Here is a 54,754-nt window from a genome sequence, read left to right as displayed (position 1 = left end):
CTTCAAGGCGGCCAACCCGGCGGCGATCTGGACCATCTTCATCTGCTCGATCTGGCCGATGGTCATCAACACGGCGGTGGGGGTGCGGCAGGTGCCGCAGGACTACCTCAACGTCGCCCGTGTGCTGAACCTGTCGGAGTGGACGGTGATGCGCAAGATCCTGTTCCCCTCGGTGCTGCCCTACATGCTGACCGGCGTGCGGCTGGCGGTGGGCACCGCCTGGCTGGTGATCGTCGCCGCCGAGATGCTGACCGGCGGCCAGGGCATCGGCTTCTGGCTGTGGGACGAGTGGAACAACCTGAACATGGCCAACATCCTGATCGCGATCTTCGTGATCGGCATCGTCGGCCTGGGGCTGGAAGCCCTGCTGGTGTCCATCGCCCGTCGTTTCGACTATTCCTGATCCGGCCCCGAACGCTTGAAGGACCTTGCCATGAGCACCACCCTGGACGAACGCGCCCGCCGCTACCTGCGCATCGAGAACGTCGGGATGACCTTCCCGACCAAGAAGGGCCCTTTCATCGCGCTGCGTGACATCAACCTCGATGTCGGCCGTGGCCAGTTCATCACGCTGATCGGCCACTCGGGCTGCGGCAAGTCGACGCTGCTGAACCTGGTGGCCGGCCTGACCACGCCGACCTCGGGCGTGCTGATCCTCGAGGACCGCGAGCTGCGCGGGCCGGGCCCCGACCGGGCCGTGGTGTTCCAGAACCACTCGCTGCTGCCCTGGATGACCTGCCAGGAAAACGTCGCGCTGGCCGTGGAGCGGGTGTTCGGCGCGACCGAGAAGAAGGCGCAGCTCAAGGAGCGCTCGCTGGCCGCGCTGGACCTGGTGGGCCTGAGCCACGCCAAGGACAAGCGGCCCGGCGAGATCTCCGGCGGCATGAAGCAGCGCGTGGGCATCGCCCGTGCGCTGGCCATGGAGCCCAAGATGCTGCTGATGGACGAGCCCTTCGGCGCCCTCGACGCGCTCACCCGCGCCAAGCTGCAGGACGAGATGATGAAGATCGTCGCGACCACCGGCTCGACCGTGATGATGGTGACCCACGACGTGGACGAGGCGGTGCTGCTGTCGGACCGCATCGTGATGCTGACCAACGGCCCGGCCGCCACCATCGGCGAGGTGCTGCAGGTGCCGCTGCCGCCGGTGCGCGAGGTCTTCCGTCCGCGCCTGGAGATGGCCCACAACCAGGACTACCTGGGCGCGCGCGAGGCGGTGCTGGAGTTCCTGTACCACAAGCAGGCCCACGTCGAACGCGACGCCGCCTGAGTCCTGCCGCCCCTGCCGGCCGCCCGAGCGGCCGTTGCCGCCGACCCTGTCCCGCTGTGCGCGACAGGGTTTTTTCTTGGGCCGCGGACGTGTCTTTGCACTGGCGAGGGGTCGCGATCCGCGGATTTGGGCTGACAATCATGGCGATGCCCGAGCCTGGGCAGGTCGGCAGACCCACAACAGAGACAAGCGAAGACGATGGCTGCAACCCTGTGCAAGACCGCGGCCGCACGGGCCGAACTGGCCAGCGACCAACGTCGCCTGTCCCAGCGGCACCGCACGCTGCTGCTGCTGATCGACGGCCAGCGCAGCCTCGAGCAGATCGAGAGCCTGGCCTCCCAGGCCGGTGTGCCGCGGGGCTACATCGACGAGCTGCTGGCGCTGGGCATGGTGGTGATGGCCGCGCCGTCCGACCTGCGTTTCCTGCCGGTGCCGCCGGCGCCCGTGGCGGCGCCGCAGACCCTGCCGATGCCTTTCCCCGACGCCCAGGACACGGTCGGCCTCGGCGCGGCGATGAGCAACACCGACGTGGCCGCGCTGGACCACCAGGACCCGGTGCTGGCCCAGTCCAAGGCCTCGCTGCTGGAGGTGCTGCGCACCGCGGCGCCCTGGTCCAGCGCGGTGACCCAGCTGCGGGTGCGCCGCGTGCGCCATCGCCAGGAGCTGCTGGCGCTGCTGCCCGAGATCCAGACCCGCCTGCGGCGCCTGGACGGCGGTGATGCCGCCGATCGCCTGATCGACCGGGTGCACCAGCTGCTGAGCGGTCGTGCCTGAGCGGGCACCCGCCTGGCCCGCCTCCCGGATTTCCTGTTTCCTGACGCCTTACCCATGAGCTTCCTGGTCATCGACATCGGCAATACCCGCCTCAAGTGGGGCTTGTACGCCGCGCCCCGGACCGATTCCGTGCTGCAGGCCGAGGGCGCGGTCTATCTGGAGACCATCGACCAGCTGGCCGAGACCGACTGGCGCCACCTGCCGGCGCCGCAGGGCATGCTGGGGTGCGCGGTGGCGGGCCAGGCGGTGCGCCGCCGGGTCGAGGAGCAGCTGGAGCTGTGGGACCTGCTGCCCCGCTGGGTCGTGTCGCAGTCGGCTGGCGGCGGGGTCGTCAACCACTACGAGCACCCGGCACGCCTGGGCAGCGACCGCTGGGCCGCGCTGGTCGGCGCCCGCAGCCGGCTGCTCGCGAGCGGGCCGCCGCGCCCGGCGCTGGTCGTGATGGTCGGCACGGCGGTGACGGTCGACGCCCTGGACGCCGCGGGCCATTTCCTGGGCGGGCTGATCCTGCCGGGCTTCGGCCTGATGCTCAAGGCGCTCGAGAACGGTACCTCGGGCCTGAAGGTGCCCACCGGCGAGGTGCAGGACTTTCCCCGCAACACCAGCGATGCGCTGATGAGCGGGGGCACCGATGCCATCGCCGGGGCCATCGAGCGCATGCACCGCCGGCTGGTCGCTCGCACCGGCCAGGTGCCCGAGCTCTACATGACCGGGGGGGCCGCGGTGAAGCTGGTGCCCAGCCTCGACCTGCCGGTGCAGCAGCGTGATCACCTGATCTTCGACGGCCTGCTGCGGCTGGCCAGCGATCTGCCGACGGTCGCGACGCCGCTGGTCTAGACCCGTTCGTGGCGGTGCCGGTCGGGGCCGTGCGGCGGCACCGGCAGCGGTGTCTGCACGGCCCGCCAGCGGGCCAGTTCGCTGCGCAGCAGGCTGACCTCCTGGTGCAGGTCGCGCATCATCTGCTGCTCCAGCGCCCGCTCGGACGACTCCACCCAGGTCGAGGCGATGGCCGCCGTGACCAGCGACAGCACGCCGTAGCCCAGCAGCACCACGAAGACGGAGAAGATCTTCGAGGCGGCCGTGGTCGGTACCAGGTCGCCGTAACCGACGGTGGCGGCGGTCGTGAAGGCCAGCCACAGGCCGTCGGCCAGCGTCGTCACCCCCGGCTCCAGCCACCAGAAGCCCACGCCGCACAGGAACAGCACCGTCAGCGCCAGCGCGAGCAGCACCGGCAGGCTGCCCCGCGCGAGCAGGTGCTGCAGCGACCAGAGCATGTAGGCCAGCGTCAGGATCGCGGTGATCAGGCGCAGCGTCAGCGCGGCGGTCGAGTGCAGGCTGGGCGGCAGCGCCGCCGCGCCGACCAGCCCGGTGATCAGCGCCAGCACCAGCAGGTGCCGCCCGCCAAGGCGGGCCCGCAGGCGGGTCGAGCCCTGGGTGGCGGCCAGGTCGGCGCGCCAGCGCGGCAGCTCGGTCAGCAGCACGGTCATGGCCGCCAGTCCGTAGGCGATGTCGGCCAGCACGCTGGGCACGGCCAGCAGCAGCTCGGCGTAGAAGGCCGGGATCGTCAGCACCAGCGCCGCGGTCACCGTCCAGCGCTGAAGGCGGCTCGGTGCCGGTGTCATGCGCAGCGCGGGTCGGCAGTCCGGACGAGGAGAGGGGACGGGCGACATGCCTTCAGGATAAGGGCGCTCGGGCCCCGCCCGTCTTGCGATCCGTCAAGCGCCCGGGTGTGCACGCTGCTGCAGCCAGGCCTCCAGCCGTTCGGCCGTCAGGGGCGGGCTGATGCCCATGCCCTGCAGCTGATGGCAGCCGTGGGCCTCGAGGAAGGCCCGCTGGGCGCCGGTCTCGACCCCTTCGGCCACCGCGGTCAGCCCCAGGCCGCGGGCCAGCTCGATGATGGCCCGCGCGATCGCGCAGGACTGGCGGTCCTGCGGCAGCTCGTGCACGAAGGAGCGGTCGATCTTCATCTTGTCGATCGGCAGGTCCTTGAGGTGGCCGAGCGAGGAGTAGCCGGTGCCGAAGTCGTCCACCGACAGCTTCACCCCCAGCGCGCGCAGCTGGTGCAGCCGCTCGCGCACGGTCGGCACGTCGTCCATCAGCATGCGCTCGGTCAGCTCCAGCTCCAGCCAGCCGGTGGGCAGGCCGGCGTCGCGCAGCAGCCGCTCGATCGACTCGACAAAACCGGGCGCCTGGAACTGCAGCGTCGACAGGTTGACCGCCACCGTCATCGCCCGGCCCTGGGCATGCCAGCGCTGCGCGCAGCGGGTCGCCTCGGCCAGCACCCACTGGCCGATCGGCACGATCAGGCGGTGCTGCTCGGCCAGCGCGATGAATTCGTCCGGCGCCAGCAGCCCGCGCTCCGGGTGGTGCCAGCGGATCAGCGCCTCGACACCGACGATCTGCTGGTCGCTGGTGCGCAGCTGGGGCTGGAACAGCAGCGTGAATTCGTTCTGCTCGATCGCCTGGCCCAGCTGGCCCTCGAGCACCAGGTTGTCGTAGGCGACCTGCGCGACCTCCTGCTCGAACAGCGCCACCCCGGCCCGCCCCTGGGCCTTGGCCACGTGCATGGCGGCGTCGGCATGCTGGATCAGCAGCTCCGGGCGATCGCCGTCCTGCGGAAAGATCGCCGCGCCCAGCGAGGCGGTGACCGAGATCGGCCCGCCTTCGATGCTGAACGGCTCGGCGATGCTGGCGAGCAGCTTGTCGGCCACCCGCAGCACGTCGCCCCGCTCGCGCAGGCCGGGCAGCAGCACCATGAACTCGTCGCCGCCGAAACGCGCGACCCGGTCGCTGCTGCGCAGCTGGGCGCCGATGCGGTGCGCCACGACCTTCAGCAGCGTGTCACCGGCGGTGTGGCCGACCGAGTCGTTGACCCGCTTGAAATGGTCGAGGTCGATGAACAGCAGCGCCAGCTGGGTCTGCGCCGCCCGGGCGGTCACCATCAGGTGCTCGAGCTGGCCCATGAAGGCGGGGTGGTTGGGCAGGCCGGTCAGCGCATCGTGATGGGCCAGGTAGTGCAGCCGCGCCTGGGCGGCATGGCGGTCGCGCACGTCGCGCACGATGGCCATGCGACCGGGCTGGCCGTCCTGCAGCGTGCTGCGGTCGATCAGCTCGACCGGCAGTCGGCTGCCGTCCTGGTGCAGGAAGGTGGTCTCCAGCGTCGTGTCCTCGCCGCCGCCCAGCAGGTGATGGACCCGCTGGCGCTGCTCGGGGGCGACCAGCTCGAGCCAGGGCCGGCCCAGCAGCTCGTGCAGCGTGTGTCCCAGCAGCTCGCACAGCGCCGGATTGGCGTCGGCGATCAGCCCGTCGCGGTGGAACAGGATGCCCTCCATGCTCGCCTGCATGAAACGGGCGAGCCGCTCCTCGGACTCGACCAGCGCACGCTCCAGCTCGTGGTGGCGGGTCAGGTCGTGCAGCGTCAGGAACAGCCCGGGGCCGCCGCCGGCCAGCGAAGGGCAGGGCATGCAGCCGATCTCGACCTGCAGCTGGCGGCCGTCGGGCAGGCGCAGGGCCTCTTCCTGGGCGGGCTGGCGCCGGCCGGCCAGCGCTTCGCGCAGGCGCCCGGCATGGCGCCGGGTCCACGCGTCGCCCATCACCTCGGTGATCGAGCGGCCGGGCCGGGCGGGCTGGCCGGGCGTGTCATTGGCGTACACGCAGACCAGCGACTGGTCGTAGGCCGCCAGCCAGAGCGGCCCGCTGTCGACCAGCTGGCGCAGCGTGTCAGGGGGCAGCAGGTCGTGACCGTCGGACGGATTCATGGTGGCGTGACAGGGCGAGAAAGCGTGAACAATTCAGCATGTCGATGCTGCATTGTGGCCGCTTTGCCGCGGGTGCCGCGTCGCACCCCCCCGGTCCCGCCACCTCCGGTCACAGGATGAAGCGCGACAGGTCCTCGTTCTTCGCCAGATCCGACAGGCGGGCGTCGACCAGGGCGGCGTCGATCGTGACCGTCGTGCCCTGCAGCCCGGGCGCCTCGAAGGAGATCTCGTCGAGCAGCCGCTCCATCACCGTCGACAGCCGGCGCGCGCCGATGTTCTCGGTGCGCTCGTTGACGCCGTGGGCGATCTCGGCCAGGCGCCGGATGGCGTCGGGCGCGAAGTCCAGCGTCACCCCCTCGGTGGCCAGCAAGGCCTGGTACTGCTTGATCAGGCTGGCGTGCGTGCTCTTGAGGATGGCCTCGAAGTCGTCGATGCTCAGCGAGGCCAGCTCGACCCGGATCGGGAAGCGCCCCTGCAGTTCCGGGATCAGGTCGCTGGGCTTGGCCAGGTGGAACGCGCCCGAGGCGATGAAGAGGATGTGGTCGGTGCGCACCAGGCCGTACTTGGTCGTCACCGTCGTGCCTTCGACCAGCGGCAGCAGATCCCGCTGCACGCCCTGGCGCGACACGTCCGCCCCCTGCGCATCGCTGCGCGTGGCGACCTTGTCGATCTCGTCGATGAAGACGATGCCGTTCTGCTCGGTGTGGTGCAGCGCGCGGGTCTTGATCTCGTCCTCGTTGACCAGCTTGCGGGCTTCTTCGTCGATCAGCAGCTGGCGGGCCTCGCCGATCCTGACCTTGCGGGTCGCGCGCTGGCCCTGGCCCATCTGCGAGAACAGGCCCTTGAGCTGCTCGGCCATGTCCTCCATGCCGGCGGGGCTCATCACCTCCAGCGTCGGACGGGCGGCGGCCAGGTCGATGTCGATCTCCTTGTCGTCGAGCGTGCCCTCGCGCAGGCGCTTGCGCATGCCCTGGCGCGCGGCGTTGTCGGGTGCGGGTGCCGGGGCGACCTCGCCCAGGCCGAAGCCCAGCGGGCTGGACGCTCCGCGCGGGGGCGGCACCAGCACGTCGAGCAGGCGCTCCTCGGCCGCGTCCTCGGCCCGGGTGCGCATCAGCACGACCTGGCGCTCGCGTTCCTGCTTGACGGCACTTTCGACCAGGTCACGGATGATGGTGTCGACATCCTTGCCGACATAACCCACCTCGGTGAACTTGGTGGCCTCGACCTTGATGAACGGGGCATCGGCCAGCCGCGCCAGGCGCCGGGCGATCTCGGTCTTGCCCACGCCGGTCGGGCCGATCATCAGGATGTTCTTGGGCGTGATCTCGTGGCGCAGCTTCTCGTCGACCTGCTGGCGGCGCCAGCGGTTGCGCAGCGCGATGGCGACGGCCCGCTTGGCCTGATGCTGGCCGACGATGTGGCGGTCGAGTTCGGAGACGATGTCCAGGGGGGTCATGGCGCTCATGTCGGGTTCAATCCAGCGTTTCGATCGTGTGGGACTGGTTGGTGTAGATGCAGAGATCGCCGGCGATCTCCAGCGAGCGTTTCACCACGTCGGCCGGTGCCATCTCGGTGTGGGCCAGCAGCGCCCGCGCGGCGGCCTGCGCGTAGGCGCCACCCGATCCGATCGCGACGATGCCGTGCTCGGGCTCCAGCACGTCGCCGTTGCCGGTGATGATCAGGCTGGCCTCCCGGTCGGCGACGGCCAGCATCGCCTCCAGCCGGCGCAGCACCCGGTCGGTGCGCCAGTCGCGGGTCAGCTCGACGGCGGCCCGCACCAGGTGGCCCTGGTGTTTCTCCAGCTTCGATTCGAAGCGCTCGAACAGCGTGAACGCGTCGGCGGTGGCGCCGGCAAAACCCGCCAGCACCTGGTCACGGTGCAGCTTGCGGACCTTGCGGGCGCTGGACTTGACGACGATGTGGCCCAGCGTGACCTGGCCGTCACCCCCGATGGCCACCGTGCGGCCGCGCCGCACGCTGACGATGGTGGTGCCGTGGAAACTGGGCGATGACGAGGAGGATGATTCCATGGGGATCCTGTCTGGAGGGTGAACCGGGGCAGGGGACAGTCGGCCACGGGCCGCGCCGCGGGACCGCCGGTGAGCGATCCCCGGAGACGACCGGGCCCGGGCCTGTCGCCGGCCTACCGGATGGAAGAGGCAGGGCGCCGCGGAGGGCGCGCTGACGGGGTTCGTGCCTGAAACCGGTTCAAAGGTTCAAGGCTCAGGTCCGGCGCACCGTGACCCGGGCATGCTCGGTGATGCCCATCGCGCCGCAGAACAGCGCCACCAGGCGGTGGGCGTCGACGAAGGTGACGCTGCGGTCCTCGGTGCGGCGGTTGAGCACCCAGTTCAGCAGATCGCCCGCGGCGATGAAGTCGACGCGGATCAGCCGGGCGCAGGACACCTGGATCTGGCGCACGTCGCCGATCTGGGCTTCCATCTCCTTGAGCAGCAGGCTGATGTCGCCGACCAGCTGGCCGTTGAGCTCGAGCGTGATCTGGTGCGGCTGTTCTTCGTCGTAGGGCCTGGACTCGACGAAACCCGGCTGCATCTCCTGGACCTGCTCGTCGGGCAGGGCCTGCGCCACGCCGGAGGCATCGGACATGCGCAGCGAGCACTGCGCCGGGCTCCAGGACGGGGGCGAGACCTCGTAGGTCAGGCAGTAGTCGATCGCGGCCTGGTCGAACTCGGCCGGTCGCTGCGCCAGGCGCAGGGCCTCGAGCCGCAGCAGCCAGTAGGCCGGATCGGCATCCTTGGCCCCCGACGGGGCGGTCTCGGCGAGCAGCGTGAACAGGCGCTCGCCTGCGACCCAGCGCATGTCGATGGGCTCGTCGGCCCAGTCGTGCAGCAGCCGGCTCAGCGCGGTGCAGGCCTCGACCTCGATGTGGTGGACGTTGCGCCAGTCCAGCACCCAGGGCAGCGGCATCTGCAGCAGCTGCGAGCGCAGCTGCACGACCGCGTCGAGGTCGAGCCGCTCGGGCGCCACCCAGCCCACCGAGGCGTCGAGCTGCGCGTGGCTGGTGGTGGCCGCGGAGCGGCCCTTGCTGGCGGTGGCCGCATCGGCGACCAGGCGCGGCAGCGAGAACCACTGCGGCGGCGACCAGCCGAAGCGCTGCATGTAGTCCATCGCCAGCGAATCGAACTTGAGCTGCTGGCCGGTGGCCCGGTACAGGTCGAACAGCGCGAACCAGGTCTCCGCGTGCTGGGCCCGCGAGCCGTTGACGCCGATCAGGTTCTGCAGCGCCTGATCGCAGTGCTCGAAGTCGGCGTTGGCGAAGGCGATGACCGCCTCGTCGAGGTCCGGGTCGTGCGCCAGCTCGATCACCTCGACGGCATAGGCGTTGGAGCTGTCCATCAGCGGCGCGACCGCGGACACCCGCGGAAGGCGGCCGCCGGACGACAGATCGCCCCGCACGCTCTGGGTGCTGGTGGCGCCCGGTGACAGGCTGTGCTCGCCGAAGTGGCCTGCGGCCATCTCGCGTTCCTCGGACTCCATCAGCATCGGCGTGGTGGGCTTGAACGCATCGCTGAGCAGCGGCGTCGACGGCATGACCTGCGGTGCGGTGGTGGCGGCGAAGAAGGAGTCGCTGCGCTGCGGCGGGCTGGAGCGCACCACGGCTGCACCCCGGCGGGCCTGGCTGGCGGCCGAGTCGCCGACCATCATGCGCTCGATCGCGTCGATCTTGTCCTTGACGTCCTGGTCGGAGCGCGCACCGACGCTGTCGTTGATGCGCACCTCGGAGTCGTCGATGCGCGACAGGCCCTCGAGGCCGGCGATGCCTTCGCCGGTCACGCCTTCGCGGCGGATCTTGCGCAGCATGTCGAATTCGCGCTTGCGCACGAAGTCGTTGCGCCGCTTGCGCTCGATCATCGCCTTGAGTTCGGTCTTGGCGTATTCGCTCTCGCGCGACTCCGCCGACGACTGGTTCAGGTCGGCCCAGTCCGTGGTCGGATTGAGCGCGAAACGCACCACCTTGCGGAAAAAACCGCTCTTGGGGGAGTCCGTGGAGTCAGCCATGGGTAGTGGATCGGGCGCCGCTCCCCGGGGCGCCGAGGCGACCCTTCGGTCAGTCGCCGAACAGTTTTTGCTTGAGTTCCCTGCGCTGCTGCGCTTCGAGGGACAGTGTAGCGGTCGGACGTGCCAGCAAGCGAGGAATTCCGATCGGCTCGCCCGTTTCGTCACAGTAGCCGTACTCGCCCGATTCGATGCGGGAGATCGACTGCGAGATCTTCTTGAGCAGCTTGCGCTCGCGGTCGCGGGTGCGCAGTTCCAGCGCATGCTCTTCTTCGATGGTCGCGCGGTCGGCCGGGTCCGGCACGATCGAGGTGTCCTCGCGCAGGTGCTCGGTCGTCTCGCCCGCGTTGGCCAGCAGATCGTTCTTCTGGGTCTCGAGCTTGGTCTTGAAGAACTCGAGCTGTTGCGGGCTCATGTACTCGCTCTCGGGCATCGCCTTGACTTCGGCGTCCGTCAGGTCGCGTCCGGCCTTGGTCTTCCAGGCGGAAGCCAGTTGAGGGTCTTGCGTCGACATGGTGCGGTTCGATTCGTTCTGGGACATGGTCAGGCTCGGATGGCAGGCTGGAACTGGGGCGCCGCATCCAACAGCCGGGTGCGGCGAGCGATCATTCGGCTGCCAGACTGGCGCAGCACATCGTGGCGACACCTCTGCGGGTGCTTCGGGACGGGTGGCCCGTTGCCGGCGTCTGCGCCGGCCCACCTGCGTCCGCCCCTGGAAATCCAGCGAGCTTCGACGGGCGCGCGGATTGTAGCCATGCCCGGGGCCGATCGGGACGGCCTGATGACCCTGCGGCCCCGGAGCGTGGGTTCCATGTCACACCAGGCACTGCTCCAGGCCCTGGTCGAAGATCTCGCGGGGCAGGTCGATGCCGATGAACACCATCTTGCTCAGGCGTTCTTCGCCCGCTTCCCAGGCCGGGCCCAGGTCGCTGCCCATCAGCTGGTGCACCCCCTGGAAGATCACCTTGCGGTCGGTGCCCTGCATGTTCAGCACGCCTTTGTAGCGCAGCATGCGCGGGCCGTAGATGTTGACGATGCTGCCGAGGAAGTCCTCCAGGCGGGCCGGATTGAACGGGCGCTTCGAGCGGAAGACGAAGGACTTCACGTCATCGTCGTGGCGATGGTGGTGCGGGTGGTCGCAGTGCTCGCCGTGCGCGTGGTCGTGGTGGTCATGGCCGGCGTGGTCGTCGGCGGCGAGGAAGTCGGGGTCGATCTCCAGCTTGGCGTTCAGGTTGAAGCCGCGCAGGTCGAAGACCTCGGCGATCGGCACCTCGCCGAAGTTGACCCGGCGCTGCGGTGCGCGCGGGTTCATGTGCTTGATGCGGTGGGCGAGCGCGTCGACCTCGGCCGCGTCGACCAGGTCGGTCTTGCTGATGAAGATCTGGTCGGCGAACCCGACCTGCCGGCGTGCTTCCTGGCGGTCGTCGAGCTGCTGGTCGCCGTGCTTGGCGTCGACCAGCGTCAGGATGGAGTCGAGCAGGAAACCTTCGGCGACCTCGTCGTCCATGAAGAAGGTCTGCGCGACCGGGCCCGGATCGGCCAGGCCGGTGGTCTCGATGACCACCCGGTCGAACTGCAGCTCGCCCTTGCGGCGGCGGCTGGCCAGGTCGGCCAGCGTGGCGCGCAGGTCCTCGCGGATCGTGCAGCAGATGCAGCCGTTGCTCATCTGGATGATCTGCTCGCGCGTCTCGGCCACCAGGATGTCGTTGTCGATGTTCTCTTCGCCGAACTCGTTCTCGATGATGGCGATCTTCTGGCCGTGGGCTTCGCTGAGGACCCGCTTGAGCAGCGTCGTCTTGCCCGAGCCCAGGAAGCCGGTGAGGATGGTGGCGGGAATGAGGCCGTCGGACATGGTGGAGGTGTGCGTGAAGTGGGGGCAGGGAGGTCCCGCCTCGGGGCAGCCCAGGTGGGGACGGATCAATGTCTTGCAAGGGGCGGGCCCTGTCAAGGCCGCACGGGCCGTCGTGCCGGGGCGTCGCCGCGGGCCACGCCAGGGGGCGTGCTGACATCGGCTTGCGTTATTCTGGGCGCCTCTCCACTTCAGGCACCCGTCCGTGTCCGAACCTCAGCCCAGTCCCCGGGCACCGCGCCTGGCTGCGCGCGGGCGCCCCGCCGATCGACGCACCCTGTTCGCCCGCCTCGTGGAGTTCCTCTCCCCGGGCCCGGATTCGAAGGACGAGCTGATCGAGACCCTGGCCGATGCCGAGCATCGTGAACTGATCGATCCCGAGTCGCGTTCCATGCTCGAAGGGGTGCTGCGCATGGCGGACCTGACGGCCGGGGACGTCATGGTGGCCGCGCCGCACATGGACCTGCTCGACATCGAGGCGCCCTACGACCAGGTGCTCGCCGCCATCATCGAGACCGGCCATTCGCGCTTTCCGGTCTACGAGGACGATCGCGAGAACATCCTGGGCATCCTGATGAGCAAGGACCTGCTCAAGCTGCAGCGCTCGCCCGACCTGAACCTGCGCACGCTGCTGCGCCCGGCGGTGTTCGTGCCCGAGTCCAAGAGCCTCAACGAGCTGCTGCGCGATTTCCGTTCCAACCGCAACCACCTCGCGCTGGTGGTCGACGAGTTCGGCAAGGTGGCCGGGCTGATCACCATCGAGGACGTGCTCGAGGAGATCGTCGGCGAGATCGAGGACGAGTTCGACGACAAGGACGGCGAGTCCGGCATCTACACCCTGGCTGACGGCAGCCAGCGGGTGGCGGGCGACACCGACATCAGCGCGGTCAACGCGCACTTCGCCGCCGAACTGCCGCAGGACGAGTTCCATTCCATCGGTGGCCTGGTCGCCCACGAGCTCGGCCGGGTGCCGCGCCGTGGCGAGGCGGTCGACGTGGCCGGGCTGCGTTTTGCCGTCATGCTGACCCGCGGTGGTGCGGTGCGCTGGTTCAAGGTCACCCGCGTGCCCGCGGATCCGGTGCGTGACGGCCACTGACTGGCGCGGCGGCGCACGGGCGACCCCGCAGGCGGCGACGTGGCCGACGGGCGGGGCGGCGGTCGTGGCCGTGCTGGGCGGTCTGCTGCAGGCCTGGGCGCTGGCCCCCGTGCCGAGGGCCTGGGCGCAGGTGCTGGGACTGGGGCTGCTGGCGGCGCTGGTCTGGCGCGGCACCGGCGTGCGGCGCCATGCGCTGCTCGCCTGGCTGCACGGCACGGCGGCGCTCACCGGCACCTTCTGGTGGCTGTTCATCAGCATGCACCGCTACGGTGGCCTGCCCGCGCCCCTGGCCGGCCTGGCGGTGCTGGGCCTGGCCGGCTTCCTGGCCCTGTACGGCGCCCTGGCCGTGGCCGCCTGGACACGCTGGCGCAGCGGCCGGCTGGTGATCGACGTGGCGGGTTGGGCGGCGCTGTGGCTGCTGGTCGACCTGGCCCGGGCGCAGTGGCTGACGGGCTTTCCCTGGGGCGCCGCAGGTTATGCCCAGATCGACGGCCCGCTGGCCGTGCTGGCGCCGTGGGTGGGCGTCTACGGCATGGGCGCGGTGGCGGCGGCCCTGGCCGGACTGGGCGCGGCCTGGTGCCTGTCGCCCGGCCGTGCCCTGGCGGTCCGGCTGCTGCCGGTGCCGGTCCTGCTGGCCGGCCTGGCCTGGACCCCGCCCGCGGGCTCCGGCGGTGACTTCACCCGGCCGACCCGGACGCTGAGCGTGACCCTGCTGCAGGGCAACGTGCCGCAGAACGAGAAGTTCGATCCCGCGCAGATCGAGGCCGGCCTGATCTGGCATGCCGAGGCGCTGTCCCGGGTCGACACCGACCTGGTGGTCACGCCCGAGACGGCCATCCCGCTGCTGCCCGAGCAGTTGCCCGACGGTTATTGGGCGGGCCTGCAGCGCCGTTTTGGCCAGGGCCGCGGCGCGGCGCTGATCGGCCTGCCGCTGGGCAGCTTCGAGCGTGGCTACACCAACTCGGTGCTGGGCCTGCAGGCGGCGGCGCCGGCCTACCGCTACGACAAGCACCACCTGGTGCCGTTCGGCGAGTTCATCCCCTGGGGCTTCCGCTGGTTCGTCGACCTGATGGCCATCCCGCTGGGCGACTTCAGCCGCGGGCCGCTGGCCGCACCGACCTTCGACGTGCGGGGCGAGCGCATCGCGCCCAACATCTGCTACGAGGATCTGTTCGGCGAGGAGATCGCCGCCGGGTTCACCGACGCGGCACGGGCGCCCACGGTGCTGGCCAACGTCAGCAACATCGGCTGGTTCGGCCGCAGCGTCGCGGTCGACCAGCACCTGCAGATCTCGCGCCTGCGGGCGCTGGAGCTGCAGCGCCCGATGCTGCGCTCGACCAACACCGGCGCGACGGTGATCATCGACCACCTCGGCCGGGTCACCCACCAGCTGGCGCCGCACACCCGGGGCGTGCTGGTCGGCGAGGTGCAGGGCCGCAGCGGCGTCACGCCCTACGCCTGGTGGGCGGGCCGCTGGCGCCTGTGGCCGCTGTGGGGGCTGGGCGGGGCCGGTGCGCTGTGCATGGCGCTGGCGGCCCGGCGGCGCCGGGCCTGAGCCGCGGGCTTCAGAGCCAGGGCTTGAGCACCCGCTCGGCGGTGCGCCGGATCAGCTCCAGCGGCATCGCCAGCGCGAGTTCCAGGCAGGCCCGGGCATAAGCCGGTTCACGCCGGACCCGGGGCACGTCGAGCCAGTCCCCATAGGCGCACATCAGCCATTTCAGGTCGACCAGCGGCAGCGGGTCGTCCTCGGTGGCCAGGCGCATCGGCGCGGTGTCGTCCGGAAATGCCATCACGGCCTCCTGTGATCGCGGCGTGATCCGTCGCGCTGGACGCACCTTAAGGCGGCCTCGCGGGGGTTGGAGATGCGAAAAGTCACCCATGTCGGGGGCTGTTCCGTCCCGGGCGTGCGCTTCGTGCATGAATGCACGGCGCGGCAGGGTGGGTCCACCTTGTCCATAATCCGGCGCTCTGCAACCACATCTGGCGATGTCGACGGCCCTGGCGGCCGGGCACGCTTCCGGAACCTTCCCCATGGCGCTTCTCAATCTCCTCGATGCCAGCCTGGCATTCGGCCACGTGGCCCTGCTGGACCATGCCGCGATGTCGCTGGAGGCCGGAGAACGCCTCGGGCTGATCGGCCGCAACGGCACGGGCAAGTCCTCGCTGCTGCGCATCCTGGCCGGACTCGAGCTGCCCGACGACGGCAGCGTGCAGGTGCAGCAGAACCTGCGCCGCTACTTCGTGCCCCAGGAGCCGCAGTTCGCCCCTGGCGTGACCGTGTTCGACGCGGTCAGCGAAGGGGTGGCCGAGGCCCGTGACCTGCGCGCCCGCTACGAGGCCCACGACAGCAGCGAGGACCTGGACGCGCTGCAGACCCGCATCGAGGCGCTCGACGGCTGGACCTGGGAGCAGCGCGTCGACGAGACGCTGCACCGCCTGGACCTGGCCGGGGACCGCCGGGTCGACGACCTGTCGGGCGGCATGCGCAAGCGCGTGGCCCTGGCGCAGGCGCTGGTGGCCGCCCCCGAGGTGCTGCTGCTCGACGAGCCGACCAACCACCTCGACCTCGACGCCATCCTCTGGCTGCAGGAGCTGCTGGTCGCCTTCAAGGGCGCGCTGCTGGTGATCACCCACGACCGGGCCTTCCTGGACGCGGTGTCGACCCGCATCATCGAGCTCGACCGCGGCCAGATCCGCAGCTACCCCGGCAGCTTCAGCGCCTACGAGGCCACCAAGGCACGCGAGCTCGAGGACGAGGCGCTGGCCAATGCCCGGGCCGACAAGATGCTGGCGCAGGAGGAGATCTGGATCCGCAAGGGCGTCGAGGCGCGCCGCACCCGCAGCGTCAGCCGCATCCAGCGCCTGGTGCAGCTGCGCGAGCAGCGCAGCGCGCGCCGCGACGTGCTGGGGCGGGCCAAACTCGACGTGGCCACCGGCGAGCGCAGCGGCAAGATCGTCGCGGAGCTGGAAGGCGTCAGCAAGGCCTACGACGGCCGCACCATCGTGCGTGACCTCAGCCTGACCATCCTGCGCGGCGACAAGGTCGGCCTGATCGGCCCGAACGGCGCGGGCAAGACCACGCTGCTCAAGATGCTGCTGGGCCAGCTCGAGCCCGACAGCGGCACCGTCAAGCTCGGCACCCAGATGCAGGTGGCCTACTTCGACCAGATGCGCGGCGCGCTCAACCCCGAGGCGACGCTGGTCGACACCATCAGCCCCGGCAGCGAGTGGATCGACTCGCCCAGCGGGCGCAAGCACGTGATGAGCTACCTGGGCGACTTCCTGTTCTCGCCCGCCCGGGCCAATTCACCGGTCAAGAGCCTGTCGGGCGGCGAGCGCAACCGCCTGCTGCTGGCCCGCCTGTTCGCCAAGCCGGCCAACGTGCTGGTGCTCGACGAGCCGACCAACGACCTCGACATCGAGACGCTGGACCTGCTCGAGGAGCTGCTGCAGAACTACCCGGGCACCGTCTTCCTGGTCAGCCACGACCGCCGCTTCCTGGACGCCGTCATCACCAGCACGCTGGTCAGCGAGGGCGACGGCCACTGGCGCGAGTACGAGGGCAGCGTCGAGGACTGGCTGATCCAGTCCCAGCGCGCCAAGGCGCTGGCGGCAAAAACCGCTGCCACCCAGGCCAAGGCCGCCGCGGCCGCGCCCGCCCCGGCGCCGATCGCCGCGGCCCCGGTGGCCGTGGCGGTGTCTGCCCCTGCGGTGGCCAGGCGCAAGCTCGGCTACAAGGAGCAGCGTGAGCTCGACGGCCTGCCGGCCCGCCTGGAAGCGCTGGAGCTCGAGCAGAAGCAGCTCTCCGAGCTGCTGGCCGGCACCGAGCTGTATGCCCAGGGCGCCGAGCGCATCCGCGAGGTGCAGGGCCGCTTCGAGCAGATCGAGGAGGAGCTGATGACGCTGCTGGAGCGCTGGGAGCTGCTGTCGGCGGGTTGAGCCCGGCCGGACGCTCCCGGCCGCGGCCGGGAGCGTCGGCTCAGGACCCGAGCGCCTCGGCCTCGAGCAGGAACAGGTTGACGCCGGCCCGCCCGTGGCCGGCCTCGCCCGTGGCGACGTCCAGCCGCAGCGAGGCGAGGTCGTCGGCCACCGGATCGACGTCCGGGTCCTTGTCCTGGAACAGCGTCTTCAGGTAGCCGCCGCAGTCACCGCAGGCCTCGGCGAGCACGGCCGGGTGGTGGCCTTCCAGCCCGAGGTACTCGACCTCGTGCGGGCTGTCGCACAGCGTGCAGCGCGCGCGCACCGCGTTCCAGCGGGTGGCGCACAGGCTGCACTCGAGGTAGCGCGAGCCGGCCTTGCCGTCGCCGGTCAGCACGATGCCCGCCACCGGCAGGCTGCCGCAGCAGGGGCAGGTCGACGCGTCGGCCGGACGCTGCGGCACCGTCGCCAGGTGCCGGGCCGCCTGGATCCAGAGCACCTGCAGCGAGGCCGCCAGCCAGACGTCGCCGGCCTGGCCGGGGCGCTGCAGCGGCCGGCCGCGGGCCAGGTCCAGCAGGCCCCGGGCCTGTTCGATGAGGGCCGCGTCCGGCAGGTCCCGCGCGGCCTGGCGCTGCGCGCTGAACGCCGCGTCGCCCTGGCGGTCGGGCATCGCGGCCAGCAGCGCGCGGTGCAGCGGCAGCAGCCGCTCCGGCCAGCCCGGATGTCCGGCGTGCAGCGGGGGCTCGGCGCCGTCGGGCGCCTGGCCGGGCGCCCAGGCTGGGCCCGCGTGATCCAGCAGCGTCTGCTGCAGCCCGCACAGGCCCGACAGCAGGTCCAGCCAGGGCGCCAGCTCGTGGCCGGTGGCCAGGTGTCGCAGCCGGGCGGCACGGGCGGCCAGCAGGCCCGCGCGGGGCCGCAGCACGCCCGGCGGGCTGAGCGAGGACGACAGCACGCTGGCCGGGTTCGGCGCCCCGCCGAAGGGGTCGGTGGTGAGCGCGATCATTTGCCGGTCACCTGACGGTACCAGCCGCGGTGGTGCTGGCGGGCCCAGGCGCGGGTGACCGTGCCGTACCACATCGCCCGCACCGTGCCCTTGACCCAGATGGCGGCGTACACATGCACCATGATCAGCCCGATCATGACCGCGCCGGCCGCCGCGTGGGCCACCGCACCCAGCCGCACCAGCGTGATGTCGAAGCCGAACCAGGCGCGCCAGATCAGCACGCCCGACACCGTCATCACCGCCATGCACAGCGCCAGGGCCCAGAACATCACCTTCTGGCCCCCGTTGTACTTGCCCTGCTCGGGCATGTCGTGGTCGTCGCCGTCGACCATCTTGTGGGCGTTCTTCAGCCACTCGCGGTCGGCCGGGGTCATCGTGTTGAGCCGGGCGAAGCGCAGGAAGATGATCAGGAAGGCCAGCGCCATCACCGCGCCGAGGTACGGGTGCAGGATGCGCGCCCACACCGGCCCGCCGAACAGCTGCGTCAGCGGGAAGAACGCCGGGTGGAAGAACGCCAGCCCCGACAGGGCCAGCAGGATGAAGCACATGCCCACCGTCCAGTGGTTGAGCCGCTCGCTGGCGGTGTAGCGCTTGAGGTCCTTGGGGTCGCGGATCATGCTTGCTTCTCCTGGCCGGCGGCGGCGCGGTCTTCGTCGTCGATCTCCTTTTCCACTTCCTTGGAGATCTCGTTGGGGCCCTTGCTGATGTAGTGGAACAGGCTGCCGATGGCCAGCGCGCCCAGGCCCAGCATGGCCAGCGGCTTGGTGATGCCCTTCCAGATCGAGACCAGCGGGCTCACCGACGGGTTGTTGGGCAGGTTGGCGTAGAGCTGCGGCTTGTCCGCATGGTGCAGCACGTACATGACGTGGGTGCCGCCCACGCCCGGCGGGTCATACAGGCCGGCCTGCTCGTAGCCGCGCGACTTCAGGTCGGCGATGCGGGTCTCGGCGACTTCCTTCATGTCCTCCTTGGAGCCGAACTGGATGGCGCCGGTGGGGCAGGTCTTCACGCAGGCCGGCTCCTGGCCGACGGCCACGCGGTCCGAGCACAGGCTGCACTTGTAGGCCTTGGAGTCGGTCTTGGAGATGCGCGGCACGTTGAACGGACAGCCGGTGACGCAGTAGCCGCAGCCGATGCAGTGCTCCTGATGGAAATCGACGATGCCGTTGGCGTACTGGATGATGGCGCCGGGCGAGGGGCAGGCCTTCAGGCAACCGGGGTCGGCGCAGTGCATGCAGCCGTCCTTGCGGATCAGCCACTCCAGCTTGCCGTTCTCCTCGGTCTCCGAGAAGCGCATCACCGTCCAGGCCTGGTCCGAGAGGTCGGTGGGGTTGTCGTACACGCCCACGCACGAGCCCACGTCGGCGCGGATGTCGTTCCACTCCGAGCAGGCCACCTGGCAGCCCTTGCAGCCGATGCAGGTGGTGACGTCGATGAGCTTGGCGATCTCGATGGTCTTGCGGACCTGGGTCGAGGGCGTGGTGGTCGCCGAGCGGCGCGTGATGTCGAGCGATTGCAGTGCCATGGTGTCTGCGCCTCCTCAGGCTTTCTCGAGGTTGACCAGGAAGGCCTTGTATTCGGGCGTCTGCGTGTTGCAGTCGCCCACGGCCGGCGGCAGGACGTTGGTGAGGTAGCCCTTCTTGGTCACGCCTTCCCAGCCCCAGTGCAGCGGAATGCCGATCTGGTGCACCGTCTGTCCGGCCACCTGCAGCGCCTTCACGCGCTTGGTCACCACCGCCTTGGCCTTGATGAAGCCGCGCCTGGAGCTGACCTTGACCCAGTCGCCCTGCGCAATGCCCTTTTCCTGGGCCAGCGTCTCGCCGATCTCGACGAACTGCTCGGGCTGGGCGATGGCGTTCAGGCGCACGGACTTGGTCCAGAACTGGAAGTGCTCGGTCAGGCGGTAGGTGGTGCCCACGTAGGGGAACTCCTTGTGCGTGCCCAGGCGTTCCCGGTCGCCCTTGAAGATGCGCACGGCCGGGCTGCTGACCACCTTGGGGTGCAGCGGGTTGGTGCCCAGCGGCGACTCCATCGGCTCGTAGTGCTCGGGGAAGGGGCCGTCCACCAGCTTGTCGACGGCGAACAGGCGGCCCACGCCCTCCGGGTTCATGATGAAGGGGTTCATGCCCGAGTCCGGCGCGGCGTCGGCCTTGAAGTCGGGGATGTCGGCGCCGGTCCAGCGTTCGCCGTTCCAGCCGATCAGCTTGCGCTTGGGGTCCCAGGGCTTGCCGGCCGGGTCGCACGAGGCGCGGTTGTAGAGGATGCGGCGGTTGGCCGGCCAGGCCCAGGCCCAGCCTGGCGTGTTGCCCAGGCCGGTGTCGGTGTTGTCGCGCCGGGCCATCTGGTTGCCGGCCTGCGTCCACGAGCCCGAGAAGATCCAGCAGGCGCACGAGGTGCTGCCGTCGTCCTGCAGCGCGGCGAAGCCGGGCAGCTGCTCGCCCTTCTTGGCCAGGAACCTGGTCGCATCCTTCGGGTCCGGGATGTCGGCCAGCGCGCGGCCGTTGAGCTCCTTGGCCAGTTCTTCCGGCGAGGGGCTCAGCGGGTCGCGGTAGTTCCAGGCGACGTTGAGGATGGGCTCGGCCACCGGGCCGCCGTCCTTGCGGTAGAGCTCGCGCAGCGCGACGAACAGCTCGCCGATGATCTCCTGGTCGGCCTTGGCCTCGCCCGGGGGCTCGGCGCCCTTCCAGTGCCACTGCAGCCAGCGGCCGGAGTTGACGATGGCCCCGTCCTCCTCGGCGAAGCAGGTCGACGGCAGGCGGAAGACTTCGGTGGCGATCTTGGCGGGGTCGACGTCGTGCGACTCGCCGTGGTTCTGCCAGAAGCTCGACGTCTCGGTGGCGATCGGGTCGATGATCACCATGTACTTCAGCTTGCTGAAGGCCTCGGTCACCTTGTTGGCGTCCGGGAAGGAGGCCAGCGGGTTGAAGCCCTGCACGATGAAGCCGTTGATCTTGCCCTGGTGCATCAGCTCGGTGACCTGCAGCACGTCGTAGAGCTTGTCCCACTTGGGCAGCCAGTCGTAGCCCCAGTGGTTGTCCTTCGTGGCCTTGTCGCCCCAGAACCACTTCATCAGGCTGACGAAGAACCTGGGCGTGTTGCTCCAGTAGTTGAACTGGCCGGGCGCCAGCGCCTTGGGCGTGGTCTTGGCCAGGTAGTCGTCGAAGGTGGGGTGCGCCTTCTCGTTGGGCAGGGTCAGGTAGCCCGGCAGTGCCGTGGACAGCAGCCCCAGGTCCGACAGGCCCTGGATGTTGGAGTGCCCGCGCAGCGCGTTCACGCCGCCGCCCGGCATGCCGATGTTGCCCAGCAGCAGCTGGATCATCGCCATGGTGCGGATGTTCTGCGCGCCCACCGTGTGCTGGGTCCAGCCCAGCGCATACAGGATGGTGCCGACCTTGTCCGGCCTGGCGGTCTCGCCCAGCAGCTCGCAGACCTTGAGAAAGCCTTCTTTAGGCGTGCCGGTCAGGTCGGTGACGACCTCGGGCGTGTAGCGCGCGTAGTGGGCCTTCATCAGGTTCCACACGCAGCGCGGGTGTTCGAGGGTGGGATCGGTCTGGATCTCGCCCCTGGCATCGAGCTCGTAGCTCCAGCTGCTGCGGTCGTACCGGCCCTTCTCGGGGTCGTAGCCGCTGAACAGGCCTTCGTCGAAGCCGTAGCCCTCGCCGACGATGGCGCTGGCGTTGGTGTAGGCCTTGACGTAGTCCCAGTGGATCCTGTCGTTCTCGACCAGCCAGCGGATCACGCCGCCCAGGAAGACGATGTCCGAGCCGGCGCGGATCGGCATGTACAGGTCGGCCACCGATGCGGTGCGGTTGAAGCGTGGATCGACCACCACCAGCTTGGCGCCGCGCTGCTTCTTGGCCTCGATCGCCCAGCGGAAGCCCACCGGGTGGGCTTCGGCCGCGTTGCCGCCCATCACCAGGATGAAGTCGGCGTTCTTGATGTCGACCCAGGAGTTGGTCATCGCGCCGCGGCCGAAGGTCGAGGCGAGTGCCGAGACGGTCGGGCCGTGGCAGACGCGGGCCTGCGCATCGGTGGCGACGATGCCCAGCGAGCGCATGAACTTCTGCGTGATGATGCCCGTCTCGTTGGACGAGGCCGAGGCCGTCAGCATGGCGGTGGACAGCCAGCGGTTGACCGGCACGCCCTCGGCGTTCTTCTCCACCACGTTGGCGTCGCGGTCGGCCTTCATGTGCCTGGCCACGCGCTCGATGGCCTCGTGCCAGGAGATGCGCTTCCATTCATTGGAGCCGGCCTCGCGCACCTCGGGGTGCTTCAGGCGGCCGGGGCTGTGGATGAAGTCCAGCAGGCCCGCGCCCTTGGGGCACAGCGCGCCGCGGCTGACCGGATGGTCCGGATCGCCCTCGATGTGGATGATCTCGGCCTTGGCGTTCCTGGCGCCGTCGCCCAGGCTGTACATCAGCAGGCCGCAGCCCACCGAACAGTAGGTGCAGGTGTTGCGGATCTCGCGGGCGCGGGTGAGCTTGTAGGGGCGCGCTTCGGCGTGGGCGGTCAGCGGGGCCACGCCCAGCATCGCGGCGCTGGTGCCCCCGAGACCGGCGGCCGTCACCCTGAAGAACTGGCGTCGGTTGACGCGAACCGATGCGGCGGGACTATCCTTGTGGGCCATCCATCTCCTCCTGTCTGCTGGCACTGCGGAACGTTCCGTGCCTTCAGCAGGCTCTGTGCCAGTCGTTTTTTCAATATGAATCAACGGCTTGAGAATGAACGGATGAAAATATGGGTCATTTCGACCCAGCTGCCGCCGGACGGCAGAGACATTTCGACCCACAGGGGCTTTGATTTCGTGTTGCAGGCCTTCTTCTTCCTTGATCGTCGGTGGCGCGCGGGTGCGTGCGACCGGGTGTGCGTGCGGACGGCGCCGGCCGGATGGCCGGAGGCCGCCCGGTGAGCGGGCCGGACGGCGTGGCCGAGGACCGGTTCGGCGAGTGGGCGCAGTGCTCGATCCTGGTGGTCGACGACGAGCCGGGCATGGTCAGCTTCCTGCAGCGGGCGCTGGCGGCGCGGGGCACGGCGGTGGACACCGCCGGCAGCGTCGAGCAGGCCATGCCGCGGGTGGCCGGCCACCGCCACGACGTGGTGCTGCTCGACATCGCGCTGCCGGGGCGCTCGGGCGTGCAGTGGCTGCACGAGCTGCGCGAGCAGGGTTACGCGGGCGAGGTGATCCTGATGACGGCCTACGCCGACCTGGACACCGCCATCGACGCGCTGCGCGCCGGGGCGTCGGACTTCCTGCTCAAGCCCTTCTCGCTGGCCCAGGTGCTCAACGCCATCCAGCGTTGCCTGGAGCGCTCGCGCCTGCTGCGCGAGAACTTCGTGCTGCGCCGGCAGGTGTCGGCGCTGTCGCCGGGGCTGGAAGGCCTGGTCGGCGAGTCCGAGGCCATGCGCCAGGCGGCCGAGCTGATCCAGCGGGTGGCGCCGCTGCCCACCACCGTGCTGCTGCTGGGCGAATCGGGCACGGGCAAGGAGCTGGCCGCGCGGGCGGTGCACCGCCTGAGTCCGCGCGCCCGCGGGCCCTTCGTGCCGGTGAACTGCGCGGCCATCGCGCCGGAGCTGATCGAGAGCGAGCTGTTCGGCCACGTGAAGGGCGCCTACACCGGGGCGGCCCATGCCCGTGAAGGGCTGTTCTATTACGCCCGCGGGGGCACGCTGTTCCTCGACGAGATCGCCGAGATGCCGCTGGCCCTGCAGGGCCGGCTGCTGCGGGTGCTGGAGGAGCGCCGCATCCGTCCGGTCGGGGGCGAGCAGGAGGTCGAGGTGGACGTGCGGGTGGTCGCCGCCACCAACCGCGACCTGGGCGCCGAGGTGGCCGCCGGCCGCTTCCGCGCCGACCTGTACCACCGCATCCGCGTGGCCGAATGCACCTTGCCCCCGCTGCGCGAGCGCACCGAGGACATTCCCCGCCTGCTGGCGCACTTCGTCGCCCAGCTGTCGCAGCAGCTCGGCCTGCCGCCCATCGAGCTGAGCCCGGCGGCGCTGCACCGCCTGCAGGCCTACGACTGGCCGGGCAATGTGCGCGAGCTGAAGAACCTGGTCGAGCGCTCGCTGATCATGGGCTACCTGGTGCTCGACGGGAGCGGGCACGGCGCGGCCACCGCGGGCGAGCCCGCCCCGGCCGCCAGCACCGACAGCCTGGACCTGGTCGAGAAGCAGCACTGCCTGCGGGTGCTGGAGGCGGCGGGGGGCAACAAGTCCGAGGCGGCACGCCGCCTGGGCATCTCGCGCAAGACGCTGGAGCGCAAGTGCCTGGCCTGGGGCGTGGCTTGAACGCGCTGCGCACGCTGCTGCGTGCGCGCGGCCTGACGACGATCCGGGCCCGCCTGCTGGCGCTGGGCGTGCTGCCGGTGCTGATGGCCATCCCGCTGCTGGTGGCGGTGATCTACCTGGGCTTCACCACCTACGACCGGTTGCTGACCAACAAGGTCCGCGCCGATCTGGCCACCGGGGCCAACGACTTCGATCGCGTGCTCGAGAGCACCGGCGCACGGGTGCGCTCGCTGGCCGAATCGGCCGCGCTGGTGCGCTGGCTGCCGCCGGCCTCCGAGCGGGTCGCGGGCCCGGCGGCGCACCCGCTGGCCGAGTGGCTGGAAGGCCGCCGCCTGGCGCTGAACCTGGACCACCTCTGCCTGCTCGATGCCCAGGATCGCGTGCGTGCATGTGCCGGCACCGGGGCGGCCGGCCAGGCCTACGGCCGCTGGCTGGTGCTGGCCAACGCCCGGGCGGGCCAGTCGGCCACGGCGCTGGACGTGTTCGAGCCGGCCTTCCTGCAGCGGCTGGCGCCCCGGCTGCTGGACGCGGTGCGCATCCCGCTGCGCCCCACCACCAGCGCCCGGCCCGACGCACGCACCGAGGAGGCGCGTGCCCTGGTCATCCACTCGGCCGCACCGGTGTGGCTCGAGGGACAGGACGCCGGCACCGTGGTGGGCGCGGTGGTGCTCAACCGCAACGTCGACCTGGTGGACCACATCAACCGCATCGTCTACCCGCCCACGCCGGGTGAGAGCGACCAGACCGGCACGGCCACCGTGTTCCTGGGGGACGTGCGCATCGCCACCAGCGTGCGCCTGCCGCACGGCGACCGGGCCATCGGCACGCGGGTGTCGCAGGCGGTGCACGAGGCGGTGCTGGAGCGTGGCCAGTCCTGGCTGGACCGGGCCTTCGTGGTCAGCGACTGGTACGTGTCGGGTTACCAGCCGCTCACCGACAGCCGCGGGCAGCGGGTGGGCATGCTCTATGTCGGATTCCTCGAATCCCCTTATGCCAGCGCACGCTACCGGGCGCTGACGGTGCTGGTGGGGGTGTTCGTCGTCACGCTGCTGTTCGCGCTGTGGCTGGCGCGCAAGCTGTCGCTGAGCATCATCCGGCCGGTCGAGCGCATGCACCAGGTGATGAGCGAGGTGGAGGGCGGGGCGCTGTCGTCGCGGGTGCACCTGCCGGCCCGCACCGACGAGCTGGGCGCGCTGGCCGATCACTTCGACCGCCTGCTGCAGCGCCTGGAGCTCCAGACCCGCGAGCTGCAGGACCGCGGCACCACGCTCGATGCCCAGGTGGCCGAGCGCACCCGCGCGCTGGCCGACGCGCTCGACCAGCTGCGCGACACGCAGCGCCAGATGATCCGCCAGGAGCAGCTCGCCGCCGTGGGCCAGCTCACCGCGGGCCTGGCCCACGAGATCAACAATCCGGTGGCGGTGATCCAGGGCAACGTCGAGCTGATGACCGAGCTGCTGGGCTCACGCGCCGAGCCGGTGCGCCAGGAGATCGGCCTGATCCGCGAGCAGGTGCAGCGCATCCGGCTCATCGTCGCCAAGCTGCTGCAGTTCGCCCGGCCGACCGAATACGCCGGCTACGTCGAGCGCACGCCGCCGGAGAGCGTCGCGCAGGACTGCCTGCTGCTGGTCAGCCACCTGCTGCGCCGCGCCCGCATCATGGTCGAGCAGACCTGCACCGCCACCCGCGCCGTCGGGGCCCACCACAGCGAGCTGCAGCAGGTGCTGGTCAACCTGCTGGTCAATGCCATCCAGGCCATGCCCGAGCAGGGCTGGCTGGGGGTCCGGGTGGTCGACCGCGAGAGCCCGGACGGCCGGGCGGGGGTGGCTTTCGAGGTGTCCGACACCGGCCCCGGCATCGCTCCCGAGCTGCGCGAGCGCCTGTTCGAGCCCTTCTTCACCACCAAGCAGAACGGCACCGGCACCGGGCTGGGCCTGTGGGTCAGCCGCACGCTGGTGCGGCGCTGGGGTGGCACGCTCGAGGCCGGCGAGGCGCCGGGTGGTGGCGCGGTCTTCACGGTCTGGGTGCCGGCACACGGGGGCCCGGCCGGGTCCTGAGGCGGGGTGGCGAGGCGGCGTGGCTCAGCCGTGCCGGCGGGCGATCCAGGCGTCGATCGACACCCGGCCCGGACCGTGGGCGACCAGGTGGAGCAGCACCGCGGCCCAGACACCGTGGGTGGCATAGGCGCCCGGGTAGACCAGCAGCTGGATCACCGCCGTCATGCCCAGCAGCGCCAGCGCCGACAGCCGCGTCGCCAGGCCGAGCAGCAGCAGCAGCGGGAACAGGTGTTCGGCGAAGGCGGCCATCGTCGCGGCCAGCTCGGGCGGCAGCAGCGGCAGCCGGTACTCGTCGCGGAACAGCCCGACGGTGCCCTCGGCCAGGCGAGGCCAGCCGAGCTGGAAGGTCCCGCCGACCAGGTCGATCGCCAGGCCTTCCACCTTGGTCTGGCCCGACTGCCAGAACACCGCGGCGATGGACCCGCGGGCCAGCAGCGCGATCAGTCCGTCCGGGATGCGGGCCAGGCGGGCGTGCAGCAGGGCCAGCCTGGCGACGAGGCGGCATCCGCCGCCGGACGGGGGCGAGGTCCGGCGGCTGGACCGGGGGCGAGCGGGGTCGAGGGGATGCATGGTGGGGGTCTCTGCTTCGTGTTCAGGCCGCGGCGGTCACCAGCTGATGCCGGATCAGCGTGAGCAGCGGGCCGGTCAGGCCTTGCGGGTCGTCGGCGTCGATGCGGGTGGCGGCTTCGGCCAGCGAGCCCCCGGCCAGCACGGTGCGGATGAAACCCGCATCGCCCGCGCCGATCGACTGCACCTGCACCACCAGCCCCTCGCGGAAGACCAGCGCGTTCTCGCCGCGGCCCGGATCGACCCGGGCGAGGTCGAGCAGGTCCTGGTGGGCCGCCCACAGCGAGACGATCGCGTGGGGCGAGCACAGCAGGCGCACCGAAGGGTGCAGCCCCAGGCGCAGGGCCGGCAGCGCCTCGGGCCGCGCCAGCCAGCGGCCCAGGGCGGCCGGGTCGAGGGCCGGCACGTCCGCCGCGTGGCAGGCCAGCACCCGGGCATGTTCCAGCCGGGCGACATCGGCCAGGAAGGGCAGGCCGGCGGCCGGAGGGAAAGTGGCGATGAACGCCGGGAAGGCCTCGCCCCACAGGTTCAGGATCCGGGTGCGCGGGGGATGGCGGCGCACGAAGACCCGGGCCATCGCGCGGAAGAAGTCCTCGCCCACCAGCGCGCGGGTCACGGCGAAGGTATCGGCCAGCGCGTCGACCAGCGAGACCACGACGTTGTTGCGGTGCATGCCCAGGCGCTGCGCCGGGTCCGAGCCGTTGCGGGTGACGAGGCCGGGGGGCGCCGGGCGGTCCGGGTCGAGCAAGGTCAACGCCAGCTCCGCCGCCCAGTCGCCGGGCGGCATGGCCGCCGCGGGGTGGCAGGCATCGCGCCCCGCGGCATCAGGCCCTGCGGCAGGTACCGGGCCGGTCGACGGGGTGGTGTTCATGCCGGGACGCCACGTTCGGCCGCGGCGGCCTGCAGCGCCCGGTCCGCACGGGCCGCCTCGGCCAGCAGCACCGCCAGCGCCGGCACGTCGTGGTCCCGCTCGATCAGCGTGGCGACCGGGCCGGTCAGCGTCAGCGCCTCCTGGTAGAGCGCCCAGACCTCGTCGGCCACGGCCGCGCCATGGCTGTCGATCAGCAGGCGCTCGCCCAGGCTGTCCCGGGCCTGGCTGAAGCCGGCCAGGTGGATCTCGCCGACCGCGTGCAGCGGCAGCGCCCGCAGCGCGGCGTGCACGTCCCGGTGGTGGTTGACGCAGGCGACATGCAGGTTGCTGACGTCGAGCAGCAGGCCGCAGCCGGTGCGGCGCAGCACCTCGGTGATGAAGTCGCCTTCGTCCATCGTGGAGCGGTCGAACTCGACGCAGGTGGCCGGGTTCTCCAGCAGCAGGCGCCGCTGCAGGCGGTCCTGCACCTGGTCGACATGGGCGCAGACCTGCTGCAGCGTCGTGCGGTCGTAGGGCAGCGGCAGCAGGTCGTTGAAGAACACCCCGCCGTGGCCGGACCAGGCGAGGTGCTCGGAGAACGACTGCGGCTGGCAGCGCTCGAGCAGCCTCGCCAGCCGGCCCAGGTGCTCGTCGTCGAGCGGCTCGGGGCCGCCGATCGACAGCCCGACCCCGTGCACCGACAGCGCATGCCGCTCGCGCAGCCAGCCCAGCTGATGGTGCAGCGGGCCGCCGTCGACCAGGTAGTTCTCGGCATGGACCTCGACGAAGCCGAGGTCCGGCGTGGTGGTCGACAGCGCGTGGAAATGACCGGGCTTGAAGCCCAGGCCGGCCCGGGCCGGCAGGGCGTGCGGGGTGTGGGGGCGCATGGTGGTCGTGCGGCGAAGGGGGCCGTGCCGATCAGGCCTTCTTTTCCTTGAAGGCCTGGAGCTGCCCATGCCCGGTGGGCGATGTCGGCGAGGCGGTCTTCTCGCAGGTGCCGCTGGGCACCGCCTTCCAGGCATTGCCCTGGTGGTCGATCCGGGAGGTGCCGGCGCAGGTGGTGCCGGCACCGGCGGCGCAGTCGTTCTTGCCCTGCAGTGCGATGCCGAAGCATTTTTCGGTGGCGCCCGACTGGGCGGCCACCGGGGTGGCCGCCAGGCTCAGGGCGGCGCCCAGCGCGAGGGCCAGCGCCGCGGCGGTGGCCGACGAGGACACGGGGGAGGACGGGGTGCGGTTCATGAGGATCTCCGATCGACAGGGGGACGTTGAGCACAGGGCCACATGCCCTGCTGATCGGTAGTCGCTCCCGCGCCGGACTTCTTACAGCCGCACCGGCGGTGGATGTCGAAAGATCCTGCCGGCCGCTCAGCCGCCCTGGGCGAGCAGCACCCGGAGGTCCGCCGCCAGCTCCTGGGGCGGCGTGTTGTGGCGCACGTAGAGGCGGATCCGCCCGCGCGTGTCGATGACGTAGGACGCGGCCGTGTGGTCCATCGTGTAGCTGGTCTCGGTCGGCCCCGGCACCTTGCGGTAGAAGACCTTGAACTCCCGGGCCGCCGCGGCGATCTGGTCGGGCGAGCCCCGCAGCGCGACCCAGTCGGGGTTGAAGCTGCCGACATAGTCCTTCAGCAGCGCGGCGGTGTCGCGCTGCGGGTCGACCGTGACGAACACGCCGACCAGCCGGTCGCCGTCGGCCCCCAGCAGCTGCTGGGTCTCGCGCAGCGCGGCCAGCGTGGTCGGGCAGACGTCCGGGCACTGGGTGTAGCCGAAGAAGACCACGACGAGCTTGCCGGCGAAGTCGCCGAGGTGGCGCTCGCGGCCGTTGAAGTCGGGCAGGTCGAGGTGGCGGCCGTAGTCGGCGCCGGTGATGTCGAGCGACTTGAAGCTGGCCGTGCTGCCGCCGGACTCCCGTGAGTCGCAGCCCGCCAGCAGCAGCGTGGCCGAGGTGGCGGACCACATGGGCAAGGAAGCGGCAGTCAGCGCCAGACGGGCGCCCCTGCCGAGCAGGGTGCGCCTGCCGGGCCGATCTGAAGTCACATCCAGGGTCTCAGGTAATGGTCCGCCAGCAGTGCCGCGAACAGCAGCGACAGGTGGACGATGGAAAAACGGAAGGTGCGGCGCGCCAGCGTCTCGCTGTAGTCGCGCCACAGCCGCCAGCCGTAGTGTATGAAACGTCCGCTCAGCAGCACCGCCGCGCTCAGGTAGAGCACGCCGCTCATGCCCTGAACGAAGGGCAGCAGCGTGGCGGCGAACAGCACCAGCGTGTAGAGCAGGATCTGCAGCCGCGTGAACGCGTTGCCGTGGGTCACCGGCAGCATCGGCAGGCCGGCGCGGGCGTAGTCCTCGGCGCGGTAGAGCGCCAGGGCCCAGAAGTGGGGCGGGGTCCAGACGAAGATGATCAGGAAGAGCGTGATCGCCTCTGGGCCGACGTCCCCGGTCATCGCCGCCCAGCCCAGCACCGGCGGCATCGCGCCCGAAGCCCCGCCGATGACGATGTTCTGCGGTGTCATCGGCTTGAGCACGACGGTGTAGATCACCGCGTAACCGACGAAGGTGGCCAGCGTCAGCCAGGCGGTCAGCGCGTTGACGCCGAGGTACAGCAGCCCCATGCCGGCGCTGCCCAGCAGCGCCGAGAACACCAGCGCCCGGGCCTGGCTGAGTTCGCCGTTGGCGGTCGGGCGCCAGGCGGTGCGTTTCATGCGCGCGTCGATGCGCTGCTCGATCAGGCAGTTGAACGCCGCGGCCGCGCTGGCCACCAGCCAGATGCCTGCGCAGGCGAGCGCCATGGTCTGCGCCTGGGCGGCGGTCGGCAGGCCGGGCAGGGCCAGCACCATGCCGATCAGCGCGCAGAAGATGATGAGCTGCACCACCCGCGGCTTGGTCAGCGCGCCGTACTGGCGCCAGCTGGCGCGCCAGCCGCTGCGGCCACCGGCCGGGACGGCCTCGTGTCGCTGGCCTGGTGCGGTCGGCAGGGCGGACACGGGGTCCGCCGGGGCGGCTGGTCGGGGGTGGGGCAGCGTGCTCATGGCCGCAGGCTCGCACGGCCGGGCCATCGGCGCATCGGGACTAGTCAGGGGGTGTCGGCGGAGACCCGTGCCGCCGGGCCGGCGGCCAGCTGGCGCCCGAGCCCCTGCGGGCGGGGCTGCGCGGCCAGCCAGGTGCTGAGCAGCGCCACCATCAGCGCCGCCCCGGCGGTGTGGGCCAGCGCGCTCGGCAGCGGCCAGTCGAGCACCACGTTCGACAGGCCGGTCAGCAGCTGGGCGCTGCCGAGTGCCGCCAGGCAGCGCCCGGCCCGGCGCTGGCCGGGGTCGGGGGCGTTCAGCAGGTGCAGGCTCAGCCAGGCCAGCACCCCGAGCACCAGCACCGCGCCCAGGCGGTGGGCCATGTGGATGGCGGTCAGGGCCTCGAAGGGCAGGAATTCCCCCCCGGACTGCCGGCCGAGCTCGCGCCGCCATTCAAAACCCGCGGCGAAGTCCATCACCGGCCAGGCCTCGCCGGCGCGGCAGTGCGGAAAGCTGTCGCAGGCCAGTACCGCGTAATTGGTGCTCACCCAGCCCCCCAGCATCACCTGGGCGATCACCAGCAGCAGCAGGGCCTGCACCGCCGGGCGGCACGTCGTGCCGGGCGCGCCCACGCGGGCGGGCCGTGACGGCTGGCCGAGCGGCTGCTGGCGGGCGGCCTGGACGCAGAGCAGCGCCAGCAGCCCGATGCCACCGAGCAGGTGCAGCGTGACGATGGCGGGGTAGAGCTTCATCGTCACCGTCAGCGCGCCGAAGGCGCCCTGCAGGCCGACCCAGACCAGGCACAGCGTGGCCCAGCCCGGGGCGGCGTCCGTCGGCACCGGACCGGGTTCGGGCGCCGGCGGGCCGGCGGGTCGGCGGTGGCGGCGCTGCTGCCACCAGGCCCGCCAGTGCCAGAACGCCAGCACGGTGATCAGTGCCCCGACGCCGGTGGCCAGGTAGCGGTGGATCATCTCGATCCACGCCTTGCGGTGGGTGACCGGCCCGGTCGGGTGGGCCTGCTGCGCCTGGCCGATCTGCGCATGGGCGCCCACCGGGCTGGCGCTGGCGTAGCAGCCGGGCCAGTCGGGGCAGCCCAGCCCCGAGTCGCTGAGCCGGGTGTAGGCGCCGAAGACGATCAGGTCGAAGGTCAGCACCGCGGTCAGCAGCGCCAGCGCGTGGCGCCGCTGCGCGGGGCTGGCCTGCCGGTGGCGGCGCAGCAGCCAGGTCAGCGGCAGGGCGGCCAGCGCGGCGCCGGTCAGCAGCAGCCAGAGCACCGGGCGCAGGTCGATCAGGTCGGCGGCCGTCATCGTGGGGTGTCCGTGCTCAGCGCGAGGCGGTGTCCGCCACCGGCTTCAGGTCCTCGCGGCCGACCCGGTCCCAGGAGGCGGAGGCACGCAGCAGGCGTTCGAGGTCCCGCTTGGCCCGCGGCGGATCGGGCTGGGCCGGAAAGCGCAGCATCCATTCGCCCATCGGATCGACCAGGTAGAGGTGGTCTTCCAGCACCTGGCCCGGGGCGGCCTGCAGCCAGGCGGCGACCTGTGCCCGGTCGGCCTGCAGCACCGCGGCCCCGGCCAGGGCCGGCATCAGCTCGGCGCGGGGCGCCGCGTCACCGGTGACCAGCCAGACCCGGTCCATGCGCTCCTTCTCGCGGCCCAGCGTCTCGCGCAGCTGCCGCTGGGCGTAGAGCCGGTCCTCGCAGCGGTTGTCGCAGCGGCCGTCGGCCACGACGACCAGCAGCCACTGCCCGCGCAGGCTCGAGGGCAGCACCGACCGGCCCTGCGCATCGGTCAGGCGCAGCGCACTGGGCGGTGGCAGCGAGCGCGAGGGCTGGATCAGCTGTCCGTAGTTGTTGCGCGTCTCCGGGCGGATGACGTAGTAGGTCAGGTAGGACGCGATGACCGGCGCCGCGCACAGCGCCAGCACCGCCAGCATCTTCAGGCGGCCGCGCCGGCGTCGCACGTCGGGCAGCGCCGGATCGGGCAGGCCGTGCACGGCCATCGACATCGCCTCACTCGGCGGGGCGGGCACGGCGCTGGCGGGGACGGACGAGTTGGAACCAGACATACAGGCCTGCGGTCAGGAGACTGAGCCCGAACCACTGCGCCGCATAACCCAGGTGGGTCTCGATGCGTGCCGCGGGCCGGGGCCATTGGCGCCGGAGCGCCGGAAACAGGGCGGTGCCGGTGCTCAGGGGAGCCGGTGCGGAGGCCGCTGCGTCTTCCTGTTGCACCATCACCGGGTACAGGGGCCGCCCGAGCGCTCGGGCATAAGACGGCAGGTCCAGATTCTGGCGGATCGCCGACGGCTGCCGTTCGGGGGTTGCCCCCGATGGTGTGGCGGCGGAGGCGCCCCCGGCCAGATCCAGCAGCACCGAGGGTGGTGGCACGAGCAGCCCCTGCAGCGTCACCAGGCCGGGCTCGGGCACCAGCGGCGGCAGCCGGGCCGGGTCGAGCCGGTCCCGCGGCAGCCAGCCACGCAGCACGGCCACGGCCCGGTCCTGGTCGGCGAGCTGCAGCGGGGTCACGACCAGGAATCCGGTCCGGCCTTCCATCGTGCGGTTGTCGAGGTAGACGGTGGCCGACTCGATCCAGCGGCCCTGCAGGTGGATGCGGCGATCCCGCTGGCCGAGGGCAGCGTCCGGTGCGGACGCCAGTTCCGACGCGGTCAGCGGCGGCAGCGCGCTGCGTGAGGTCCGCTGCGCCTGCAGCTGGCGCTTCTGCTCGGCGCGGTCGAGTTGCCACCATCCCAGGCGGGCGGTCAGCGCGACCATCAGCACCGCGCCCAGCAGGGGCAGCAGCCGATGCCGGTGCCGGCGGGCGGGCTCAGTCGGTGAGCTCATCGTCGCCCGGTCCGCCGCGGCGCGGCTCGATCCCGCACTGGTGGCCACCCGGTGGCTGCGGCGGCGCGGGGCTGGAATAATCGATCCGCATGAAGATCCTCATCGGCCTGGGCTTTGTCGTCATTCTCGCTGCCCTGGCGTCAGCGGGATGGTTCATGGTGCGCCGCCCCGGTGGGGATTCGGCCGCGCCGCCCGGCCGTCGCATGGCCCGTGCGCTGGCGGTCCGGGTGGGGGTGTCGATCGCCGTGTTCCTGCTGATCCTGCTGGGGCATCTGCTCGGCTGGATCCACCCGACCGGCGTGCCGATCCAGGGTTGACCCGGCACGAAGGGAGCGCCGCAGCGCTCCCTGGCCGGACCGGTCCCGCCGGCGCTCACATCCAGTAGACGATGAAGTACAGGCCGAGCCAGACCACGTCGACGAAGTGCCAGTACCAGGCCGCGCCCTCGAAGCCGAAATGGCGCTGCGGCGTGAAGTGGCCCTTCATCAGCCGGATCGTGATGACCAGCAGCATCACCATGCCCACGAAGACGTGGAAGCCGTGGAAGCCGGTCAGCATGAAGAAGGTCGAGCCGTAGACGCCCGAGGTCATCTTCAGGTTCAGGTCGCTGTAGGCGTGGGCATATTCGTAGGCCTGGAAACCCAGGAAGGTGATGCCCAGCAGCACGGTCAGCCACATCCAGCCGATGCAGGCCGCCCGGCGTCCGGCGATCAGCGCATGGTGGGCGATCGTCAGCGTCACCCCCGAGGTGAGCAGGATCGCGGTGTTGATCGTCGGGATGGGCCACGGGCCCATCGTGCGGAAGGGCTCGACCAGACCACCCGGCGCGCCGGTCGCACCGGGGGCATCGCTGGGCCAGACGCCCTTGAAGTCGGGCCACAGCAGCGCGTTCTCCAGGCTGGCCAGGCTGGGCACCGACTGCGCCCGGGCCCAGTAGAGCGCGCCGAAGAAGGCGGCGAAGAACATCACCTCCGAGAAGATGAACCAGCTCATGCTCCAGCGGTAGGAGACGTCGATGTGGTGGCTGTAGAGCCCGCTCTCGCTCTCGCGGGCGGCGTCCCCGAACCACTGTCGCATCACGGTGAAGGACCACAGCAGCCCGAAGGCCAGGCAGTAGGCGCCCCAGGCGTGGCTGTTGATCCACTGGCCGGCCCCCAGGATCACGAAGAACAGCCCGATGGCCATCATGAACGGGTGTCGTGACGGGGGTGGAACGTAGTAGTGCGGGGCTGACCCCTGGCTGGCTGCCGACATCGTGGGCTCCTGTGTGCGTGCGGTCGTTCGGATGCGTGTGACGGAGAGGGCGGGGTGAGCGGGTCGGCGGCGGGGGTCAGGTCGGTCCTGCGGCGCTGCTGGCGATCCAGCTCACCAGCAGCACCAGCGCGCCGACGAACAGTGCCGCACCGATCAGCCCCGCGAGGATCACGTGCACCGGGTTGAGCCGGCTCACGTCCTGCTCGTAGCCCGAGCCCTTGCGGATGCCGAGGAAGGACCAGGCGACCGCCTGGACGGTGTGCAGGAAGGAGCCCTTGCGCCGCGTCGCGTTGCGCAGGTCCTCGGCGGCGCTGGGCGGGGGCGTCGCGGCGCGTGGATCGCGCGATTCGGGCTCGGCCATGCTCAGGAGCCTCCGGCATCCAGGCGGCGTGCGCTCACCCGGGCGCCCCCCGCCGGCGGCACCCGGCCACCGACCTCGAAGAAGGTGTAGGACAGCGTGATGGTCGTGACGTCGCCGGGCAGCTTCGGGTCGATCACGAACACGACCGGCCACTCGCGCTGCTCACCCGGCTGCAGCGTGTACTGGTTGAAGCAGAAGCACTCCAGCTTGTTGAAGTGCGAGCCGGCCTGCAGCGGCGCGTAGCTCGGGATGGCCTGCGCCGACATGGCCCGGCCCTGCACGTTGCGGAACTCGTACATCACCGTGCTGACCTCGCCCGGATGCACCTGCATCGAACGCACCGCCGGCCTGAATTCCCAGGGCCCGCGCGCGTTGGCGTCGAACTCGACGGTGATCACGCGGCTGCGGTCGACCTGCACATTGGCCGGCGAGGTGGCGCCGAGCACCACCGCCTCGCTGCGTGCCAGCACGTTCACGCCCAGCGCCTCGCAGAGCGTGCGGTACATCGGCACCAGCGCATAACCGAAGCCGAACATGAACAGCGTGATCAGGCCCAGCTTGCCGAGCATGCGCCGGTTGTCCAGCCGCAGCAGCGCCAGGCGCGAGCGCCGTGGCCGTGCGGCCGGGGTCGAGGGGTTGCCGTCGTGGGGCATGGTGGGCCGGCCGGAAGGGGGAACCGGGCCGGGCTCAGCGGCCCAGCCAGATCATCTTCACCATGAAGCCGACGAAGAAGGTCAGCGCGACCGACGCCAGGATCAGGCCCAGGCGCAGGTTGGTGCGGCGTTGCTGCGGGGTGAGGGTCATGGTGCGGGTTCCGGGGTCAGTCGATCACGCGCGTGGCACTGGCGTTCAGGCGCGGCGGGTGCTCGTAGGTGTGGAACGGTGCCGGCGACGGCACTTCCCACTCCAGGCCCTCGGCAGCTTCCCAGGGACGCTGCGGGGCCTTCTCGCCCCGGCCCCGCATCATCGGCAGCACGACGAACAGGAAGAAGTACACCTGCATGAAGCCGAAGCCGAAGGCGCCGACCGAGGCGATCGCGTTGAAGTCGGCGAACTGCATCGGGTAGTCGGCATAACGGCGCGGCATGCCCGCCAGGCCGAGGAAGTGCATCGGGAAGAAGGTGATGTTGAAGAACAGCAGCGACAGCCAGAAGTGGATGCGGCCCCGCGTCTCCGAATACATCACGCCGGTCCACTTGGGCGCCCAGTAGTAGTAGCCGGCGAACATCGCGAACAGCGAGCCGGCCACCAGCACGTAGTGGAAGTGCGCGACGACGTAGTAGGTGTCCTGCAGGTTGATGTCGATCGGCGCCATCGCGCAGATCAGGCCGGTGAAGCCGCCCATCGTGAAGACGAAGATGAAACCCACGGCCCACAGCATCGGGGTCTCGAAGGTCATCGAGCCGCGCCACATCGTGGCCAGCCAGTTGAACACCTTCACGCCGGTGGGCACCGAGATCAGCATCGTCGCGTACATGAAGAACAGCTGGCCGGTCAGCGGCATGCCGGTCGTGTACATGTGGTGCGCCCAGACGATGAACGACAGGATGGCGATCGACGCGGTGGCATACACCATCGACGCATACCCGAACAGCGGCTTGCGGGCGAAGGCCGGGATGATCTGGCTGACGATGCCGAAGGCCGGCAGGATCATGATGTAGACCTCGGGGTGACCGAAGAACCAGAAGATGTGCTGGTACATGATCGGGTCACCGCCGCCGGCGGGATTGAAGAAGCTGGTGCCGAAGTGGCGATCGGTCAGCGTCATCGTGATCGCGCCGGCCAGCACCGGCATCACCGCGATCAGCAGGTAGGCGGTGATCAGCCAGGTCCAGACGAACATCGGCATCTTCATCAGCGTCATGCCCGGCGCGCGCATGTTGAGGATGGTGACGATGATGTTGATCGAGCCCATGATCGACGAGGCGCCCAGCACGTGCATCGCGAAGATGCCGGCGTCCATCGACGGGCCCATCTGCAGCGTCAGCGGCGCGTAGAGCGTCCAGCCGGCCGCCGGCGCGCCGCCGGGCATGAAGAAGGAGCTCACCAGCGTCAGCGCGGCCGGGATCATCAGCCAGAAGCTGAAGTTGTTCATGCGCGCGAAGGCCATGTCCGCCGCGCCGATCTGCAGCGGGATCATCCAGTTCGCGAAGCCGACGAAGGCCGGCATGATGGCGCCGAACACCATGATCAGCCCGTGCATCGTGGTGAACTGGTTGAACAGCTCGGGGTTGACGAACTGCAGGCCGGGCTGGAACAGCTCGGCGCGGATCAGCAGCGCCAGCACGCCGCCGATCATCAGCATCGTGAACGAGAACAGCAGGTAGAGCGTCCCGATGTCCTTGTGGTTGGTGGCGAACAGCCAGCGGCGCCAGCCGTGGGGATGGTCGTGCGCGTGCTCGTGGTCGTGGTCGGCATGACCGTGTGCTGCGCCGTGGCCGCCGGGATGGATGACTGCACTCATGGCTGGGGTCCTTTGGGTCCTGGGGCGGCGCTCACTTGCGCAGCGCGATCACGTCGGTGGGCTGCACGACCTGGCCGGTCGTGTTGCCCCAGTGGTTCTTGGTGTAGGTGATGACCGCGGCGATCTCGGTGTCTGACAGGGCCTTCCAGGACGGCATCGCGCCGTTGTTCTGGCCGTTGAGCAGCACGGCGATCTGCTTGTTCTTGTCGGCGTCGAGCACCACGGCCGAACCATCCAGCGGCTTGATCGCGCCGGCGCCCTTGCCGCTGGCCTGGTGGCAGGCGGCGCAGTTGGCGTTGTAGACCTTCTCGCCGCGCGCGATCATCTCGTCGAGCTTCCACACCCGGGCCGGGTCGTCGGCCTTGGCGGCCATGGCCTTGCGGCGCCCGTCGACCCAGGCGGCATAGGCCGGTGCATCCACCACCTTCACGTGGATGGGCATGTAGGCGTGCTCCTTGCCGCACAGCTCGGCGCACTGGCCGTAGAAGTCGCCGGTCTTCTCGGCGCGGAACCAGGTGTCGCGCACGAAGCCGGGGATCGCGTCCTGCTTGACGCCGAAGGCCGGCACCATCCAGGAGTGGATCACGTCGTTGGCGGTGGTGATGATGCGGATCTTGCGGCCCACCGGCACGACCAGCGGCTCGTCGACCTTGAGCAGGTAGTCGTCGCCTTCGGGCTTGCCGGCATCGGACATCGCCCGCTGGCCGGCGTCGAGCGTGGACAGCAGCTGGATGCCTTCGCCTTCACCCTTGAGGTAGTCGTAGCCCCATTTCCACTGGTAGCCGGTGGCCTTGATGGTCAGCTCGGCGTTGGTGGTGTCCTTCATCGCGACCACCGTCTGGGTGGCCATCGCCCCCATGCCGATGACGATGACGAAGGGCACGATGGTCCAGGCGATCTCGACGGCGACACTCTCGTGGAAGTGGGCCGGCTGGTGGCCGCGCGACTTGCGGTGCTTGACGATCGAATAGAACATCACGCCGAAGACCGCGATGCAGATCAGGCCGCAGATGACGAGCATCGCGCTGTGCAGCCAGTGCTGGTCCATCGCGATGCGGGTGGCCGCCGGCTGGAAGTCCAGCTGCCTCACGGCAGGTCCGCCGGGCAGGTCGTTGACCGCCCGCGCCGCGGTGGCCAGCAAGGATCCCGCGAGGGCCAGACCGGTCATCCGGACGGTCTGCTGCAGCGTGTTGCGTGTGTTCATCCGAGCGCTCTTTCCGGTTCAACCCACCCGTCGGCGTGCCGCTGGAGGGCGGCGACGGATGATCGTTGCTCGTACTTTGCGGCAGCGTTCGGGTGAACTCCATCCAGAGCTGCCCCTATGGTCAGCTTACAAAAACCTTGCTGTTGATCAGGCTCAATCGCCCGACGCGGCCCGAAAGCCAACGTAAACCCTGAGCTGGATCAAGGGCGCGGTGCTGGGCGCCGGGTCATCTGGCGCATGTCGTCCAGCGAGATCGAGGTCTGCGCCTGCATGGCCACCCGCGGCACCGGCCGGAAGGCGTGGCCGTAGACCAGCTCGAAGCGCAGGTGCAGGCGACCGTCGGGCCCGGCCAGCTCCTGGCGCAGCGCCTGCAGCAGGCGCTCGCGCCAGCGCGGCGTGCGCAGGCCGGCGTGGCGGGCCGGCGCGGTGTTGCGGCCCAGCGTGCGCAGCTCGGCGAGCAGCTTCTCGGGCGAGTCCCAGGTCAGCGTGAGCTGTTCCATGTCCATCACCGGATCGGCGAAGCCGGCATGCACCAGCGCGTCGCCCAGGTCGTGCATGTCGGTCCAGTCGCTGCCCACCGGGCCCCAGCCCAGGCGCCGGTACAGGCCGCGCAGCTGCAGCAGCGTGTCGGGGCCGAAGCACGAGAACATCAGGAAACCGTCGACCTCGACCGCCGCATGCCATTGGCGCAGCTGGGCGGGCAGGTCGTCGACCCAGTGCAGCATCATGTTGGCCCACAGCAGGCCGGCCGGTGCGGCCGGCTGGCCCGCGGGCCCGGCCGGCGCGCTGCGCCAGCGCTGCCACCACGAGCGGCCCGGGGCGGCGGGCAGCACCTGCCCGTCGAAGCCGACCGGCACGATGGTCGCGTCCGGATAGAGCGTGGCCAGCAGGCCCTGGCTGGCGCTGACGGGGCTCCACCAGTCCAGCACGCGCGTGGGGGTGCGGCGCACCACGCCGACGCGCTCGCCCATGCGCCGCGCCACTTCGCCATGCAGCCAGGCGGAGCCGCCATGGCCGAGATGACGCTGCAGCGCCGGGGGGTCGATCCGTGCCGGCGGCCGGGGGGGCTGGTCGGGGCCGGGGCCCGATCCGAGGTCGGTGGCCGGCGTGCTGGCGGGGGCGGAAGGGTGCTCGGACATGGGTCGGGCAGTATAGTGAGGCGACCATGATCGTGCGCGACAAGGGATGGCTGGCGGGCTGGCGGACGCTGCTGGGCGGTGGCCGCTGCCAGGTCTGCCGGGCCGCGGCGGTGTCGCCTCTGTGCGCCGACTGCCTCGGGCGCCACGCCCGGCCGCTGCAGCGCTGCCGCCTGTGCGGCGTCGAGCTGGGCGGCGAGGCCGAGGTCTGCGGGGCCTGCCTGTGGCGGCCCCCGCCGTGCAGCCGCACCGTGGTGGCGCTGCCCTACCGCTACCCCTGGGACGGCCTGATCGTGCGCCTGAAGTTCCACGCGGCCGTCGAGCTGGCCGCACCGCTGGCCGATCTGCTGGCCGAGGCCGTGCTGACCGCCCGGGCCTGTGCGCCCGAGGCGCAGCCGCGGCCCGAGCTGATCCTGCCGGTGGCGCTGTCGTCGCCGCGCCAGCAGGAACGTGGCTACAACCAGTCGTGGGAGCTGGCCCGCCGGGTCGCGACCCGGCTGCAGTGCCCGGCCCGGCCCGATCTGCTGGAGCGGGTGCGCTGCACCGTGCCGCAACTGTCGCTGCCGCGGGCCCGGCGGCTGCTCAATGTGCGCGGGGCCTTCCGGCTCACGCCGCAGGGACTCGGCCTGGTGCGGGGGCGGCGGGTGGTGCTGGTCGACGACGTGATGACCACCGGTGCGACACTGACGGCCGCCGCCGAGGCCTTGCAGGCCGCCGGTGCCGCCGACATCCGCTTCTGGGTGCTGGCACGCACCTCGGCCGACTGAGTCCCGAGCCTGCCGGCCGGCCTTTCTCCCTGTCGTCCACGTCCATCGCCCGCATGTTCCGCATCGTCCTGGTCCACCCCGAAATCCCGCCGAACACCGGCAACGTCATCCGCCTGGCGGCCAACACCGGCTGCGAGCTGCACCTGGTCGAGCCGCTGGGCTTCTCGATGGATGACCGGCTGCTGCGCCGTGCGGGGCTCGACTACCACGAGTACGCGCCGGTGCGCCGCCACGCCTCGTGGGCCGACTTCCTGGCCACCCAGGTGCCCGATCCAGCCTCGATGTACGCCTTCACGACCCGCGGCAGCCGGCCGGTGGCCGAGGTGCGCTGGCAGGCGGGGGACTGGATGGTGTTCGGCTGCGAGACCGCCGGCCTGCCGGCCGAGGTGCGCGACACCTTCGAGGCCGCGCAGCGCGTGCGCCTGCCGATGCGCCCGGGCCAGCGCAGCCTCAACCTCAGCAATGCGGTGGCCGTGACGGTGTTCGACGCCTGGCGCCAGCACGGCTACGCCGGCGGCGTCTGAGCGCCCGCTCCGGCGCTCAGTGCTCGGCGCGGGCCTCGCGCTGCATCAGCGCCTGCACGGCGGCGGCCGGGGTCAGCCGGCCCTCGAGCACGTCGACCACGGCGCGGGTCAGCGGCACCTCGATGCCGGCGGACTCGGCCCGCGCCAGCGCGGTGCGGGCGGTGTAGACCCCTTCGGCCACGTGGCCCAGGGCCTCGAGGATGCGCGGCAGCGGCAGGCCTTCGGCCAGCTTCAGCCCGACCCGCCGGTTGCGCGACAGGTCGCCGGTGGCCGTCAGCACCAGATCGCCCAGGCCGGACAGGCCCATGAAGGTCTCGGGCTGCGCGCCCAGCGCCCCGCCCAGGCGGCTCATCTCCGCCAGGCCCCGGGTGATCAGCGCGGCCCGGGCGTTCAGGCCCAGGCCCAGGCCGTCGCCGATGCCGGTGGCGATGGCCAGCACGTTCTTCAGCGCGCCGCCCACCTCGACGCCGACGACGTCCTCGGACGAGTAGATGCGCAGGTGGCCGGCGTGCAGCGCCCGCACCGCGGCGTCGCGCACGGTCACGTCCGGGCTGGCCGCCACCAGCGCGGTCGGCTGGCCGCGGGCGACCTCGAGCGCGAAGCTCGGCCCCGACAGCACGCCGGTGCGCAGCGACGCCGCCACCTCGCGGGCCACCTCGTGGCCGAGGCAGCCGGTGCCGGCCTCGAAGCCCTTGCTCAGCCACATCACGGCGGCGGTCACCCGGGCCTGGGCGAGCTGCGTCAGCATCGAGCGCAGTCCGGCCATCGGCGTGGCGACGATGAGCAGGTCCTGCGGCCGCGTGGCGTGGGCCAGCGCATGCGCCAGGTCCGCGCTGATCCGCAGCGCGGGCGGCAGGGCCACGCCGGGCAGGTAGCGGGTGTTCTCGTGCTGCGCGGCGAGCGCGTCGGCCTGCTGCGGGTCACGGGCCCACAGCAGGGTCGGGTGGCGCAGCGCGGCCGCGGCGGCCACGGCGGTGCCCCAGGCGCCAGCGCCCAGCACGGTGATCTGCATCTCGGACTTCATGGGGATGGAAGCACCCGGGCCGGCCCGCCCGGCCTCGACGACCGCAGGGGCGTGGCCGGGCGCGGCTGGCTCAGGAGTTCAGCGCAGCGCCGTTGGACTGCTGCTGGGCTTCGTACATCGCCTGGAAGTTGACTTCCGACAGGTGCACCGGCGGGAAGCCGGCACGGCTGATGACGTCGGCCACCACGGCGCGCAGGTAGGGGTAGACGATGCCCGGGCAGGCGATGCCCAGGATCGGCTGCATCTGCTCGGCATCGATGTTGCGGATCTCGAAGATGCCGGCCTGCTTGGCCTCGCACAGGAACAGCGTGCGCTCGGACAGCGAGGTCGTCACGGTCGCGGTCACGGCCACCTCGAAGATGCCGTCGGCGATCGGCTTGACCTCGACGCCCAGGTTGATGTCCACCGCCGGCTGGCCCTGCTCGATCAGGATCTCGGGCGAGTTGGGCTGCTCCAGCGACAGGTCCTTCAGGTAGACGCGCTGAATCTGGAACACGGGTTGAGCACCTGCTGCGTCTTGTTCGTCGGCCATGGTCGATCTCGGTGTGGGTAGCGTTTCAAGGGAAGGCGGAAGCCCGCGCGCCATTCGTGCGGGCCGGCGGGATTATGGCAGCAGCCCATCGCGGCATTCGTGCGTTGTTCGGCGTCCCGGACGGGTGCGTCCGTCACGTGTCCGGCGCATACTCGGCGGTCGACTGCACGGAATGCCATGACCGATTTCACCCTTGTGCGCCACGGCGAAACCGACTGGAATCGCGTCCACCGCTTCCAGGGACAACTGGATGTCCCGCTCAACGAGCTGGGGCAGCTGCAGGCGCAGCGGCTGGCCGATCGACTGGCCGGCGAACGCTTCGACGCCGTGGTCGTCAGCGACCTGAGCCGCACCCGTGCCACCGCGCAGCCGCTGCTCGATCGCCTGGGTCTGCCGGCGCGTTACTGCGCGCAGTGGCGCGAGCAGTGCTTCGGCCAGTTCGAGGGCCATGAGGCGCCGGTCATCATCCGCGAGCACCCCGAGCTCTGGGCGGCCTGGGCCCGTCACGAGGCGGACTTCGCGCTGCCCGGCGGGGGCGAGAGCAACCTCGATTTCCACGCCCGCGTGTTCGGCGCGCTGCGCTCGCTGGCGCTGGAGCATGCCGGCCGGCACGTGCTGGTCGTGACGCACGGCGGCGTGCTCGACATGTTCTGGCGTACCGCCCACGGCCTGCCGCTCGGGGGCGCCCGGCGCTGCAGCATCCCGAACGCCGGCGTCAACCGCCTGCGCTGGCAGGACGAGCGCCTGCACGTCGTGGACTGGGGCGACGAGGCCCACCTGGCCGACCTGCCGCGCCAGCCTTCGACCACGCCGCTGAGCGAGCTGCACCCGCCGGCCTGAAGGCCCCGGCGCTCAGGCCTCGGGCCGGAGGCGATCGGCCAGCCGCTGCACGGCGGGGGCGAGCAGGGCGGCCACCTCGTCCTGGCCGCCCCGCGCCAGGTGCCCCGAGCGCGCGGCCACCAGCATGCGCGCCAGCGTGCCGGCATGCGGCAGGATGGTGCCGAAGAACTCGACCCGGCCGTGCTGCAGCAGCATCACGGTGGGGAAGTTCTCGATCTCCAGCGCCGCATCCCCCAGCGCATCGGCATGGGCCTCGATGTCGATCCAGACGAAGCGGGTGTCGGTCTCGGTGCGCGCCAGGTCGGCGAAGGTCTGGCGATAGGCCTGGCAGGCGGTGCACCAGCCGGCGCACAGGCAGGCGACGAGGCGTGGGCGGGGATCGGCCGCGACGGCGGCATTCTCAGCATCAGGCATGGCCAGCGAGTGTGCCAGAGCCGGGCGTGGACAATGCGCCCCTCGTTGCTCATCGCCGGGTCCGTCGACCCGTCTGCTCATGTTCAAGAACCTGATCCTCTTTCGTGTCGGTCCCGACTGGTCTGCGTCGCTGGAGCAGGTCGAGGCGGCCCTCGACTCCCGCCGCTTCGTGCCCTGCGGAGCCAGCCAGCCGATGTCGGCCGGCTGGATCGAGCCCCGTGGCAAGGGCCACGGCGTGCTGGTCGAGTCCGTCGGCGGCCAGTGGCTGATGAAGATGATGGTCGAGCAGAAGGTGCTGCCCGGTTCGGTGGTCAAGCGCCGCGTCGACGAGATCTGCGCGCACATCGAGCAGACTGAAGGCCGCAAGCCCGGCCGCAAGGAAAGCAAGGAGATCAAGGAGCAGGCCACGCTGGAGCTGCTGCCCATGGCCTTCACCAAGCAGGGGGCGATGCTGGTCTGGATCGACCCGGCGGCCCGCCTGATGGTCGTCGACGCCTCCAGCCCCGGTCGGGCCGACGACGTCGTCACCGCGCTGGTGCAGGCGGTCGACGGGCTGGCGCTCGCGCCCATCCACACCGCCGTGTCGCCTCAGGCGGCGATGTCCGAATGGCTGGTCAGCGGCGAGCCGCCGGCGATCTTCACCGTCGACCGCGACTGCGAGCTCAAGTCGACCGACGAGATGAAGTCGGTGGTGCGCTATGCCCGCCACGGCCTGGACAGCGACGAGGTGCGCCAGCACATCCTGACCCAGGGCAAGGTGCCCACGCGCCTGGCCATGACCTGGAACGACCGCGTCAGCTTCCTGCTGACCGACACGCTGCAGGTCAAGAAGATCACCTTCCTCGACGGCGTCTACGAAGGCCAGGCCGGCGGGGGCGGGGAGGACGAGTTCGACGCCGATGCGGCCATCGCCACCGGCGAGCTGAGCCAGCTCATCCCGGACCTGCTCGATGCCCTCGGTGGCGAGCAGGCCCCGGGCAGCATGCCGGCGCTGCCGGTCGCACCCGTGCTGCCGGTCGAGCCGCCGGCCGCGCCCGGCGCGGCATCGGCCGACCTGCCACCGTGGGAGGCCTGAGCCCGCGGCCATGAACAGCCCGGCGGTGCCGGGCCGTGCCGGCTCACACCTGCGCCAGCGCCCGCTCCAGGTCGGCGATCAGGTCGTCCACGTGCTCGATGCCGATCGACAGGCGCACCGTGTCCTCGGTCACGCCGGCCCGGGCCAGCTCGTCCGGTGACAGCTGGCGGTGGGTGGTCGAGGCCGGGTGCGTGGCCAGCGACTTGGCGTCGCCGATGTTGACCAGCCGGGTGAAGAGCTGCAGCGCATCGAGGAAACGCTCGCCGGCCGCGCGGCCGCCCTGCACGCCGAAGGTGAACAGGCCGGAGGCACGCCCGCCCAGGTACTTGCGGGCCAGCGCGTGGTCGGGGTGGTCTCCCAGGCCGGCGTAGTTGACCCAGGCGACCTTGGGGTGCTGCGTCAGGTGCCGAGCCACCGCCACGGCATTGCTGCAGATGCGGTCCATGCGCAGCGCCAGCGTCTCGATGCCCTGCAGGATCAGGAAGGCGTTGAACGGCGACAGCGCCGCGCCCATGTTGCGCAGCGGCACGGTGCGGGCGCGGCCGATGTAGGCCGCCGGGCCCAGCGCCTCGGTGTAGACCACGCCGTGGTAGCTGACCTCGGGCGTGTTCAGGCGCTTGAAGCGCTCGGGGTACTTGGCCCACGGGAACTTGCCCGAGTCGACGATGGCCCCGCCGATGGTCGTGCCGTGGCCACCCAGGTACTTGGTCAGCGAGTGCACGACGATGTCGGCGCCGTGCTCGATCGGGCGGCACAGGTAGGGGCTGGGCACGGTGTTGTCGACGATCAGCGGCACGCCGTGGCGGTGGGCGATCTCGGCGATGGCCTCGAAATCGGTGATGTTGCCCTGCGGGTTGCCCAGCGACTCGACGAAGACCGCCTTGGTGCGCTCGTCGATCAGCGGCTCGAAGCTGGCTGGATCGCGCCAGTCGGCGAAACGGGTCTGGATGCCGTACTGCGGCAGCGTGTGGCCGAACAGGTTGTAGGTGCCCCCATAGAGCGCGCTGCTGGCGACGATGTTGTCACCCGCCTCGGTGATGGTCTGGATCGCGTAGGTCACCGCCGCCTGGCCGGAGGCCAGCACCAGCGCCGCGATGCCCCCTTCGAGTGCCGCGAGCCGCTGCTCCAGCACGTCGTTGGTCGGGTTCATGATGCGGCTGTAGATGTTGCCCGGCACCTTCAGGTCGAACAGTTCGGCGCCGTGCTGGGCGCTGTCGAAGGCGTAGGCCGCCGTCTGGTAGATGGGCACGGCCACCGCCTTGGTGGTCGGGTCGGGCGAGTAGCCGCCGTGCACGGACAGGGTCTCGAAACGCCAGGTGCTGCGGGGATCTTGGGTCATCAATCGTCCTCGGGTGCCGGATGTTGAGCGATCCGGCCATCTTGCGGCATGCCTCGCGAAAGGGGCAAGCGTGTTTTCCGAGGATCAGGATGCGTCGCCCGGATACCTGCGTGCCGCAGGCCCGGGGACGTGGTGCCGCCCTTGGAGTGGGGCGGCACCGTTTCGCGGCACTCAGCCGGCGTAGCGCGAGAACACCAGCGTCGCGTTGGTGCCGCCGAAGCCGAAGCTGTTGGACAGCACCGTGTTCATCGGCGCATCGCGGCGCTCGCGCAGGATGGGCATGCCTTCAGCGGCCGGATCCAGGTTCTCGATGTGGGCCGAGGCGGCGGCGAAGCCGTCGCGCAGCATCAGCAGCGAGTAGATCGCCTCCTGCACGCCGGCCGCGCCCAGCGAGTGGCCGGTCAGCGACTTGGTCGAGCTGATCGCCGGGATGTGGTCGCCGAAGACCTGGCGCACCGCACCCAGCTCGGCCAGGTCGCCCACCGGCGTCGAGGTGCCGTGCGCGTTGATGTAGTCGACCGGCGTCTTCACGTTGGCCAGCGCCTGCTGCATGCAGCGCACCGCGCCTTCGCCGGACGGCGCGACCATGTCGTGGCCGTCGGAGGTGGCGCCGAAGCCCACCAGCTCGGCCAGGATGTTGGCGCCGCGGGCCTGGGCGTGCTCGAGCGACTCCAGCACCAGCATGCCGCCGCCACCGGCGATGACGAAGCCGTCGCGGCTGGCATCGAAGGCGCGCGAGGCGCTGGCCGGCGTGTCGTTGTAGGAGCTGGACATCGCGCCCATCGCGTCGAACAGCAGCGACAGCTCCCAGCTCTCCTCTTCACCGCCACCGGCGAAGACCACGTCCTGGTTGCCCCAGGCGATCAGCTGGCCGGCGTGGCCGATGCAGTGCGCGCTGGTCGAGCAGGCCGAGGTGATCGAGTAGTTCACGCCCTTGATGCCGAAGGGCGTGGCCAGGCAGGCCGAGACCGTGCTGCCCATGGTCTTGGTGACCATGAAGGGGCCGACCCGCTTGATGCCCTTGGCGCGCAGCGTGTCGGCGGCCCAGACCTGGTTGAGGCTGGAGGCGCCGCCCGAGCCGGCGACCAGGCCGGTGCGCGGGTTCGAGACCTGCTCCGGCGTCAGGCCGGCGTGGGCGATGGCCTGCTGCATCGCCACGTAGGAGTAGCCGGCAGCGTCGCCCATGAAGCGCAGGGTGCGGCGGTCGATCGTGGCCTCGAGGTCCAGCGTCGGCCGGCCGCTGACCTGCGAGCGCATGCCCTTCTCGGCATAGGCGGGGTTGAAGGTGAGGCCCGAACGGCCCTCGCGCAGGCTGGCGGCGACCTCGTCGGCGTTGTTGCCGATGCTCGAGACGATGCCGTATCCGGTGACGACGACGCGGCGCATCAGAAGTTTTCCGTCGAAGTGAACAGACCGACCTTCAGGTCGGTGGCGGTGTAGATCTCGCGGCCGTCGGCATACATGTGGCCGTCGGCGATGCCCATCACCAGCTTGCGCTCGATGACACGCTTGAGATCCAGGCGGTAGGTGACCTTCTTGACGCTGGGCAGCACCTGGCCGAAGAACTTGACCTCGCCGGCGCCGAGCGCCCGGCCGCGGCCGGGGTTGCCGCGCCAGCCGAGCCAGAAGCCGACCAGCTGCCACAGCGCGTCGAGGCCCAGGCAGCCCGGCATCACCGGATCGCCTTCGAAGTGGCAGCCGAAGAACCACAGGTCGGGGACGATGTCGAGTTCGGCCTCGATCGTGCCCTTGCCGTGCTCGCCGCCGGTGTCGTCGATGCGGACGATGCGGTCCATCATCAGCATGTTGGGCAGCGGCAGGCGGGCGTTGCCGGGGCCGAACAGCTCTCCGCGGCCACAGGCCAGCAGCGCGTCGCGGTCATAGGAATGGCGACCCAGGTCACGTTGGCTGGGAGACGAGGCGGTGGCAGTGGTCATGGGGCAGCGGTAAGAAGGGGCACAGGGCGACTGCAGGGGTGGCCGGGCCGAGCCCGGCGCAGGACGTCGCGAACTCGTAAATGTACCAAGCGCGGCGGGCGCCAGTCCGACGTCGACCTTGATGCCTGTCACGAGGGTGTCAACGGGCGCGGACCTTGCGCTGCATCCACTGGCCATCACCGGAGGGGTCGGATGAAACACTATGCCCGCAGCCGTGCGCTGTGCGACTGGGACGATTTCGGGCGCTGGCAGCGGCAGGCGGTGGCGGCTTTGGCGGATCCGGACGCAGCCGCTTTGTCGCCTTTCCATCTGCTGTCGCTGCCCGGCATCACCGCCGGTGAGCAGCGGCGCTGCGCGCAGCGCTGGATGGCCGGCCGCCTCGAGGCCAGCGCCGTCGACCGCGCCCGGCTGCACGACGAGTTCGACCTGGCGCTGCGCCCGGCGCGTGCCGGGCCGATCCGCCTGGGTTACCTGTCGGCCGATTTCCAGGAGCATGCCACCGCGCTGCTGATGGTCGAGCTGCTGGAGGCGCATGACCGGGCGCGCTTCGAGCTGCATGCCTACAGCTACGGGGCCGACGAGGGGCGTGGCATGCGCCAGCGCCTGCAGGCCCGCTTCGAGGCCTTCACCGACATCCGTCCGCTCGACGACCTGGCCGTGGCGCGGCGCATCCATGCGGACGGCATCGACATCCTGATCGACCTGAAGGGCTACACCGCCGCCACCCGCACCGCCGTGCTGACCTACCGGCCCGCGCCGGTGCAGGTGAGCTTCCTGGGCTATCCGGGCACCTCGGGCGGCGACTTCTGCGACTACCTCATCAGCGATGCCTTCGTCACGCCGGCAGCGGCGGCCGGCGACTACAGCGAGGCGCTGGCCCGCATGCCGCACAGCTACCAGCCCCGCGGTCGGCACGGCACGATCGGCCCGGCACCGACCCGGGCCTCGGTCGGCCTGCCCGCCGAGGGCCTGGTGCTGTGCTGCTTCAACCAGGCCTGGAAGTTCACGCCCGACGTGTTCGACATCTGGTGCCTGGTGCTGGCGCTGACCCCGGGCAGCGTGCTCTGGTTGCTCGGCGACCGCCAGGCCGAAGGCCAGCTGCGCCAGGAGGCGCTGCGCCGCGGGGTCGATCCGAACCGGCTGGTGTTCGCCGAGGACCGGCCCCAGGTCGAGCACCTGGGGCGGCTGCAGCTGGCCGATCTGGTGCTCGACACCTTGCCCTACAACGCCCACACCACGGCCAGCGATGCGCTGTGGGCCGGCGTGCCGGTGCTGACCTGTGCGGGCGACACGTTCGCCGCGCGGGTCGCGGGCAGCCTGCTGCATGCCGCCGGCCTGCCCGAGCTGGTGACCGACAGCCTGCAGGCGTATGCGGACCTGGCCCTGGCGCTGGCCGGTGATCCGCCGCGGCTGGGCCGGCTGCGCCAGCGCCTGGCCGAGCAGCGCCTGAGCTGCGCGCTGTTCGACGTGCCCGCCTATGCGCGGGACCTGGAGGCGCTGTACGAGGCGATGTGGCAGCGGCACGGAGCCGGCCTGGCCCCGGTGGCGCTGGGCGCCGGCCTTCAGCGCACGACGTCGCCGCCCTCGAACTGAGGCGGGCCGAGGTCGAGGCCCTTCCTTCCGCTGGCCGGCCCTGGCGTGGGCCCGGCGGAAGGCTTCGGAGCGGGTCCAGATCTCGATGAACTCGACCTCGCGGCCGGCGGCGATGCGGGTCGTGCGCCGACGGCGTGATGCCGCACGGCGGCGCTCGGGCGGGGTGGCGGCCCGGTCAGCCCGGACCGACCGGCAGCAAGGTCGCGATCGGCTCCGGTGCCAGCAGCGTGCCCTGGCGCAGGCCACGCACCGTGCCCAGCGTCAGCCCGACGAACACCACCGAGGTGAACGCCAGCAGCAGCGGGCCCAGCACGGCCATCAGGTCTCCCGGGCGGGCCAGGGACAGCGTCAGCGCGGCCAGCGCCGCCAGCGGAAAGGACACGGCCCAGTGGCCGATCGTGAAGGCCTGGCCCGTCATGCGGCGCAGCAGGCCGCCCACCCACAGCAGCATGAACAGGGCGATGCCCCAGCTCGTCCAGCCCAGCAGCTCCGGCGCGCCCAGCAGCGGCGCCGACACCCCGATCACCGCCGGTGGGGCCACGAGGATCATCGTCGACGGCATGAGGCGCTCCGGCCAGAGGCCCTGCGTGGCCAGGCGCACCAGCAGCAGGGTCAGCACGACCGGCCACAGCAGCAGGCCGATGCCGAACTGCGCCGCCGACCACTGCGCATGCCCCAGCGGCACGCCCGCCAGCGGCACCAGCACATGGCCGACCACCGGGATGAACAGGACCGGGGTCAGCACCTGCCACTGCAGTCCGCCGGCCCGGTTGCCCAGCCACCAGCGGCGCATCACCCACACGCACACGCCGATCAGCGACAGCGCACCCAGCCCCCACACGGCGCCGGTCACCTGCTGCAGCCATCCGGGCGAAACACCGGACCGGCGTGCTTCGGGTGGCACGAAGGTGCTGCCGAACAGGGCCGTCGACACCGTGGCCAGCAGGATCAGCGCCACCGGGATGGCCGCGATGAACGCATGGCGCACCGGGTGGGCCCGGTCGTCGCGCCAGGCCCCGGGGTGGCGTTGCAGTCGCAGCACGCTGGCGGCGGCCAGCGCGACGAACACCAGCAAGGCCACGCCGCCACAGGCGAGCGCCAGGGCCTCGGCGGCTTCACCCATCAGCGGCATCGCGCGGTGCCAGGCCAGGGACAGGCCGGCAAACCCCAGCACGATCGAGAACCAGGCGGGGGACAGGAATTGGAGCGGAGGGGCAGCAGGGGCCATGGCGGATCCGGACGGGTTCAGGGGTGGCACGGCGCCACCGGGCGATCATGCCCGAGGTGTCGAGGCCTCGCCGTGATCGGCGTCGTTGCCGTCCAGACGACAAAAAACCGCGGCAAGCCGCGGTTTTCGGGTGGCAGCATTGGATGCTGCCGGATCGGATCAGCGCCCCACGAGGGGCACGTGACCTCAGATCGTGCGGATGTTGGCCGCTTGCAGGCCCTTCGGGCCTTGCTTGACTTCGAATTCGACGCGGGCGTTCTCAGCCAGCGTGCGGAAGCCGCCGTTGTTCTTGATTTCGCTGTGGTGAGCGAACAGGTCCTTGCTGCCGTCGGCCGGCGTGATGAAGCCGAAGCCCTTGCCGTCGTCGAACCACTTGACCGTGCCAGTTTGAAGCGTACTCATGGAGATGTTCCTTGTTGAGCAATTGATGAAGAAACACGCAGCCACGAAGCGTGGCACGTGCATGCAGAGACACTCAAGAAACATCCAACCGGGATTCGAGCTGGCCGGCTTCAATGCAGAGCACTGAAGCGGTGAGGGAAGACCTTGCAAAACGGGTCTTGTGCATTTCTGTGGGAGCAGTGTACATGCGATCCGGCTTGACTGCCGGGCTTTTTTCGTGATGGGCTGCCTGGCCCCGGTCCGACCCGCAGGCGGGCTCAGTGCGGCTCGGCCAGCAGCGGTCCGTCCTGGCGGGCCAGGAAGGCCTCGGCATGCTCGAGCACGAAGTAGCGGAAGGCCTCGGCGGCCGGCGACAGCACCCGTGACTGACGGTGCACGACGAACCAGGTCCGCATCACCGGCGTGTGCTCGACATGCACCAGCTGCAGCGCCCGCGCCTGCAGTTCCAGCGCGATGGTGTGCAGCGAGACGAAGCCCAGCCCCATGCCGGCCATCACCGCCTGCTTGATGGTCTCGTTGCTCGGCATCTCCATCGCGATGCATGGCGTGAACTGGCGCTCGGCAAAGAACTTCTCCATCGCGGCCCGGGTGCCTGACGCGGGTTCGCGCACGATGAAGGGGTAGGGCTCCAGCACCGACAGCGGCGGGTGCCCGAACTCGCCGACCGGGTGGCCCGGCGGGGCGATGAACACCAGGGGGTGGGCGGCGAACGGTTCGCTGCGCATCGCCATCTCGTTGGGGGTGCGGCCCATGATGGCCAGGTCGACCTCGTTGTTGCCCAGCAGCTTGAGCAGCTCCGCCCGGTTCGGGCTGACCTGCAGCTTGACCTCCACGCCCGGGTGCTCCTGCCTGAACTGCACCAGCAGGCGCGGCACGAAGTACTTCGCCGTGCTGACCAGGCCCACCGTCAGCAGGCCGGTCTCCAGCAGCCGCAGGCGTGCCATCGCGTCGTCCGCATCCTTCAGCGTGGCCAGCAGGCGCCGGGCGTAGACCAGGAAGTACTCGCCCGCGGTGGTCAGGCTCACCTGGCGACCCTGCCGGTCGAACAGCGGCAGCTCGAGGGCCGATTCCAGCTCCTTGACCTGCATGGTCACGGCCGGGGGGGTCAGGTGCAGGGCCTCGGCGGCGCGCACGAAGCTGAGGTGGCGGGCGACCTCGGTGAAGACCCGCAGCTGCCGGAAGGTGACGTTTTTCATCGCGGGGTCGATTCAGCGTTTCTTAATTCGAAGCCAACAACTTCTGAATTCCACTTATCTGCCTCGAAACCTACATTGGCTTCACCGCGCCGTCAACGGCCACTGAATCCCCCCAGCACGAGGAGCCGAGATGAACCGACCCGTCGAAGAAGGCGTCATCCTTGACGCTCGCCAGCGTTACAGCGCCGGCGTCCTGAAGTACCGCCAGATGGGCTACTGGGACGCCGACTACGTGCCCAAGGACACCGACACGCTGTGCCTGTTCCGCATCACGCCGCAGGACGGCGTGGACCCGATCGAGGCCGCGGCCGCCGTGGCCGGCGAATCGAGCACCGCCACCTGGACGGTGGTCTGGACCGATCGCCTGACCGCCTGCGACAGCTACCGCGCCAAGGCCTACAAGGTGGAGCCGGTGCCGGGCCGGCCGGGCGAGCACTTCGCCTGGGTGGCCTACGACATCATCCTGTTCGAGGAGGGCTCGATCGCCAACATCACCGCCAGCCTGATCGGCAATGTCTTCAGCTTCAAGCCACTCAAGGCTGCGCGACTGGAAGACATCCGCATGCCGGTGGCGCTGGTCAAGACCTTCAAGGGCCCGCCCTGCGGCCTGGTGGTGGAACGCGAGCGCCTGGACAAGTTCGGCCGTCCGCTGCTGGGCGCCACCACCAAGCCCAAGCTGGGCCTCTCCGGGCGCAACTACGGCCGCGTGATCTACGAAGGCCTGAAGGGTGGCCTGGACTTCATGAAGGACGACGAGAACATCAACTCGCAGCCCTTCATGCACTGGCGCGACCGTTTCCTCTACGTGATGGAAGGCGTCAACAAGGCGAGTGCGGCCACCGGCGAGGTCAAGGGCAGCTACCTGAACGTGACCGGCGCGACGATGGAGGACATCTACGAACGCGCCGAGTTCGCCAAGGAGCTGGGCTCGGTGGTGATCATGGTCGACCTGATCATCGGCTGGAGCGCGATCCAGTCGATCGCCAACTGGGCGCGCAGGAACGACATGATCGTGCACATGCACCGCGCCGGGCATGGCACCTACACCCGCCAGAAGAACCACGGCGTGAGCTTCCGCGTGATGGCCAAGTGGCTGCGCCTGGCCGGCGTCGACCACCTGCACACCGGCACGGCAGTGGGCAAGCTCGAAGGCGACCCGATGACGGTGCAGGGTTACTACAACGTCTGCCGCGACAGCTACACCCGGCAGGACCTGCCGCGCGGCTTGTTCTTCGACCAGGACTGGTGCGACCTGCGCAAGGTGATGCCGGTGGCCTCGGGCGGCATCCACGCCGGCCAGATGCACCAGCTGATCGACCTGTTCGGCGACGACGTGATCCTGCAGTTCGGCGGCGGCACCATCGGTCACCCGGCCGGCATCCAGGCCGGTGCCGTGGCCAACCGGGTGGCGCTGGAATGCATGGTCAAGGCCCGCAACGAGGGCCGCGACATCAGGAACGAAGGCCCCGAGATCCTGCAGAAGGCGGCGCAGTTCTGCACCCCGCTGAAGCAGGCGCTGGAGACCTGGAAGGACGTGTCCTTCAACTACGCCTCCACCGACACCAGCGATTACGCCGTCACCGCGTCGGTGGCCTGAACCGAACGCCCAAGGAGAACCTCGCCATGATGACCAACCCGACCGGCCGCATCACCCAGGGCATGTTCAGCTTCCTGCCCGACCTGAGCGACGCCGAGATCGCGCTGCAGGTGCAGTACGGCCTCGACCGTGGCTACGCCTGGAGCGTCGAGTACACCGACGATCCGCATCCGCGCAACACCTACTGGGAGATGCACGGCATGCCGATGTTCGACCTGCAGGACGCCGCCGGCGTGATGCTCGAGCTGCGGCAGTGTCGCCAGACCTTCGCGCACCACTACATCCGCCTGATGGCCTTCGACTCGACCCGGGGGGTCGAGAGCATCGTGATGAGTTTCCTCGTCCACCGGCCCGCCCGCGAGCCCGGCTTCACGCTGGAGCGCCAGGACGTGCACGGCCGCACGATGCGCTACAGCGTGCGTGCATATGCCAGCAGCCAGCCCGAAGGCGAGCGCTACGGCGCCTGAATCGACGGGGACATGACCATGCACCGCATCGCCCCCAGCATCCTGTCGGCCGACTTCGCCCGGCTGGGAGAAGAGGTCCGCAACGTACTGGCCGCGGGAGCGGACTGGATACATTTTG

General features: G+C 70.7%; 54 protein-coding genes and 1 pseudogene (1 of these 55 cut by a window edge). 18 read left to right on the top strand and 37 right to left on the bottom strand.

Annotation, left to right across the window (positions count from 1 at the left end):
• From ntrB to C7444_RS10180, 4 genes are all read left to right on the top strand, one after another.
• Positions 1-403, top strand: partial view of a nitrate ABC transporter permease gene (gene ntrB, locus C7444_RS10195; protein ID WP_245909500.1) — the 3' portion only. The gene continues 518 nt to the left of window position 1, outside the view; the window shows 403 of its 921 coding nt (coding positions 519-921); the start codon falls outside the window, past its left edge; it ends in the stop codon at positions 401-403.
• A 30-nt stretch (positions 404-433) separates the two neighbouring features.
• Positions 434-1,270 carry an ABC transporter ATP-binding protein gene (locus tag C7444_RS10190; RefSeq protein ID WP_110400753.1) on the top strand — a complete coding sequence of 279 codons (837 nt, stop codon included), beginning with the start codon at positions 434-436 and terminating at the stop codon, positions 1,268-1,270.
• 198 nt (positions 1,271-1,468) lie between these two features.
• The gene (locus C7444_RS10185) at positions 1,469-2,044 is read left to right on the top strand and encodes a hypothetical protein (RefSeq protein ID WP_110400752.1); all 576 of its coding nucleotides are present in this window, start codon (positions 1,469-1,471) and stop codon (positions 2,042-2,044) included.
• Between the two features lie 54 nt (positions 2,045-2,098).
• Positions 2,099-2,881 carry a type III pantothenate kinase gene (locus C7444_RS10180; RefSeq protein WP_110400751.1) on the top strand — a complete coding sequence of 261 codons (783 nt, stop codon included), beginning with the start codon at positions 2,099-2,101 and terminating at the stop codon, positions 2,879-2,881.
• Here C7444_RS10180 and C7444_RS10175 read toward each other — a convergent pair.
• The 7 genes from C7444_RS10175 to C7444_RS10145 all read right to left on the bottom strand — a co-directional run bounded on the left by C7444_RS10175 (position 2,878) and on the right by C7444_RS10145 (position 11,671).
• A complete protein-coding gene (locus tag C7444_RS10175) occupies positions 2,878-3,714 on the bottom strand; it encodes a potassium channel family protein (protein WP_245909499.1) in 837 nt (278 codons plus the stop codon). The genes C7444_RS10180 and C7444_RS10175 overlap by 4 nt on opposite strands.
• Before the next feature lie 45 nt (positions 3,715-3,759).
• Positions 3,760-5,802, bottom strand: a complete 2,043-nt coding sequence (locus C7444_RS10170) for a putative bifunctional diguanylate cyclase/phosphodiesterase (protein ID WP_110400750.1) — start codon at positions 5,800-5,802, stop codon at positions 3,760-3,762.
• A gap of 109 nt (positions 5,803-5,911) precedes the next feature.
• Complete coding sequence (gene hslU / locus C7444_RS10165; protein WP_110400749.1) at positions 5,912-7,267, bottom strand: ATP-dependent protease ATPase subunit HslU; 1,356 nt, start codon at positions 7,265-7,267, stop codon at positions 5,912-5,914.
• A gap of 7 nt (positions 7,268-7,274) precedes the next feature.
• The gene (hslV, locus tag C7444_RS10160; RefSeq protein ID WP_110400748.1) at positions 7,275-7,832 is read right to left on the bottom strand and encodes an ATP-dependent protease subunit HslV; all 558 of its coding nucleotides are present in this window, start codon (positions 7,830-7,832) and stop codon (positions 7,275-7,277) included.
• 193 nt (positions 7,833-8,025) lie between these two features.
• On the bottom strand, positions 8,026-9,822 hold the full coding sequence (locus C7444_RS10155; RefSeq protein ID WP_110400747.1) for a hypothetical protein: 1,797 nt from the start codon (positions 9,820-9,822) through the stop codon (positions 8,026-8,028).
• Between the two features lie 49 nt (positions 9,823-9,871).
• The gene (gene dksA / locus C7444_RS10150) at positions 9,872-10,360 is read right to left on the bottom strand and encodes an RNA polymerase-binding protein DksA (RefSeq protein WP_110400746.1); all 489 of its coding nucleotides are present in this window, start codon (positions 10,358-10,360) and stop codon (positions 9,872-9,874) included.
• A gap of 273 nt (positions 10,361-10,633) precedes the next feature.
• Complete coding sequence (locus C7444_RS10145; RefSeq protein WP_110400745.1) at positions 10,634-11,671, bottom strand: CobW family GTP-binding protein; 1,038 nt, start codon at positions 11,669-11,671, stop codon at positions 10,634-10,636.
• 202 nt (positions 11,672-11,873) lie between these two features.
• On the opposite strand from C7444_RS10145, the gene C7444_RS10140 reads away from it, so the two are divergent.
• Together C7444_RS10140 and lnt are read left to right on the top strand one after the other, a co-directional pair.
• Positions 11,874-12,764, top strand: coding sequence for an HlyC/CorC family transporter (locus tag C7444_RS10140; RefSeq protein ID WP_110400744.1), 891 nt, complete (start codon positions 11,874-11,876; stop codon positions 12,762-12,764).
• Entirely contained in the window at positions 12,751-14,319 is a 1,569-nt protein-coding gene (lnt, locus tag C7444_RS10135) for an apolipoprotein N-acyltransferase (protein ID WP_110400743.1), read from the top strand. Before C7444_RS10140 ends, lnt begins: the two co-directional genes overlap by 14 nt.
• 10 nt (positions 14,320-14,329) lie before the next feature.
• On the opposite strand, the gene C7444_RS10130 is transcribed toward lnt, so the two are convergent.
• A complete protein-coding gene (locus C7444_RS10130; RefSeq protein WP_110400742.1) occupies positions 14,330-14,554 on the bottom strand; it encodes a hypothetical protein in 225 nt (74 codons plus the stop codon).
• Between the two features lie 241 nt (positions 14,555-14,795).
• On the opposite strand from C7444_RS10130, the gene C7444_RS10125 reads away from it, so the two are divergent.
• The gene (locus C7444_RS10125; RefSeq protein ID WP_110400741.1) at positions 14,796-16,703 is read left to right on the top strand and encodes an ATP-binding cassette domain-containing protein; all 1,908 of its coding nucleotides are present in this window, start codon (positions 14,796-14,798) and stop codon (positions 16,701-16,703) included.
• Between the two features lie 40 nt (positions 16,704-16,743).
• Here C7444_RS10125 and fdhE read toward each other — a convergent pair whose 3' ends face one another.
• The 4 genes from fdhE to fdnG are packed head-to-tail and all read right to left on the bottom strand — an operon-like array spanning position 16,744 to position 22,312.
• Positions 16,744-17,685, bottom strand: a complete 942-nt coding sequence (gene fdhE, locus C7444_RS10120) for a formate dehydrogenase accessory protein FdhE (RefSeq protein WP_110400740.1) — start codon at positions 17,683-17,685, stop codon at positions 16,744-16,746.
• The gene (locus C7444_RS10115) at positions 17,682-18,302 is read right to left on the bottom strand and encodes a formate dehydrogenase subunit gamma (protein WP_110400739.1); all 621 of its coding nucleotides are present in this window, start codon (positions 18,300-18,302) and stop codon (positions 17,682-17,684) included. Before C7444_RS10115 ends, fdhE begins: the two co-directional genes overlap by 4 nt.
• A complete protein-coding gene (fdxH, locus tag C7444_RS10110) occupies positions 18,299-19,210 on the bottom strand; it encodes a formate dehydrogenase subunit beta (protein WP_110400738.1) in 912 nt (303 codons plus the stop codon). Before fdxH ends, C7444_RS10115 begins: the two co-directional genes overlap by 4 nt.
• Before the next feature lie 15 nt (positions 19,211-19,225).
• Positions 19,226-22,312, bottom strand: a complete 3,087-nt coding sequence (gene fdnG, locus C7444_RS10105; protein WP_110400737.1) for a formate dehydrogenase-N subunit alpha — start codon at positions 22,310-22,312, stop codon at positions 19,226-19,228.
• Between the two features lie 278 nt (positions 22,313-22,590).
• On the opposite strand from fdnG, the gene C7444_RS10095 reads away from it, so the two are divergent.
• Both C7444_RS10095 and C7444_RS10090 read left to right on the top strand, forming a co-directional pair.
• The gene (locus tag C7444_RS10095; RefSeq protein WP_245909497.1) at positions 22,591-23,970 is read left to right on the top strand and encodes a sigma-54-dependent transcriptional regulator; all 1,380 of its coding nucleotides are present in this window, start codon (positions 22,591-22,593) and stop codon (positions 23,968-23,970) included.
• Positions 23,967-26,027: a sensor histidine kinase gene (locus tag C7444_RS10090; RefSeq protein ID WP_110400735.1), complete on the top strand. Its 2,061-nt coding sequence runs from the start codon at positions 23,967-23,969 to the stop codon at positions 26,025-26,027. Before C7444_RS10095 ends, C7444_RS10090 begins: the two co-directional genes overlap by 4 nt.
• A 24-nt stretch (positions 26,028-26,051) precedes the next feature.
• Here C7444_RS10090 and C7444_RS10085 read toward each other — a convergent pair whose 3' ends face one another.
• The 9 genes from C7444_RS10085 to C7444_RS10045 form a co-directional block, all read right to left on the bottom strand.
• Positions 26,052-26,597 carry a DoxX family protein gene (locus C7444_RS10085; protein WP_110400734.1) on the bottom strand — a complete coding sequence of 182 codons (546 nt, stop codon included), beginning with the start codon at positions 26,595-26,597 and terminating at the stop codon, positions 26,052-26,054.
• Between the two features lie 22 nt (positions 26,598-26,619).
• Positions 26,620-27,465, bottom strand: a complete 846-nt coding sequence (locus C7444_RS10080; protein WP_110400733.1) for an HvfC/BufC N-terminal domain-containing protein — start codon at positions 27,463-27,465, stop codon at positions 26,620-26,622.
• A complete protein-coding gene (gene bufB, locus C7444_RS10075) occupies positions 27,462-28,331 on the bottom strand; it encodes an MNIO family bufferin maturase (protein ID WP_110400732.1) in 870 nt (289 codons plus the stop codon). The genes C7444_RS10080 and bufB overlap by 4 nt, the downstream gene beginning before the upstream one ends.
• Before the next feature lie 31 nt (positions 28,332-28,362).
• The gene (locus C7444_RS10070) at positions 28,363-28,683 is read right to left on the bottom strand and encodes a BufA1 family periplasmic bufferin-type metallophore (protein WP_110400731.1); all 321 of its coding nucleotides are present in this window, start codon (positions 28,681-28,683) and stop codon (positions 28,363-28,365) included.
• A 126-nt stretch (positions 28,684-28,809) separates the two neighbouring features.
• The gene (locus C7444_RS10065) at positions 28,810-29,400 is read right to left on the bottom strand and encodes an SCO family protein (RefSeq protein ID WP_110400730.1); all 591 of its coding nucleotides are present in this window, start codon (positions 29,398-29,400) and stop codon (positions 28,810-28,812) included.
• A gap of 74 nt (positions 29,401-29,474) precedes the next feature.
• On the bottom strand, positions 29,475-30,467 hold the full coding sequence (cyoE, locus tag C7444_RS10060; protein ID WP_110400729.1) for a heme o synthase: 993 nt from the start codon (positions 30,465-30,467) through the stop codon (positions 29,475-29,477).
• A gap of 44 nt (positions 30,468-30,511) precedes the next feature.
• Positions 30,512-31,750 (bottom strand): COX15/CtaA family protein, encoded by a 1,239-nt coding sequence (locus C7444_RS10055; RefSeq protein ID WP_110400728.1) that lies wholly within the window; start codon positions 31,748-31,750, stop codon positions 30,512-30,514.
• A 16-nt stretch (positions 31,751-31,766) separates the two neighbouring features.
• A complete protein-coding gene (locus tag C7444_RS10050; protein ID WP_110400727.1) occupies positions 31,767-32,507 on the bottom strand; it encodes an SCO family protein in 741 nt (246 codons plus the stop codon).
• Entirely contained in the window at positions 32,452-33,282 is an 831-nt protein-coding gene (locus C7444_RS10045) for an SURF1 family protein (RefSeq protein ID WP_110400726.1), read from the bottom strand. Before C7444_RS10045 ends, C7444_RS10050 begins: the two co-directional genes overlap by 56 nt.
• Positions 33,283-33,371: 89 nt before the next feature.
• Here C7444_RS10045 and C7444_RS10040 point away from each other — a divergent pair, with 89 nt between their 5' ends.
• Entirely contained in the window at positions 33,372-33,599 is a 228-nt protein-coding gene (locus tag C7444_RS10040) for a DUF2909 domain-containing protein (protein ID WP_110400725.1), read from the top strand.
• Positions 33,600-33,654: 55 nt separating this feature from the next.
• Here C7444_RS10040 and C7444_RS10035 read toward each other — a convergent pair whose 3' ends face one another.
• The 7 genes from C7444_RS10035 to C7444_RS10010 all read right to left on the bottom strand — a co-directional run bounded on the left by C7444_RS10035 (position 33,655) and on the right by C7444_RS10010 (position 39,704).
• Positions 33,655-34,536 carry a cytochrome c oxidase subunit 3 gene (locus C7444_RS10035; protein ID WP_110400724.1) on the bottom strand — a complete coding sequence of 294 codons (882 nt, stop codon included), beginning with the start codon at positions 34,534-34,536 and terminating at the stop codon, positions 33,655-33,657.
• A 76-nt stretch (positions 34,537-34,612) separates the two neighbouring features.
• Positions 34,613-34,897: a DUF2970 domain-containing protein gene (locus C7444_RS10030; RefSeq protein ID WP_110400723.1), complete on the bottom strand. Its 285-nt coding sequence runs from the start codon at positions 34,895-34,897 to the stop codon at positions 34,613-34,615.
• 2 nt (positions 34,898-34,899) lie between these two features.
• Entirely contained in the window at positions 34,900-35,550 is a 651-nt protein-coding gene (locus C7444_RS10025; RefSeq protein WP_375136925.1) for a cytochrome c oxidase assembly protein, read from the bottom strand.
• A 34-nt stretch (positions 35,551-35,584) separates the two neighbouring features.
• The gene (locus C7444_RS20390; RefSeq protein WP_211317519.1) at positions 35,585-35,701 is read right to left on the bottom strand and encodes a cytochrome oxidase small assembly protein; all 117 of its coding nucleotides are present in this window, start codon (positions 35,699-35,701) and stop codon (positions 35,585-35,587) included.
• 16 nt (positions 35,702-35,717) lie between these two features.
• On the bottom strand, positions 35,718-37,361 hold the full coding sequence (gene ctaD, locus C7444_RS10020) for a cytochrome c oxidase subunit I (RefSeq protein WP_110400722.1): 1,644 nt from the start codon (positions 37,359-37,361) through the stop codon (positions 35,718-35,720).
• Between the two features lie 31 nt (positions 37,362-37,392).
• On the bottom strand, positions 37,393-38,565 hold the full coding sequence (coxB, locus tag C7444_RS10015; protein ID WP_110400721.1) for a cytochrome c oxidase subunit II: 1,173 nt from the start codon (positions 38,563-38,565) through the stop codon (positions 37,393-37,395).
• A gap of 200 nt (positions 38,566-38,765) precedes the next feature.
• Positions 38,766-39,704 carry a class I SAM-dependent methyltransferase gene (locus tag C7444_RS10010; RefSeq protein ID WP_245909495.1) on the bottom strand — a complete coding sequence of 313 codons (939 nt, stop codon included), beginning with the start codon at positions 39,702-39,704 and terminating at the stop codon, positions 38,766-38,768.
• Between the two features lie 26 nt (positions 39,705-39,730).
• On the opposite strand from C7444_RS10010, the gene C7444_RS10005 reads away from it, so the two are divergent.
• Both C7444_RS10005 and C7444_RS10000 read left to right on the top strand, forming a co-directional pair.
• Complete coding sequence (locus tag C7444_RS10005; protein ID WP_110400720.1) at positions 39,731-40,468, top strand: ComF family protein; 738 nt, start codon at positions 39,731-39,733, stop codon at positions 40,466-40,468.
• A gap of 53 nt (positions 40,469-40,521) precedes the next feature.
• Positions 40,522-40,992 (top strand): tRNA (cytidine(34)-2'-O)-methyltransferase, encoded by a 471-nt coding sequence (locus tag C7444_RS10000; protein WP_110400719.1) that lies wholly within the window; start codon positions 40,522-40,524, stop codon positions 40,990-40,992.
• A gap of 16 nt (positions 40,993-41,008) precedes the next feature.
• Here the strand turns inward: C7444_RS10000 and C7444_RS09995 are convergent, their stop codons facing one another.
• Complete coding sequence (locus tag C7444_RS09995; RefSeq protein ID WP_110400718.1) at positions 41,009-42,004, bottom strand: NAD(P)H-dependent glycerol-3-phosphate dehydrogenase; 996 nt, start codon at positions 42,002-42,004, stop codon at positions 41,009-41,011.
• Between the two features lie 82 nt (positions 42,005-42,086).
• Positions 42,087-42,548, bottom strand: coding sequence for a protein-export chaperone SecB (secB, locus tag C7444_RS09990; RefSeq protein WP_110400717.1), 462 nt, complete (start codon positions 42,546-42,548; stop codon positions 42,087-42,089).
• A 177-nt stretch (positions 42,549-42,725) separates the two neighbouring features.
• Here secB and C7444_RS09985 point away from each other — a divergent pair, with 177 nt between their 5' ends.
• Entirely contained in the window at positions 42,726-43,388 is a 663-nt protein-coding gene (locus C7444_RS09985) for a histidine phosphatase family protein (RefSeq protein WP_110400716.1), read from the top strand.
• A gap of 12 nt (positions 43,389-43,400) precedes the next feature.
• Here the strand turns inward: C7444_RS09985 and C7444_RS09980 are convergent, their stop codons facing one another.
• Entirely contained in the window at positions 43,401-43,802 is a 402-nt protein-coding gene (locus C7444_RS09980) for a thioredoxin family protein (protein ID WP_170130699.1), read from the bottom strand.
• Between the two features lie 79 nt (positions 43,803-43,881).
• Between C7444_RS09980 and C7444_RS09975 the strand changes: the two genes are divergently transcribed.
• Positions 43,882-44,877: a recombination-associated protein RdgC gene (locus C7444_RS09975; protein ID WP_110400714.1), complete on the top strand. Its 996-nt coding sequence runs from the start codon at positions 43,882-43,884 to the stop codon at positions 44,875-44,877.
• Positions 44,878-44,920: 43 nt separating this feature from the next.
• On the opposite strand, the gene C7444_RS09970 is transcribed toward C7444_RS09975, so the two are convergent.
• From C7444_RS09970 to fabA, 3 genes are all read right to left on the bottom strand, one after another.
• Complete coding sequence (locus C7444_RS09970) at positions 44,921-46,216, bottom strand: O-acetylhomoserine aminocarboxypropyltransferase/cysteine synthase family protein (RefSeq protein ID WP_110400713.1); 1,296 nt, start codon at positions 46,214-46,216, stop codon at positions 44,921-44,923.
• A gap of 171 nt (positions 46,217-46,387) precedes the next feature.
• Positions 46,388-47,602: a beta-ketoacyl-ACP synthase I gene (fabB, locus tag C7444_RS09965; protein ID WP_110400712.1), complete on the bottom strand. Its 1,215-nt coding sequence runs from the start codon at positions 47,600-47,602 to the stop codon at positions 46,388-46,390.
• A complete protein-coding gene (gene fabA / locus C7444_RS09960; RefSeq protein ID WP_211317518.1) occupies positions 47,602-48,153 on the bottom strand; it encodes a 3-hydroxyacyl-[acyl-carrier-protein] dehydratase FabA in 552 nt (183 codons plus the stop codon). The genes fabB and fabA overlap by 1 nt, the downstream gene beginning before the upstream one ends.
• 192 nt (positions 48,154-48,345) lie before the next feature.
• Here fabA and C7444_RS09955 point away from each other — a divergent pair, with 192 nt between their 5' ends.
• Positions 48,346-49,746, top strand: coding sequence for an O-linked N-acetylglucosamine transferase, SPINDLY family protein (locus C7444_RS09955; RefSeq protein ID WP_110400711.1), 1,401 nt, complete (start codon positions 48,346-48,348; stop codon positions 49,744-49,746).
• Between the two features lie 175 nt (positions 49,747-49,921).
• On the opposite strand, the gene C7444_RS09950 is transcribed toward C7444_RS09955, so the two are convergent.
• The 3 genes from C7444_RS09950 to C7444_RS09940 form a co-directional block, all read right to left on the bottom strand.
• Positions 49,922-50,974 carry an SLAC1 family transporter gene (locus tag C7444_RS09950; RefSeq protein WP_110400710.1) on the bottom strand — a complete coding sequence of 351 codons (1,053 nt, stop codon included), beginning with the start codon at positions 50,972-50,974 and terminating at the stop codon, positions 49,922-49,924.
• A 186-nt stretch (positions 50,975-51,160) separates the two neighbouring features.
• Positions 51,161-51,376, bottom strand: coding sequence for a cold-shock protein (locus C7444_RS09945; RefSeq protein ID WP_110400709.1), 216 nt, complete (start codon positions 51,374-51,376; stop codon positions 51,161-51,163).
• A 257-nt stretch (positions 51,377-51,633) separates the two neighbouring features.
• Positions 51,634-52,572, bottom strand: a complete 939-nt coding sequence (locus tag C7444_RS09940) for a LysR family transcriptional regulator (RefSeq protein WP_110400708.1) — start codon at positions 52,570-52,572, stop codon at positions 51,634-51,636.
• 130 nt (positions 52,573-52,702) lie between these two features.
• Between C7444_RS09940 and C7444_RS09935 the strand changes: the two genes are divergently transcribed.
• The 3 genes and pseudogenes from C7444_RS09935 to C7444_RS09925 form a co-directional block, all read left to right on the top strand.
• Complete coding sequence (locus tag C7444_RS09935) at positions 52,703-54,169, top strand: form I ribulose bisphosphate carboxylase large subunit (protein WP_110400707.1); 1,467 nt, start codon at positions 52,703-52,705, stop codon at positions 54,167-54,169.
• A 26-nt stretch (positions 54,170-54,195) separates the two neighbouring features.
• The gene (locus tag C7444_RS09930; protein WP_110400706.1) at positions 54,196-54,636 is read left to right on the top strand and encodes a ribulose bisphosphate carboxylase small subunit; all 441 of its coding nucleotides are present in this window, start codon (positions 54,196-54,198) and stop codon (positions 54,634-54,636) included.
• 12 nt (positions 54,637-54,648) lie between these two features.
• A pseudogene (locus C7444_RS09925) lies at positions 54,649-54,754 on the top strand (ribulose-phosphate 3-epimerase); the annotation flags it as partial.

The sequence above is a fragment of the Sphaerotilus hippei genome (assembly GCF_003201595.1).
Lineage (GTDB): Bacteria > Pseudomonadota > Gammaproteobacteria > Burkholderiales > Burkholderiaceae_C > Sphaerotilus > Sphaerotilus hippei.
This window is presented reverse-complemented; position numbering and strand designations above follow the sequence as displayed.

Bases quoted from the DNA above. Each gene is read 5' to 3' on its own strand.
- C7444_RS10190 (WP_110400753.1), top strand. From the start codon at position 434: ATGAGCACCACCCTGGACGAACGCGCCCGCCGCTACCTGCGCATCGAG.
- C7444_RS10185 (WP_110400752.1), top strand. From the start codon at position 1,469: ATGGCTGCAACCCTGTGCAAGACCGCGGCCGCACGGGCCGAACTGGCC.
- C7444_RS10180 (WP_110400751.1), top strand. From the start codon at position 2,099: ATGAGCTTCCTGGTCATCGACATCGGCAATACCCGCCTCAAGTGGGGC.
- C7444_RS10175 (WP_245909499.1), bottom strand. From the start codon at position 3,714: ATGTCGCCCGTCCCCTCTCCTCGTCCGGACTGCCGACCCGCGCTGCGC.
- C7444_RS10170 (WP_110400750.1), bottom strand. From the start codon at position 5,802: ATGAATCCGTCCGACGGTCACGACCTGCTGCCCCCTGACACGCTGCGC.
- hslU (WP_110400749.1), bottom strand. From the start codon at position 7,267: ATGAGCGCCATGACCCCCCTGGACATCGTCTCCGAACTCGACCGCCAC.
- hslV (WP_110400748.1), bottom strand. From the start codon at position 7,832: ATGGAATCATCCTCCTCGTCATCGCCCAGTTTCCACGGCACCACCATC.
- C7444_RS10155 (WP_110400747.1), bottom strand. From the start codon at position 9,822: ATGGCTGACTCCACGGACTCCCCCAAGAGCGGTTTTTTCCGCAAGGTG.
- dksA (WP_110400746.1), bottom strand. From the start codon at position 10,360: ATGTCCCAGAACGAATCGAACCGCACCATGTCGACGCAAGACCCTCAA.
- C7444_RS10145 (WP_110400745.1), bottom strand. From the start codon at position 11,671: ATGTCCGACGGCCTCATTCCCGCCACCATCCTCACCGGCTTCCTGGGC.
- C7444_RS10130 (WP_110400742.1), bottom strand. From the start codon at position 14,554: ATGGCATTTCCGGACGACACCGCGCCGATGCGCCTGGCCACCGAGGAC.
- C7444_RS10125 (WP_110400741.1), top strand. From the start codon at position 14,796: ATGGCGCTTCTCAATCTCCTCGATGCCAGCCTGGCATTCGGCCACGTG.
- fdhE (WP_110400740.1), bottom strand. From the start codon at position 17,685: ATGATCGCGCTCACCACCGACCCCTTCGGCGGGGCGCCGAACCCGGCC.
- C7444_RS10115 (WP_110400739.1), bottom strand. From the start codon at position 18,302: ATGATCCGCGACCCCAAGGACCTCAAGCGCTACACCGCCAGCGAGCGG.
- fdxH (WP_110400738.1), bottom strand. From the start codon at position 19,210: ATGGCACTGCAATCGCTCGACATCACGCGCCGCTCGGCGACCACCACG.
- fdnG (WP_110400737.1), bottom strand. From the start codon at position 22,312: ATGGCCCACAAGGATAGTCCCGCCGCATCGGTTCGCGTCAACCGACGC.
- C7444_RS10085 (WP_110400734.1), bottom strand. From the start codon at position 26,597: ATGCATCCCCTCGACCCCGCTCGCCCCCGGTCCAGCCGCCGGACCTCG.
- C7444_RS10080 (WP_110400733.1), bottom strand. From the start codon at position 27,465: ATGAACACCACCCCGTCGACCGGCCCGGTACCTGCCGCAGGGCCTGAT.
- bufB (WP_110400732.1), bottom strand. From the start codon at position 28,331: ATGCGCCCCCACACCCCGCACGCCCTGCCGGCCCGGGCCGGCCTGGGC.
- C7444_RS10070 (WP_110400731.1), bottom strand. From the start codon at position 28,683: ATGAACCGCACCCCGTCCTCCCCCGTGTCCTCGTCGGCCACCGCCGCG.
- C7444_RS10065 (WP_110400730.1), bottom strand. From the start codon at position 29,400: ATGTGGTCCGCCACCTCGGCCACGCTGCTGCTGGCGGGCTGCGACTCA.
- cyoE (WP_110400729.1), bottom strand. From the start codon at position 30,467: ATGAGCACGCTGCCCCACCCCCGACCAGCCGCCCCGGCGGACCCCGTG.
- C7444_RS10055 (WP_110400728.1), bottom strand. From the start codon at position 31,750: ATGACGGCCGCCGACCTGATCGACCTGCGCCCGGTGCTCTGGCTGCTG.
- C7444_RS10050 (WP_110400727.1), bottom strand. From the start codon at position 32,507: ATGTCTGGTTCCAACTCGTCCGTCCCCGCCAGCGCCGTGCCCGCCCCG.
- C7444_RS10045 (WP_110400726.1), bottom strand. From the start codon at position 33,282: ATGAGCTCACCGACTGAGCCCGCCCGCCGGCACCGGCATCGGCTGCTG.
- C7444_RS10040 (WP_110400725.1), top strand. From the start codon at position 33,372: ATGAAGATCCTCATCGGCCTGGGCTTTGTCGTCATTCTCGCTGCCCTG.
- C7444_RS10035 (WP_110400724.1), bottom strand. From the start codon at position 34,536: ATGTCGGCAGCCAGCCAGGGGTCAGCCCCGCACTACTACGTTCCACCC.
- C7444_RS10030 (WP_110400723.1), bottom strand. From the start codon at position 34,897: ATGGCCGAGCCCGAATCGCGCGATCCACGCGCCGCGACGCCCCCGCCC.
- C7444_RS10025 (WP_375136925.1), bottom strand. From the start codon at position 35,550: ATGCCCCACGACGGCAACCCCTCGACCCCGGCCGCACGGCCACGGCGC.
- C7444_RS20390 (WP_211317519.1), bottom strand. From the start codon at position 35,701: ATGACCCTCACCCCGCAGCAACGCCGCACCAACCTGCGCCTGGGCCTG.
- ctaD (WP_110400722.1), bottom strand. From the start codon at position 37,361: ATGAGTGCAGTCATCCATCCCGGCGGCCACGGCGCAGCACACGGTCAT.
- coxB (WP_110400721.1), bottom strand. From the start codon at position 38,565: ATGAACACACGCAACACGCTGCAGCAGACCGTCCGGATGACCGGTCTG.
- C7444_RS10010 (WP_245909495.1), bottom strand. From the start codon at position 39,704: ATGTCCGAGCACCCTTCCGCCCCCGCCAGCACGCCGGCCACCGACCTC.
- C7444_RS10005 (WP_110400720.1), top strand. From the start codon at position 39,731: ATGATCGTGCGCGACAAGGGATGGCTGGCGGGCTGGCGGACGCTGCTG.
- C7444_RS10000 (WP_110400719.1), top strand. From the start codon at position 40,522: ATGTTCCGCATCGTCCTGGTCCACCCCGAAATCCCGCCGAACACCGGC.
- C7444_RS09995 (WP_110400718.1), bottom strand. From the start codon at position 42,004: ATGCAGATCACCGTGCTGGGCGCTGGCGCCTGGGGCACCGCCGTGGCC.
- secB (WP_110400717.1), bottom strand. From the start codon at position 42,548: ATGGCCGACGAACAAGACGCAGCAGGTGCTCAACCCGTGTTCCAGATT.
- C7444_RS09985 (WP_110400716.1), top strand. From the start codon at position 42,726: ATGACCGATTTCACCCTTGTGCGCCACGGCGAAACCGACTGGAATCGC.
- C7444_RS09980 (WP_170130699.1), bottom strand. From the start codon at position 43,802: ATGCCTGATGCTGAGAATGCCGCCGTCGCGGCCGATCCCCGCCCACGC.
- C7444_RS09975 (WP_110400714.1), top strand. From the start codon at position 43,882: ATGTTCAAGAACCTGATCCTCTTTCGTGTCGGTCCCGACTGGTCTGCG.
- C7444_RS09970 (WP_110400713.1), bottom strand. From the start codon at position 46,216: ATGACCCAAGATCCCCGCAGCACCTGGCGTTTCGAGACCCTGTCCGTG.
- fabB (WP_110400712.1), bottom strand. From the start codon at position 47,602: ATGCGCCGCGTCGTCGTCACCGGATACGGCATCGTCTCGAGCATCGGC.
- fabA (WP_211317518.1), bottom strand. From the start codon at position 48,153: ATGACCACTGCCACCGCCTCGTCTCCCAGCCAACGTGACCTGGGTCGC.
- C7444_RS09955 (WP_110400711.1), top strand. From the start codon at position 48,346: ATGAAACACTATGCCCGCAGCCGTGCGCTGTGCGACTGGGACGATTTC.
- C7444_RS09950 (WP_110400710.1), bottom strand. From the start codon at position 50,974: ATGGCCCCTGCTGCCCCTCCGCTCCAATTCCTGTCCCCCGCCTGGTTC.
- C7444_RS09945 (WP_110400709.1), bottom strand. From the start codon at position 51,376: ATGAGTACGCTTCAAACTGGCACGGTCAAGTGGTTCGACGACGGCAAG.
- C7444_RS09940 (WP_110400708.1), bottom strand. From the start codon at position 52,572: ATGAAAAACGTCACCTTCCGGCAGCTGCGGGTCTTCACCGAGGTCGCC.
- C7444_RS09935 (WP_110400707.1), top strand. From the start codon at position 52,703: ATGAACCGACCCGTCGAAGAAGGCGTCATCCTTGACGCTCGCCAGCGT.
- C7444_RS09930 (WP_110400706.1), top strand. From the start codon at position 54,196: ATGATGACCAACCCGACCGGCCGCATCACCCAGGGCATGTTCAGCTTC.